The organism is Neisseria sp. HMSC055H02, assembly GCF_001813335.1.
Classification (GTDB): domain Bacteria; phylum Pseudomonadota; class Gammaproteobacteria; order Burkholderiales; family Neisseriaceae; genus Neisseria; species Neisseria sicca_C.
On record NZ_KV812117.1, the window covers coordinates 1 to 49,244 of the forward strand.

Below are 49,244 nucleotides of genomic sequence, written 5' to 3' on the forward strand. Positions count from 1 at the left end.
AGGTAAAATTCCCGCTGAAACGGAGCTGGATACCGAAGCCCTAATTAAGTTTTTGATGTTGGATAATGTTTCTGAAATTGAAGTGAGCATTAGAAAAGGTTGCATAAGGGCAACACATTTTATAGGCTCAGATAAAAAATTTATCTATGATACAGGGGTTGACGATGAAAATATTCAATGGAAATTGAATATTTTAAGGCTAATTACCCGCATACATGGTGGACGGTAGAGCAGATTATTTACAATGACTAAGATATAGAGGTCGTCTGAAACAGCAATTTCAGACGACCTCTATATGCCGAAGGAAACTGAACGGAAAAAACGCCCGCCGCAGCCCCGTTACCGCCTCTCTAAGATTCGGCAGAAACGTCCCTACGCCCCCAAGAGAAAAACAGACTTAGGCAACTTTTCCGGCACCTTCGGCAGCCTGCAAAATTGCCACGCCTATTTTTCTCTTGCCCCCTACGGCGGGCTTTTTTATTATAGGATCGGTTTGTTGATGAGCATACCGTCATGGATGAAAAGAGAGCTGATGATGGGCGGAGGAGAGGGTTCAGCGGTCTATTTCAATATCCGCGTCCTGCTCTGGGTGTTTGTCCAATGACTGAAGCTGACTGCTGTACAGATTGATTTTAGCCTGTATTTGGTCGGCAGGCGGTAGGTTGGTAATTAGTTTTTCCGCCCCGGCGACCACCTGTTTTTGAAAATCGGAAAGTAGGTGCGAACGTTGTTCCATGTCGGCTTCCAGTGATTTCAGACGACGTGTATTGCGGTGCAGTTCGTGATCGATGGCGGCACTCGGCATCTGTCCTTGATGGATTCGGCTGTCAAAAATCAGTCCTTCGCGGGAATACACTTTGAAAACATTTGCCTTATCTGACAGAAATACGGTATCGGCATTCTTGGGCAGTAGTCCTACGACTAAATCATGATGTTCTTTTGGTGTTGCCCTTGGGGTTTCGCCTGCCTTTTCCATTACCCGATAGCGTTCCAAGGTACTTTGCCAGCTTATTTCCGACGGGGCGGTTTGGATATGGACGGCGGTTTCGTAGCCGTGTTTGTGCATATCGTCCAGCGTTTTCATCGGCGTTTCATCAGTGCGGAATGTACCTTCTACGATGAGGTTGTAACCTTCAGACAATGCTCTTTCGATGACCTGCTCTGTCATTCGTCCCGAAAACTCTGCCGTGTACTTGGGCGCGTCTTTGCCGTATTGTGCTTGGATTGCGTCAAAGTCGGGATGGTAGCGGCGGAACTCGTCGCCATTGGCAACCAGTACATTGCCTTCCAATTCCATATTGATTTTTCGGATCAGATCGGATTTGCCTGCGCCCGGCTGACCGCCCAGGACAAAACCCTTCGGCGCGCTTTCGGGTTTGATCTGATGTTCATCCATCAGGTCGTCCCATATGTTTTCGAATGCTTCTTTTTCCCGTTCGGTACTCATCGATTTTTCCTATCATGCAGAGTATTTCTGATAAATCTGATTGCATTCGGCAACTGTTTTGTCAAAATCAATATCTTTTGGATTGGAGGCATAGAGTTCCCGCCTTAGTGCGACGAGTTTGTGTTGTTCTTCAGTCCTTCCTTCGCTACGCGGGCGGTTGCGTGCAATCATCGCCAAAAGGGAGGCGACCCGTTCGATCAAAGCGTCTTTTTCCATTAATGTAGCCATTGCTTATTTCTTTTCTGATTCTGAAGTTTGGGATATTTTGTGTTTACGCATTACCAGTTTTACCAGCGATACGCTGCATCCGGCGAGTTTTGCAGTTTCCTGTAAGGTGTGGTTCGGGCGGAGGGTAATAATGCGTCCGTGTATTTCCGTATCCGCCTGTCTGCCTTTGTAATGCCCGTTCTTCTTGGCTTCGGCTATGCCTGCCATCTGCCGCCGCCTGCGCTGTTCATAGTCGTCCCGCGCCGTCTGCATGGCGATTTTAAGCAGGATGGCCTGTACGCCGTCCAAAACGATTTTGGCGATTTCGGAATCGGTTTGGATTTGGCTCAGGTCGATAATGCCGGGAATGGACAGAATCGCGCCTTTTTCCCGGATGCGCCCGACCAGTTTTTCCGCTTCTGCCAAAGGAAGGCGGCTGATGCGGTCTATATGTTCGGCGATGATTACGTCGCCTTCTTGCAAGTCTGCAATCAGTTGGTTCAACACAGGTCGGTCGGCACGGATGCCGGAAGCCTTTTCTTTATAGACCCCCGCAATGTAGTAACCTTCAGCCTTGGCTTGTTCGATTAGGGTGTTTTGCCGCTCGAGATTTTGTTCTTCGGTGCTGACACGTTGGTAAATTCTCGCTGCTTTCATTGTCGGCCTCAGTAGTCGATACCGAAAATACAGTTTTGATACAGGAAGGCGGCCACATCGGAATCATCGCCGGAGCGGTAGAAAGCTGAAAGTTTTTCGTTGAACTCAGGCATTTGCAGTTCGGAAATTTCCAAAATACCGCAGCCTTTTTCTATTAACAGCGCGTTGGCAAACAGCGTGGCCGTTCGTTTATTGCCGTCCCAAAAAATTTGCTGCCGCATAAAGGCCAACATGGAGCGGATGGCAGTTTCGGTGGTCGAACGGCTTCGGTTCGCAATTTGACCGAACAGGTTCTGCACTTCAACTTCCGATATGGCGGGCGGGGTATGGCGCGATCCGTCAACTAGGGTAACGCCGACTGTGCCGGTACGAAAATCTCCGGGAGCCAATGAATCTTCCTGGGCAGCGATACTGTTGATTTTTCTTAGCAGTGAAATGTCAACGGGAAAGCCGTCTGAAATATGGCGTATCACATATTGATAGGCGCGTTTCAGGTTTAGGATGGTTTGAATATCGCCCAAAGAGGCAGAGGCAACGTTTTGGCCGTTGAGAATCTGTTCGGTCTGCAACAAAGTTGTCTGACAGTTTTCAAACCGGCTTAGATTGTGGATTTGGACGACCAATACTTTTTTGGCCAAAAAGATATTTTCTTTCAGGCTGAGATTATATTTGTCGGGAAACACTGTTGCTCCTTATACGAGACAAGATGGGTAATTTGAGTATGCTCTAATTGACCAATATTAAATAATAGGGCAATTTGAAATAATATGGACTCAAATTGTCCATTCTGTTTGCCCAACGGGCAACATGATTTGCACAGTTTGACTCATCAAAAAAACAAAAAAGCCCTACGGCCGTACAGATGTCTGTATGACCGTAGGGCTTTTGCTTTATCGTTTAACGAAAGGGGTCGTTGTCTTGTTCAGCATTTGATTGCTTGAAAGAGCGGGTTTCGTGTTGCATTTGAGGTCTGACTTTTTGGTCGTATTCCTGTTGAGCTTTGGTGCTTAGAGGCTGTCCGACCATATCCTTAGCCAGTTTACTGATAAACCGGGCTTCATTTTTGTGTCCCATCTTATACAGTTCTTTGGCGATTAGACCGTATTCGGCCAATATGTAACCGCATGTCTGCATGACTTTCTGAATGTGGGGATGTGTTGGCCGTTCCAAGTTTTTGATGGCTTGGTTCAATTCTTTCAGCCGCTGCTTTTCAATTCGGGGCATTGCGCCGCGTTGTTTCATCGACCATACTATACCGTTTTCGGCTTTGACGGTTTTTCCCCTGTGCTGTCGTTTGGTGGCGGCGCACTCTACGCCTTCCTCATGGAGTTTTTCGGCAAAACGGACGCGCCATTCAAAAAGATCGTTTTTGCGCGGATTGAGACGTTGGCCGTAGGTGTTGTGCATCAGAACGCACAGGTGGACGTGTGGATACTCGGGTTCATCTTCCTTTTCGGATTCGTGGTGCAGGGCGAAGACGTATTGATGGTCGGCAAACTGTTCGGCGGCGAAATTGCGGGCGGCATTCAAGACGGCCTGCGGCGGTGTTCCGGCAGGCATGGACAGGACAATATTGAGGGCTTCGCGGTGTTTGCCGTTTTCGGGTATGTTGAGTTTTTTCCAGTCATCCAATTGCGATTTGACGGCTTTCTTTCCATTTAACTTTTCGCCGGAATGATTTTCGACAGTAGTTTTACCATTTCGGGAAATATAGTCCAAATGGTTGCGTATACCCTGCATTCCGTTGGAGTTGCGACTCAGGCGTTTGGAGATTTTAACTATGACTTCGGGGTGTTTTTTTGCGGCGGCCGTCAGGTTGGCCAAACCGCTGCCGGATTTGAGTGGGATGCGGGTATTTCCCTAGTGTTTGGATTTTAGGGATGGGAAGACCGGTATCTTTGGCTCGGACGGAACGGGTTTTGTAGCCCAAGAACCAGTCGTCTATTTTGCGGTGCAGGGACACGGTTTTGCTCCTATTCGGACAGGCGTTTTCGGTTGGTACGCAGTACGTCGCCGACCCTTTGGGTGTGCTGTTTGATGTATTGGGACAGGGCTTTGATCTGCTCGGACGTGAGGGATGCGCCTTCGCCCCTATTGAGCTGTCGGGCGATTTGGTTGAGGTTGCGGCCTATACTTAAAAGCTGGTAGTTTGACTGGAAAAGCACTTTGACTTCGGCCGCCGTCAGCAGGGGATGTTTGCGGACGTGCGACTGGACTATATCGCGTATGATGTCGTTCACGCTGCTTTTGTGCTTTTCGGCGGCGGCTTCGAGGTAGGCACGGTCTTTTTCTGGAAGGCGGACTGTAATGCGCCTGCTGCCTGTGGGCGGTGGAAGTCTGACCAGTTCGGGTTCTTCCAGTGCAACCAACCGAGCTTTGAGCGTATTTTTTGCAAGCAGCGATACACGGGGTTTTCCGTATTCCTTACAGGCAATTTCGCGTAAAGCTGCCAATTCGCCTTCGGTTAAACCGAATACGCGCAGGGCAAGGCGTTTGTCGTCGGTTTCAATTGTGTCCTTACTCATCTGTCTGTCCTAATACCAAAAGGTCGTCTGAAAACCTGAAGCCTAGGTTTTCAGACGACCTTTTGGTATTGCCTGATGCGGATTACAACACTTTTACAATGCTTTCGCACAGGTAGTCGATGTTGTCATCGGTAATACCGGCGACGTTAATGCGGCCGGAGCGCACGGCGTAGATGGCGAACTCGTTTTTCAGGCGGTCGACTTGTTCGGGCGTGAGGCCGCTGAAGGAGAACATGCCGTTTTGTTCGATGATGAAATCGAAGTCTTGAGTCGCGCCTTTGGCTTTGAGCAGCTCGACGAATTTTTGGCGCATGGCTTTGATGCGGTCGCGCATTTCGTCGAGTTCGGCAATCCATTGTGCTTTCAAATCCGCGTCTTTCAACACTAAGGCGATGGTGTTCGCGCCGTGGGAGGCGGGGTTGGAGTAGAGGGTGCGGATGATGGTTTTGACTTGGCTGTGGGCGCGGGCGGCGGTGGCTTCGTCTTCTGCGACTAAGGTGAATGCGCCGACGCGTTCGTTATACATGCCGAAGTTTTTGGAATAGGAGCTGGCGATGAGCAATTCTTTGTTGTATTTCAGGAAGGTGCGCAAGCCGTATGCGTCTTCTTCGAGACCGTTTCCGAAGCCTTGGTAGGCGAAGTCAAACAGGGGCAGCCAGCCTTTTTCGGCGGAGAGTTTGGCGAGGGTTTCCCATTGTTCGGGCGTGGGGTCGATACCGGTGGGGTTGTGGCAGCAGCCGTGCAAGAGGACGATGTCGCCTTTTTGCGCTTGGCTCAGGTCTTCAATCATGCCGTCCCAGTCTAGGCCGTGTTTGGCGGCGTCGTAGTAGCGGTAGGGCTTGTCTTGGATGCCGACGGCTTTGAAGATGGCGTTGTGGTTGGGCCATGTGGGGTTGGAAATCCAGACGGTTTGTGCGTTCAACTGGCGTTTGGCGAACTCGGCGGCAATACGCAACGCGCCTGTGCCGCCAAGGCTTTGGGCGGTTTTGGCGCGGCGGCTGGCGACGATTTCGTGGTCTGCACCGAAAAGAAGGATTTGGGTTTGCTCGTTGTAGTCGGCAACGCCGTCGATGGTGAGGTAGTTTTTGGTGGTTTCGCTCTCGAGCAGGCGTTTTTCGGCTTCTTTGACGGCTTTGACGATGGGAGTCGCGCCGGATGCGTCTTTATAAACGCCGATGCCGAGGTTGACTTTTTCGGGACGGGTTTCGGCTTTAAATGCTTCGCCCAAGCCTAAGATGGGGTCTGCGGGGGCGGCTTCGATGTGCTTGAAGAACATGGTTTCTCGCTTTGCAAAAAATGAAGGGACGGGATATTTCCTTTGGGATTTTACGCTGTTTCAGGTCGTCTGAAAATGAATGCGGCAGGTTTTGCGCAAATGGTTTACATCATACCTTTGATGCCGGCGAGGATGATGCCGTAGCGCAGGATTTTTCCGGTCAGGAGCATGAGTGCGGAGGTGTAGGGGTTGAGCCTGAGCCAGCCTGCGGCAATGGGCAGCGCATCGCCGATAACGGGCAGCCAGGCGAACAAAAGGGGCAGGGTGCCCCAGCGTTGGAGCAGGCGCAGGGTTTTTTCAGACGACCTTTTCTTGGACGGAATCAGCCGCCCCATCCAATAGGAAACCATGCTGCCTAAGCCGTTTGCCAGTCCGGCGCACAACCACGCGCCGTATGCCTGTTCGGGATAGGTGTAGATAAACGCGGCGAAGGCGGCTTCGGACGTGCCGGGCAGGATGGTGGCGGAGGTAAAGGCGGAGGCGGCGAGTCCGAGATAGGCGTAAATGAGGGGCATGGCGGATAAGTTTGCGTCAGGTTAAAGGTCGTCTGAAATAAGATTTTAAGTCGTTTGCGGGTAGGTTAATTGTAAAATTCAGACGGATTCTGTCTATAAAAATGCGTTATCGGACGGAATCTTGCTGAAACTCTATGTAGTCGGCGCATTTCCAGTGTTTGCAAGAATGGCAAAAGCCAGTATGATTCGGCCCGTTATTAACGGATATTAACTGTTTGTACGGTCAATTCCAATAAATCGAAAGGCAAATCATGTCTACGCCATCACAGCAAAACCATAATCCCGCGCTGGTCGTCCTGACCACGCTCTTCTTCATGATGGGTTTCATCACCTGCATGAACGACATCTTGATTCCGCATCTGAAAGAAATTTTCGAGCTGACTTATGTCCAGGCGATGCTAATTCAATTCTGTTTTTTTACCGCCTATGCCATCATGTCGATTCCGATGGGGCATCTCGTCGGTAAAATCGGCTATAAAAACGGCGTCATCGGCGGCTTTTTGCTGACCGCCGTCGGATGTCTGCTGTTTTATCCCGCTGCGGGCAGCCACTCCTACGCTACCTTCTTGGGCGCGCTCTTCATTCTTGCTTCAGGCGTAACCCTGTTGCAGGTTGCGGGCAACCCGTATGTAACCCTGCTGGCGAAACCGGGCAAAGAATCCGCTACGCTGACTTTGGTGCAAGCGTTCAACTCACTGGGTACGACCATCGCCCCGCAAATCGGCGCGTTCCTGATTCTGGCAGATGCAACGCAGACCGCCAGCAAAGCCGAACAGATTTCCTCCGTTCAAATCCCTTACTTGGGTTTGGCAGGTCTGTTGATTATCCTCGCCGTCTTCGTGAAAATGATCCGTCTGCCTGACGCGCGCAAAATCGCCGAAGAAGAAAGCGAACACAACCACGACGGCAAAAGCAGCGTGTGGCAATACAAACACCTCGTTTTCGGTGCGGCAGGTATTTTCTGCTACGTCGGTGCCGAAGTATCCATCGGCTCGCTGATGGTTAACGTCTTGGGTTTCTTGAAAGGGATGGATCACGCTTCTGCCGCCCAATACCTGTCGTTCTATTGGGGCGGCGCGATGGTCGGACGCTTCCTTGGCTCGGCAGTCATGGCGAAAATCGCGCCCAACCGCTACCTTGCCTTCAACGCCACTATCGCCGTTGTCCTGCTCATCATCGCCATGATGACCGGTAAAGGCAATGCCGACGTCGCCATGTGGTCGCTGCTTGCCATCGGCTTCTTCAACTCCATCATGTTCCCGACCATCTTCTCGCTGGCGACCAAAAACCTCGGTAAATTCACCAATGCTGCTTCAGGCGTACTCTGTACTGCCATTGTCGGCGGTGCGATTGTTCCGGTCGTACAAGGTTGGGCTGTCGATACTTACAGCCTGATGTCGTCTTTTGTCGTATCAGCCGTGTGCTACCTCTACATCGTCTTCTTTGCCCTCAAAGGTTATAAAGCCGACGAGTAAGCATGGTTTGAACAAAAGGTCGTCTGAAAACTTGGAAATCAGGTTTTCAGACGACCTTTTTGCAGAAGAAACTAATTGAATCAGTTAACTGATTTGTGTCTTATTTTTACAAAAATAAATAGTGTTGACGAAATAGCTAATGATAATTAATCTAACAATAATATTTTAAGTAATTATTAGCTTATAAAGGATGAAATATGAATACAAATTCAGAGCTTTATTTAAAAGCAATTCAACGTATGAATGAATTACGTTTTTTGGGAGAGTATCATGAAGATAGGGAGGTTTTAGATAATAATGGGTTTGTTGTTTCCAAATTAAAAATTGATTCAAATCTACCTCTGACTCCGATCCAAACTGGTTTTATGAAAAATTCAGAGATACCTGAATCAGTTATAAATTTATTAGGATATGTTTGTTAGGTATGTATCCAGTCGTCTATCAGGGAGAAAATGATGGTCGTCTAATCAGACATGTTGTTCCTAGGGTAGGTTTGGAAACTCAGATCAGTTTTTATGGTTCTTCTCTGGACTTCTATCCTCATGTAGATAACCCTGATTTAAGATTACGTGGAGAGGATGGTTTCCGAAGCCCAGTACCTGACACATTGAGTTTATTGTGTTTGAGACAACAAGATAATGTTGCGACTAGTATTTTAAAATTAGATGATATTTTGGATGATTTATCAGAGGAAGATATTAAACTTTTAGAAGAAGCCGAGTTTACAGTGAATAGACCTGCATCTTTCGACAAACAAGAATCTATAGATAAATTACCTTTATTACGTAAAGGGAATGATGGCTTGTATGTTTCAAGATTTGATTATCATAATGTTAGTGCAGGCAATCCTAAATATAATTCAGTATTAGAAAAATTTAAAAGGGTAAGTCTAGATCCTAAAAAGTGGGTATCATTGCATCTTAAGCCTGGACAGGTTGTTACCTTTGATAACCAAAGAACGATGCATACAAGAAACGGGTTTAAACCCAAATTTGATGGCAATGACCGATGGTTGCTAAGGGTATTCGGGTTATTTGAGAAATGTCTTGATGAGTATTTCTTAGATGCTTCGTGTAAACATCACCTGCATACAAAAATTTAAATTTAATCAAGAGGAAACAAACTATGGAGCAACTGTTTATTCCCGGCAGTATCATTGCCGATTATTTTTATCTCGGTCTTTTCCTGCTGGTTGCCGCGTCTTTGATTGCGGGCTATGTCGATGCTATTGCGGGCGGAGCCGGGCTGATTTTGATTCCCGCGTTTTTGATGGTCGGCTTGCCGCCGCAGGTCGCGTTGGCACAGGAAAAATTGGTGAGTACCATCGGTACGGTGGCTGCGATTAAAAACTTTATGAAAAGCAGTTCGATTGTATGGCGCATTGTGCCGGTCGGCATCGTTGCGGCTTTAATCGGGGCGTTCGTCGGTGCGAAAGTCATCCTGATTCTGCCTGTGGAAACCATCAATTACATCATTCTTGCGTTTTTACCCATAGGCTTGCTGGCAACTTTGTTCAAAGGCGTTTTGCTGAAAAAAGACGATGGACGCGGCGAGATAAAAAAATCTGCCGTCGCCGTCTTTTTAACTTGTCTGATTGTTGGTTTTTATGACGGTTTTTTCGGACCGGGCACGGGCAGCATTTTCATCATCGCTTTGTTTGTCATTAACAAATTGTCGTTGTTGCAGGCTTCGGCTACTTCCAAGATTTTCAATTTTGCTTCCAATATCGGGGCATTCGTCGCTTTCTTGATAGCGGGGAAAATGGCGTTCCTAATCGGAATCCCGATGATTTTGGCGAATTTGTTGGGCAACCATTTCGGCAGCCTCCATGCTATTAATTCAGACGGGGAAATCATCCGTAAGGTTTTGGTCGTAACGGTTTTGCTGATTATTGCTTCGATGGCATATAAGGCTTTTTCGGCTTGACGGGCAGATGTTGGTAAAAGGTCGTCTGAAAACTTGGAAATCAGGTTTTCAGACGACCTTTTTAGCTTTTGGCAGATTGGATTTCTAAACTGCCCGCTTTAAGCCAACTTGACGGCAAGTTCTGCCAGCCGTTTGCCTTGTGCGAAGGCGATGTCGTTTTCTTCGGCGGTCAGGACGGGTTTGCTGTCGTGTCCGGCGACGTGGGATGCGCCGTAGGGGGTGCCGCCGCTTTGGGTGTTGCCGAGGGCGGATTCGGTGTAGGGGATGCCGCTGATGATCATGCCGTGGTGTAGGAGGGGGAGCATCATGGTGAGGAGGGTGGTTTCTTGTCCGCCGTGTTGGGAGGAGGTGCTGGTGAAGACGGTGGCGGGTTTGCCGGCGAGTTCTGCGCCGAGCCACAGGGGGATGGTGCCGTCGATGAAGTATTTCATGGCGGCCGCCATGTTGCCGAAGCGGGTGGGGCTGCCTAGGGCGAGGGCGGCGCAGGTTTTGAGGTCTTCGGCGGTGGCGTAGGGGGCGCCGCTGTCGGGGATGTCTTTTTCGACGGCTTCGCAGACGGTGGAGACTTTGGGGACGGTGCGCAATACGGCTTCGCAGCCTGCGACGCTTTCGATGCCGCGTGCGATTTGGCGGGCGAGGTTGAGGGTGCTGCCGTTTTGGGAGTAGTAGAGGACGAGGATTTTGAGGGGATTTGGGTTCATTTGGGTATTCCGTTATAATGGCGGGTTTGCGGGAAGGCCGGGCTTCGGGGGAAGTGTTTGTCCTGAGCAGGATATGAATCGGTTTTCCGGCAAAATTTTTTATTATTGCTGTTTTTATTTTTAATTTTTGGGAAAGATTATGCTGTTTTTGAAATGGTGGCAAGGTTTGTCGGGCAGTAAGCTCTTTGCGTTTGCACGATTCGTCGTCCGGCGTTTCGATGAGGAGCGCGTGCCGCAGGCGGCGTCGAGTATGACCTTTACGACGCTTCTGGCTTTGGTGCCGGTATTGACGGTGATGGTGGCGGTCGCTTCGATTTTTCCTGTGTTCGACCGCTGGTCGGATTCTTTCGTCTCGTTTGTGAACCAGACCATCGTGCCGCAGGGTGCCGAGATGGTTTTCGATTATATCAATGATTTTCGCGATCAGGCGGGGAAATTGACGGCGATCGGCAGTGTGATGCTCATGGTTACGTCGTTGATGCTGATTCGGACGATAGACAATACCTTCAACCGGATTTGGCGGGTCAATACGCAGCGGCCTTGGATGATGCAGTTTTTGGTGTATTGGGCGTTGCTGACTTTCGGGCCGTTGTCTTTGGGTGTAGGCATTTCCTTTATGGTCGGCTCGTTTCAAGGTTCCGCGCTGGCTTCGTTTGTGCCCCAATGGATGGGGGGAGTGCTGCAAACCTTAGGCACGCTGTTTTTCGCAACGCTTTTGCTGTGGTGTCTGTACCGATTCGTACCCAACCGTTTTGTGCCCGGGCGCCATGCTTTCATAGGGGCTTTGATTACCGCGTTTTGCTTGGAGACGGCTCGTTTCCTGTTTGCCTGGTATATGGGCAATTTCGACGGCTACCGCTCGATTTACGGAGCGTTTGCCGCCGTGCCGTTTTTCTTGGCGTGGCTGAATTTGCTCTGGACGCTGCTGTTGGGCGGCGCAGTGCTGACTTCGTCGCTGTCTTATTGGCAGGGAGAGGCGTTTCGTAGGGATTTGGATTCGAGCAGGCGGTTTGATGATGTGCTGAAAATATTGATTCTCTTAAATGATGCGCAAGAAGAAGGTAGGGCGCTGACTGTCCAGGAGTTTAGAGAATACATCAATATGGGTTACGATAAATTGGGAGAACTTCTGGAAAAGCTTGCGCAAAGCGGCTATATCTACAACGGCCGTCAGGGCTGGGTATTGAAGACGGGGGCAGATTCGATTGAGTTGGGCGAGCTCTTCAAGCTCTTCGTTTACCGCCGTTCGACAGACCGGCGTGATGAAATAAGCCGTACCTTCGGTGCGGTCATGAGGCCCTGTTTGAAGAATCTGGACATGACGCTGGCTGAATTCGCTTCATATACGGGAAGTGCGAGAAAGCGTAAACGCTCTTATTGATACCGGCAAAAGGTCGTCTGAAAGCGGTTTCAGACGACCTTTTCTTATTGCCTGACAGATGGTTTCGAAAATTATATTTGACAAATTTTTTTAAAAAAAAAATATTATATTTGTCCTGCTTTATAATTCTATTTTATGGAGAAATCGGTATGAAACGTTTGATTTTGGCGGTTTGCGCTACTGTTTTATTGGCATCGTGCGGGAAAAGTACCGACGATTATGTAGGTTATTGGCGTCAGCAAGACATCAATAGAGAGAATATTGTCGAGATTAAAAAGGAAAACGGCAATTATTTTCTCACCGACATCAGTTTCTTAACGGGCAAACCTCAGGCGACTGTCTTAGTCGAACGGGACGGTAAGTTAGGCATCAGTACATTATTCGGTGAAATGCCGATCAACCTTTCAGATGATCGAAAAGAGATGTATGTTGACAAAAGTCGTTATAAAAAGATTGATGCGGGGATGAAAGATAAAATCGCAGCCCATCAAGAAGAGTGTAAAAAACTCAGCCAACGTTATCGGGATGCGGAAGGTAAATTGCCTAAATTCGGCTTTGGCAAATATGCAGAAGAGCGAAAAGCCGCCGTCGAACTGGCGGACAAATTCAGAGCAGAATTTTCTGTTTTGGAAAAAGACATTAAGTGTAATGGCAAACCTTATTTGCCAAAACCATAATTAAGCAAAAGGTCGTCTGAAAACGGTTTTCAGACGACCTTTTGCTATAATCGGGCTTCATCGTCCCGTTTGGTTTGGAACCTTATGAAAACCCTCGTCCCCCTCTTGCTTTCCTTCTCCTCTGCCACCGCTTTTGCCGCATACGGTTTGGGTTTGGGGCAGGAGCCGAAATATCCCGCCAAATTTCGCGCCTACGAATACGTCAATCCCGACGCGCCAAAAGGCGGCGTGTTTTCCCTGCCGATACAGGGCGGTTTTGATACGTTCAACCCGTTCACCCTCAAAGGCGACAAAGAAGTCGGCGTCCTCATGCTGACCGTGGACAAGCTTACGGACAACAGTTGGGACGAACCTTTCTCCATGTACGGACTGCTGGCAGAAGACTTCTGGCTTGCCGAAGACGGACTGTCGGTAACATTCAAGCTCAACCCGAAAGCCAAATTCCACAACGGCGATCCCGTCCTTGCCAAAGACGTCGCCGCTTCCTTCCGCCTGCTTACCCAAGACAAAGCCGCCAATCCCTCCTACCGCATCTACTGGAGCGATGTTGCCAAAGTCGAAACGCCCGACGACAGGACAGTCGTTTTCCGCTTCAAACAGCGCAACGCCGAATTACACATGGTCTTGGGGCAACTGCCTGTCTTTTCGCATAAAAGCTATCCCGAAGGGCTGGAAAAAGGTGCAAACAAAATGCCCATCGGCTCCGGCCCCTACCGCTTCGTCAAAGCAGACATCGGACGCATGAGCGAATACGCGCGCGACAAAAACTACTGGGCGCAAAACCTCCCGACCCGCAAAGGCAGATATAACTTCGACACCGTCCGCTTCAAATATTTCAAAGACAACAGCGTCCGCCTCGAAGGCCTCAAAGCCGGACAATACGACTTCGTTTACGAAAATGTCGCCCGAAACTGGGCGCGGGCTTATCCCGGCGAAATGCTCGCCAAACGCGGCTTGGGAAAACACGAATGGGTGCAGAAAAGCAACGCCGGCATGCAGGGCTTCGTTATGAATATGCGCCGCGTCCCGTTCGACAACATCCTCGTGCGGCAGGCGATGGTCGAGAGCTTCGATTTTGAAAGCGTCAACGCGCGTATTTTTTACGGCGCATACCGCCGCAGCAACAGCTTCTTCACCAACAGCGAGATGGCGGCGACAGGCAAACCGCAAGGCGCGGAACTGAAACTGATCCAGTCCCTCGGCAACACCCTCGACCCCGCCGTCCTGAACCGACCCGTCCCCGAACCGCCCCAAACCGACCCGAAAACAGGCATACGCCCCAACCTGCTCAAAGCCCGCGCACTCTTGGAAAAAGCAGGCTACCGCTATAAAAACGGCAAACTGACCGACAGCCAAGGAAAACCCCTGACCTTCGAGTTCCTGACCGCCTCCAAAACCTACGAACGCATTACCGCCAAATGGCAGCGCGACCTCGCCAAAATCGGCGTAACCATGAACATCCGCGTTACCGATCCCGCCTTATACCAAAGGCGTCTCAATGATTTCGACTTCGACATGACCATTACCGTCTATGCCAACAGCGAAAGCCCCGGCAACGAACAATACGATTATTTCGGCTGCGAAGCCGCCAAAATTCCCGGCAGTCAAAACCTCGCCGGCGTGTGCCGCCCCGAAGTCGAAAAGCTGCTCAAACATTTCGGCAGCTTCACCAACCGCGAAGAGCTGAAAACCACCTCCCGGGCATTAGACCGCACCATCCGCCACCAATACATCATCGTCCCCGCCTGGTACGCCGACCGCTACCGCGTCGTTTACCGCAACAACCTCGGAATCCCGCAACAACTGCCGAAATATTACGACCCGATAACGTTCCCGCTGAGTAGCGGGTGGTGGAAATAGGAGGGGCGGATAAAAGGTCGTCTGAAAGCCTCGAGATTTAGGTTTCAGACGACCTTGTTTTTATCTGCAACCTGCCTCTCTCCCGTCCGGCGGGAGAGGGCTGGGGAGAGGGTGGCTCTACGGGGGGTACGAATACGAATTTGCTTTTACCTAAAACCGTAAAGCCACCCCCATCCTAACCTTCCCCCGCCGGACGGGGGAAGGGACAGGTTGTCGTTGCTGCAATGAGTAGTGTGGGCTTTACCCAAGAAATGAGTAACCACTCGGCTGTTGTCTGATTTGGATTTTTAGATAGCAGGTTTCGTGGGTGCAGCCCACGCTACTTGAGTTATCCCAAGCTTGCATTGATTGAATGAAAGGTCGTCTGAAAACGAACGTGAACGGGTTTCCCTAACACCCAAATCCCAAAGTTTTCAGACGACCTCTTTTTTACCTGCAACCCGCCCCCTCTCCCGTCCGGTGGGAGAGGGCTGGGGAGAGGGCGGTTCTACGGGTTGTACGAATTTGATTTAATCCACTATAAACCCAAAAGGCCACCCCCATCCTAACCTTCCCCCGCCGGACGGGGGAAGGGACAGGTTGCCGTTGTGGCAACGAGTAGCGTGGGCTTTGTCCACGAGATGAATGCCGAAATGGATGCCCATTTGGCGGTTGTCTGATTTGGATTTTTAGATAGCAGATTTCGTGGGCGCAGCCCACGCTACGGGTTGGATTTCCAATTTAATTGAATAAAACCTACGTTGATCGCATAAAAAATTGAATCAAGGTCGTCTGAAAATCCCTACCCGCCACCACTCAAGCCGTATTCCTGTTTGTTGGGCATACGGCTTTTCGTTTCTGCCGGTTTATTTCTTCTGCCACGCTTGGCGGAGGTATTCGATGTGGTCGGGGAGGGCGTAGAAGGGGGTGTTGCCGTGGTTGGCGTTGGGGTATAGGGTGAATTGTGCGTCTGCGCCGAGGTGTTGGAGGGTGCCGGCAAGCAGTTTGGCTTGGGCGACCATTTCCCTGCCGATTTGTTCGGGGCGGTTGCTGCGGCCTTCGTGTTCACCGACGCTGATGCGGACGGCGGTGTCGGCGGGGAGGGCGGACGGGAGGAAGTCGAGGACGCGGCGGTTGTGCCACCAGATGGAGGGGGAGGCGAGCAGGTTGTGTTTGAAGCGGTCGGGGGCGGTGAAGAGGGAATAGAGTCCGAACAATGCGCCGAAGGAGTGTCCGAACAGGGCTTGTTCTTTGGGGTTGACGGGGTATTTGGCGGCAAGGGTCGGGGCGAGTTCGTGGTCGAGGAAGGCGGCGAAGCGGTCGGCTTGTCCGTACTGGCGGCGGTCTGGTTCAGTGGCGGTTTCGGGCAGGGGCGGGGTGTAGTCGAGGGCGCGTTGGGTCAGGTCGCGGACTTCGCCGTTGGGATAGCCGATGCTGACGATGAGGCAGGCGGCGCGGCTTCGGGTCATGGGGTTGATGAGCAGGGATTGCGCCATGCTGAGGGCGGCGGGAAAGAAGGCGTCGCCGTCGAGGATATGGAGGACGGGATAGCCTTGCGGGGGCGGGTCGCCGATGGCGGCGGTTTGGATGCGGTAGCTGCGGCCGGTGTGCTCGGAGCGGATGTGGGTTTCTTCGGCTTGCAGCAGGCGGGCGGCTTGCCAGTGTGTGGTGCGTGAGGTCATGGCGGGGTTGTCGGTTGTGTTGGTGGGGTGTGTTGTGTGTGTTATCGGGTTGGCGGATGTTTCAGACGACCTTTGGGCTATATCTGCTGTTTTTTCTATAGTGGATTAACTTTAAACCGGTACGGCGTTGCCTCGCCTTAGCTCAAAGAGAACGATTCTCTAAGGTGCTGAAGCACCAAGTGAATCGGTTCCGTACTATCTGTACTGTCTGCGGCTTCGTCGCCTTGTCCTGATTTAAATTTAATCCACTATAGTTGAATACATGGACATAAATGATAAAACCGGACAGGTGGTGTTCCCTGCCTGTCCGGTCTGTTTCCGTAATGTGTTGGTCTTCTGGTTTTTGGCGGTGATTTGTTTTCCTTTTGCTTTTCCCGTTTTTAGAAGTCGTAGCGGAGGTTTGCCATCAGGCTACGCTCCGAGCCGGGAATGTTGAAGGTGTTTGCGCTGCCGACGCGGGCGTAGTAGTGGCGGTTGAAGATGTTGTCGGCGTTGATTTGCAGCTTCAGCTTAGGCGTGAAGCGGTATGCCGCCATGGCGTCGAATGTGGCGTAGCCGCCCGCGCGCAGCCCTGCCGCCGAGGAGATGCTGCTCATCGCGTTCACGCCGCCGCCGATGGTCAGCTTGGGCGTTACTTCGTAAGTCGTCCACAGGTTTGCGCTGTGTTTGGGCATCAGCAGGAAGATGCCGTCGTCGCGCGAGTTGGCGGCGGTTTTGATTTGGCTGTGCAGATAGCTGTAACCTGCGTGGATTTGCCATTTCGGTGTAATCGCGCCGCTGATTTCGGTCTCAACGCCTTCCATCACGCGTTTGCCCAAGGCGGCGTAACGGGTGTTGCGGTTGTTCGGGTTCAGCGGTGCGGCGGCGTTTTTGTCTTTCAGGCGGTAGAGGGAGACGCGGGTGTTCAGGCGGTCGTCCATGTAGCTGCCTTTGTAGCCGACTTCAAACTGGTTGCCTTCGCGCGCTTTAAGCAGGTTGCCGTCGGTGCCGAGGCTGGTTTGCGGTGTGTAAAGTTGGGAGAAGCTGGCGTAGAGGCTGTTGTTGTCGTTCAAGTCGTAAACTGCGCCTGCGTAGCCGGTGAACTTGGTTTTGCTGGCTTTGTGCAACTCGTCGCCGTCGCCCGCTTCGATTTTGTAGTGTCCCAAACGCCAGCCGCCGATGAGCGACAGCCTGTCGACCGGATGGAAGACGGATTTGCCGTAAACGCCGAATTCGTCAAGGTTTTCGGTAGCGACGGTATGGCTGTAACCGCGTGCGCCGGCACGGGCGTTCTGCATCAGGTTGACATAGGGAACGGAGTGGAAATCGCCCAAGGCAACATTACGCGCAACGGCGGCACGGCCTTGCTCGTTGGTGCTGCGCAAGCGGTTGTAGTCCGCACCGACGACGAGTTCGTTGGCGGTGTTGCCCAAGGCAAACGGACGGCTGTAACTTGCGTCAACCGCGAAGGCTTTTTGTTTGATTTCCGTGCCTAAACCGGTAACGTTTGCCTTATTGTCGGCAGAAAGTTTGTTGGCGGCGAAGGTGTAGTTGGAGTCGGCATCGCGGTCGGAATAGCGCATACCGATTTTGCCGTAGCCGCCGTCGTCGAAATAATGTTTCAAATCGGCGAACACGTCATGGCTGTTCATTTTAAATTTGTTCCAATCCGCGCCAACGAAAGTGTGGTTGGGTAGGGACAGCAAATTGCCGCTGCTGCCGACGGGCAGACCGTTGTACGGCGCGAGGTGGCGTTGTTGGTAGAGATAGCCTACGCCCAAAGTCGTGTCGGGGTTGATGTCCCAATCCGCCGCTGCATAGAAGGTTTCGTGGTGGTTGTTTTTCTCGGCAGGACGGGGAGACGCGCCCGAAGTCTGCGCCATCACACGGCCGCGAACGCTGCCGTCGGCGTTCAGAGGACCTGAAACGTCGGCTTCGGCTTTATATTGTTTGTGCGTACCGAACCCTGCTGCCGCATGGCCCTGGAACTCTTTGGTCGGGCGTTTGCGCACCAAATTCACAATGCCGCCCATCTCGCCGCTGCTGTCGAACAATCCGCTCGGGCCGCGCATCACTTCGACGCGGTCGAAGGCGAACAGGTTGGGCAGCGTGCCGTTGATACTCTGCATTTGCGCAGGCAGGCCGTCGATATTGTATTCGCTGTATTCGTAGCCGCGCGCGTAAACCGACGAGCGTCCGTCGTCATTGCTCAACACGCGCAGACCCGGCGTTTTGCGCGCCAACTGGTCAAAGGTATCGACGTTGCGGTCTTTTACCTGCTGGTTGGTGATGATGCTGACGGATTGCGGAATCTCGCGTAAAGACGCGGGGATTTTTGTGCCGACGGTGGCGGCAAACGAGCTGTAATCGCCGTTTTTCTCGGTGGCAATCGCGTTATACGAACGCTGCCCCTGAACATGGACAGTATCCAGCTCGGCCGTTTCGGCGGCAAATACAGTGGAAGATAAAGCGGCCACAACGGCTGCAGCGGTCAGATTGGGTCGGAACATCAATTTCTCCGGTCTTTTACAAATGAGAATTGTTGTATTTTATATTTTTGATGGCTGACATTGTGGAAAAAAACTATCGTTTTCCCGACAATCTTTTGTGAATATGCGACAAGGTCGTCTGAAAACCTCAATTTGGGTTTCAGACGACCTTGTCGCAACTGCTTGAATCAGCCTGCCGATTCTACGCCATAAGGTTTGTTTGACGTTTTGATGGTCAGGGTCAGTACGGCGGCGATGGCGAGGAAGACGCCGGCGAAGGTCATGGCGTTGGACGGGTTTGCACCGAGGAAGGTGTCATAGATCCAACCGAAGGTAACGGTTTCAATCAGCATCGGAATCACAATCATCATGTTGACGATGCCCATATACACGCCGTAGCGCTCTTTCGGGATGGAGTGTACGACAATCATAAACGGCACGCCCATCATACTTGCCCAGCCGATACCGAAGCCGATCATCGGGGCGAACATCAGGTATTTGTTGGTGATGTGCGGGATGGTTAAGAGGGCGAGCGATGCCAGGATAACGGCAAAGGCGTGGACATATTTCGCGGCATATTTACGCGCCATCCACATCAGTCCGAAGGCGGAAACGAAGGTTACGACATTGTAAAAACCGTTGATCAAACCGGTCCATGCCACTGCCTGTTCATAGGCAGCCTGGTCGGCAGATGTCGAACCCCAGACGGATTTGACGATACTGTGGGAGATGTATTGCCAGTAGATGAAGAGGGCGTACCATTGGAAGAGGTAAACGGAGGCAAGCTGCCACAGTGGGGTAGGCATTTCCTTAATGGCTGTGCCGATGTCTTTGACGGCGTGGACGGGGCCTCTAGGTTGGGCTTTGATTGCCGCCATTTCTTCGGGAGAAGGTTCGTGTTCGGGCGTGGACAATACGGTTACTAAAACAGAGCCGATGGAGCAGACGGCGCCGATATAGAACGAGCCGAATACCCAGTAGGGGATACCTGCTTCAGAGGTTTGTTGCAGCCAGCCGATTTGTTGGAAGATGTAGAGCGATACGTTGGCAAGGGTAATGCCCAAGCCGGTGAACACGGACTGCATCAAAAAGCCGGTGGATTGTTGGTGTTCGGGGACGGTATCGGCGATGAAGGCGCGGAAGGGTTCCATGGCGGTGTTGTTGCTGATGTCCAAGAGCCACAGCAGCAATACGGCAACCCACAATGCGGTAACGTGCGGATAGATGAAGAGGCAGAGGCTGCAACCGATGGCTCCGATTAAGAAATACGGGCGGCGGCGTCCCAAGCCGGGAATCCAAGTGCGGTCGCTCATGGCACCGATAAGGGGTTGAACGAGCAAGCCGGTAATCGGACCTGCCATATTCAGAATAGGCAGTTGGCCGGGGTCGGCATGTAAGAAACTGAAAATCGGGTTGATGGCGGTTTGCTGCAAACCGAAGCTGTATTGGATGCCGAAGAAGCCGAAGTTCATCAGCATAATCTGGCGAAGCGTCATCGATACTTGTGGGGAAATCTTCATTTTGAAGCTACTCCTGGACTTTGTAAGAAGAAAACATGGAACAACAAACTGCAGGAAACACTGCATAATCGAAGCGGTTGGACCGCTTTCTTTATTCTTTGGCGTATCGTATTGATACGTTGCAAATAGGTAGAGTGATGCGTTGTTTGTGTTTTCAGACGACCTTTTATTGTCGTATTGTGTCTGCCTCATGAAGCAGACGTCGTCTGAAAGAATGTTTTACTTCAATGCCGTGACCGACTGCCGCCAAATTGTTTCCCCTACAACCCGAACGGGCGGACGGACGGTTTCTTTGGTCTCGATAATGTCGAACAGGATTTCCGCCGCCAGCGCGCCCATGCGCATATAGGGCAGCTCGGTGCTGGTCAGCGGCGGGAACAGGGTTTCGGCAATCGCGCTGTGGTTGTCGTAACCTGCCACCGATACCTGCTCCGGAACGCGTACGCCGCGCGTCCTCAAAATGCCGTAAACGCGGACCGCCATTTCGTCGTTGCCGCAGCAAATGACCGTCGGCGGGTCGGCAAGCGACAATAATTTCAATACTGCCGCAATCAAAGGCTCGCTGTCGTTGGCAAAGTCGGTGATGCCGGTTTGCACCAAGTCAGGATCGAACACCATGTCCGATTCGTCCAAAGCGCGGCGGTAGCCCGCCAAACGCAGCCGCGTCGCTTCTGCGCCTGCCTGCAAGGTGATGTAGGCGATACGGCGGTGTCCGTGACGGATGATGTTGCGTACCAAATCGTATTGCCCGCGCTCGTCGTCCGGCAAAACCGACGGCGTACCTGCCGCGTCGAAACAGTTGACCAAAACCATCGGGCAGCGGTTGGGCATTTCGGGCAGGACGATTTCGCGGTGCGATTCGGTTACATACAAAATGCCTTCCGCGCGGTGTTCCATAAACGTCCTGACCAAAGGGTCGATTTGCTCGTAGCGGTTGTCCGTATCCGCAATCATCAGCGTTTTGCCCGCTTCGCGGATTTTCTGCTGGATGCCTTTGATTAAAAACATATCCGGCAGACCGTGTACCCCGCCGTATTCGCCCGTGCGCGAGATGGCGCCGGTAATCAGTCCGACCAAGTCCGAACGGTTCGACCGCATCACCCGCGCCGCCGAAGACGGGATATAACCCAAAGCCGCAATCGCTGTTTCGACTTTTGCACGGGTTTTATCGCTGACCGGCGCATCGCCGTTGATGACGCGGCTGACCGTTTTGGGTGAGACGCCCGCATAAGCAGCAACATCATAAATTGTAGCCATCTTACGACTCCCGCCTCATCCCTGTTTCATTTGATTACGAAGCATATCACACCTGACATCGGTGTCATACTGAAAATTTTAAAAAACCTTGATGAAAATCAAGCACATTGCTTGCATATTGCATACAATTCTTAACTAAATTGCTTACCCGTATCCGGCAAACCCGCGCCGTCTTGTTAAACTACATTAAACTACAAAAAAATCATTAAGTAGCGAACCAATCAGCCGCGGTACAATCTATAACTAAATCACATCCCGCCGAATGAGCGAACCCAATTCCGAAGGAAACCCGATGACCGCATTTACCGAAGCATGGCAAGCCCTTGAACAACACCGGCTCGACACACAACACCTCCACCTGCGCGACCGCTTCGCCGCCGAACCCGACCGCTTCGGCAATATGCACGAAACCCTCGACGGCCTCCTCTTCGATTACAGCAAAAACCGCCTCGGCGAAGACACTTTGCAACTCTTGTGCCGCCTTGCCGAAGCCTCGCCCCTAGCCGGACAAATGCACGCCATGCAAAACGGCGAAAAAATCAACCTCAGCGAACACCGCGCCGTCCTCCATACCGCCTTGCGCCTGCCGTCCGACGCCGCGCCCGTTTACGTTGACGGCGAAAACATCCTCCCCAAAATCCACCGCGAACTCGACCGCGCCCTCGCCTTCGCCGAATCACTCAACAACGGCAGCCACAGGGGCATCACCGACAAACCCATCACCGACTTCGTCCACATCGGCATAGGCGGCTCCGACCTCGGCCCCAGAATGTGTGTAGAAGCCCTCAAAGCCTACCGCCAAAACATCCGCGTCCACTTCGTCAGCAATTCAGACGACGCCGACATCAGCCGCACACTCGCCCACCTCAAGCCCGAAACCACCGTATTCAGCATTGCCAGCAAATCCTTCCGCACACCCGAAACCCTGCTCAACGCCTACGCCGCCCGCGCCTGGTATCGTGATGCAGGTTTGCCCGAATCCGGCATCTACCGCCACTTCTGCGCCATCTCCTCCGACGTTGCCGCCGCCCGAAACTTCGGCATCGCCCCCGACAACGTCTTCGCCATGTTCGACTGGGTCGGCGGACGTTATTCCGTCTGGTCAACCATCGGCCTGCCCGTCATGGTCGCCGTCGGCACCGACCGCTTCCGCGAACTCCTCGCCGGCGCGCATGCCATGGACACCCACTTCTTCCAAACCCCCTACCGCCGCAACATCCCCGTCCTCATGGCGCTCATCAGCATCTGGTACAACAACTTCCAGCACGCCGACGGACAAACCGCCGTCCCATACAGCCACAACCTGCGCCACCTCCCCTCGTGGCTCAACCAGCTCGACATGGAAAGCCTCGGCAAAAACCGCACCGCCGACGGCCGTCCCGTCCCCCATACCACAGGCGGCATTGTCTTCGGCGAAGAAGGCGTCAACTGCCAGCATGCCTATTTCCAACTCCTCCACCAAGGCACACGGCTCATCCCCTGCGACTTCATCGTCCCCATGACCACCGCCTACGGCATCAACCGCCAACACCGCTTCACCGTCGCCAACGCCTTCGCCCAAGCAGAAGCCCTGATGAAAGGCAAAACCCTCGAAGAAGCCCGCGCCGAACTTGCCGACCTGCCCGAAGCCGAACGCGAACGCCTCGCCCCGCAAAAAGAATTCCCCGGCAACCGCCCGAGCAACAGCCTCCTCCTCAGCGCCACCGACCCCCGCCGCCTCGGCATGCTCATGGCGGCATACGAACACCGCACCTTCGTCCAAGGCGCGGTTTGGGGCATCAACCCCTTCGACCAATGGGGCGTCGAATACGGCAAAGAACTCGCCAAAACCATCGAACCCGAACTCGACCGCGGCAACCCGCAGCACGACAGTTCCACCAACGGCCTCATCGCCTTCTACCGCGCCAGCCAAAACCGATAGGCAGTTCAAACATAAAAGGTCGTCTGAAAACTTATAGTGGATTAAATTTAAATCAGGACAAGGCGAGGTAACGCCGTACTGGTTTGCCGTACTGGTTTAAGTTAATCCACTATACATCGGGTTTTCAGACGACCTTTGTGTGTTCATCATTTTCGCGGACAGAGTCCACGCTACAGCACTTGTGTCGCCAAGAAACTTTGTAGCGTGGGCTATGCCCGCGAGCCACTTAAGATTTCAGACGACCTGTCCGCCAGTCAGCTTCGTGGGTAGAACCCACGCTACGGATACCGTGCCAACCAAAACCGATATGCAGTCCAAACATGAAAGGTCGTCTGAAAACCCGATTTATAAGTTTTTCAGACGGCCTTTGCGTCTATCGTTTTCGTTGACCGAGTCCACGCTACGGCACTTGTGTCGCCAAAAAACTTTGTAGCGTGGGCTTCGCCCGCGAATTGCTAAACATTTCAGACGACCTTTCCTACACCTTCCCGCATCGGCAATATCTGGCTTCACTTCTGTCCGCTTTGTTCCACCTGCCGTTTGAAGCGTGTGCCTGCGGCGTGGTAGAAGGGGCGGGGGGAGAATTGTCGGGAGACTTGTGAGGCGAAGATGCAGGCGATGAGCAGCCAGAAGAGGAGGTTTTGTCCGCCGGTCATTTCCATCACGACGACGGCGGAGGTGAGCGGGGATTGGGTGGCGCCGGCGAGGAAGGCCGCCATGCAGAGGAGGACGAGGACGTGGGTGCCTTGGGTGAGTCCGGTGAGGATGGCGATGTGTTCGCCCAAGACTGCGCCTATGGTCAGGGAGGGGGTGAAGATGCCGCCGGGCGTACCTGTCCAGTAGGTCAGGACGGTGGAGAACCATTTGGCGGCGGCGAGTCCGGCGGGGGCTTCGTGGATGCCGCGCAGGGCTTGGGCGGCTTCGTGGTAGCCTGTGCCGTAGGTTTTGCCTTGGTAAAGCGTGCCGATGGCGGCGAGCAGGATGCCGATGAGGGCGGCAGTAATCAGGGGATGGCGGCGGATGTGTTCGCGCCATTTGGCGGGGGCGAAGGCAGTGGCGCCGAGATACAGGGTGCGTCCGAACAGTCCGCCGGCGATGCCGCATGCGAGTCCGCAGCCCAATACCCAGCCGAGCATATTGTCGAGTGCGCCGCCGCTGAAGCCTGAAAAATAGGGGTTGTTGCCTTGGATGGCGACTTGGATGAAACCGGCGGCGAGGACGCCGAGTAGGATTTGCCGCTCCCAACGCAGCATGACTTCGCGCCCGAGTTCTTCGATGGCGAAAATCACGCCTGCCAGCGGGGCGTTGAACGCGGCGGCCAGCCCGCCTGCCGCGCCTGCGGCGATAAGGTCGTTTTCCTGCATGCCGCGAAAGGCAAATCCGTGTTTTTTGCACCATGCGCCCCACGCGCTCATGACTGCCGCGCCGACTTGTACGGACGGTCCTTCACGCCCGACGGACGCGCCTGCGCACATGGCGAGAAAGGTCAGCGGGATTTTGAGGAGGGTTTCGCGGAGGCGGATCAGGCGGGTTTTGTTGGCGCCGTAGGGCAGGGCGAGGCTGGCGAGCACTTGCGGGATGCCGCTGCCGGAGGTGTATGGGGCGAAACGGCGGGTGATCCAGACGATGAGCGGCAGCCCGAAGGGGAGGGCGACCCAGGCAAACCAAGGATATTTTTGCACCAGCTCCGCATTCGTTTCCAACGCGAAATCCGCCATCCAGGCAAACAGGAGGGCGGTCAGCGCAACCAGTGCCGACCCTGCCAACAGGAACAGGAAAGCAATGCTTTTACGCGAAATACGGCGGGTTTGGCGGATTTTGTGCGTGATGTGGTAGGCGGGCGGTTTGGTCGGCATGGTATGCGGAAGTGTGGAAAAGGTCGTCTGAAAAGGGTTATTGCGGAAGGCGGTTCGCGAATAAGGTAAAAATAGCTTGTAAAGCAGGGCGGCAAGCGGGTTAAAACAGTATGGGTTTTTTGCTGATAAAGCCCACACTATGGTTTTGCGCTTGACCTAAAGGTCGTCTGAAACCGTTTCAGACGACCTTTTTTCGTACTGCCTTAACCTGTATTGCGCAAACCTTGTGCCACGCCGTTGATGGTCAGGTGCACCATCAGGAGGGTGTGCGGGTCGTGCGGGTCTTTGCGCAGGCGTTTGAGCATGGCGACTTGTAGGCCGTTGAGCGCATTCAGGTACGGAATCCGCAGGGCGAGCGAACGGGCGAGGCTGCGGTTGTCGCGCAAGAGTTCGTCGGTTTGCAAAAGGTCGAGCAGGGCTTTGCGGCTGCGTTGGTATTCTTCCTTAATCATGCCGAAGATGACGGCGGCTTTTTCGGGCGATTCGCTCAAGCCTGCGTAGTTTTCGGCGAGGGTGATGTCGGTTTTCGCCATGACTTGTTCCATATTGGAGAGCATGGCTTGGAAGAATGGGTTGTGCTGCGCGTGTTCCCGCAGGGCGGCGAGGGTTTCGGGTTTGCCTTCGCACAGGCTTTCCACTGCGCTGCCGAAGCCGTACCACGCGGGCAGCATGAGGCGGTTTTGCATCCATGAGAACACCCACGGTATCGCGCGCAAATCCTGAATCCGCGCCAAGGTCTTGCGGCTGGCGGGGCGGCTGCCGAGGTTGGGGGGGGCGATTTCCTGTATGGGGCTGGTTTGCAGGAAATAGTCGATGAAGTCTGGGTGGGTAATCAGCTCGCGGTAGTATTTGAACGATACGTCCGACAATGCCTGCATGAGCGCGGGTTCGGGGTCTTTTTGATCGGGCAGCAGGCTGGCTTCGAGCGTGGCGGCGACGAGGGTTTCGAGGTTGCGCACGGCGTTGCCGGGGTCGGCGTATTTGGCGGTGATGACTTCGCCTTGCTCGGTAATGCGGATTTGTCCGGCAACGCTGCCCGCTGGTTGGGCGAGGATGGCTTGGTAAGACGGGCCGCCGCCGCGTCCGACGCTGCCGCCGCGGCCGTGGAAGAGGCGCATACGGACATCGTATTTTTTGAAGAGTTCGACTAAGCCCAATTCCGCCTGATAGAGGCACCAAGAGCTGGTAACGTAGCCGCCGTCTTTGTTGGAATCGGAATAGCCGAGCATGATTTCCTGAATGTTGTCGCGGCTTTGCAGCAGGTCGCGGTACCATTCGTTGCTGAACATGGTTTCCATGACGGGGCAGGCGTTTTCGAGGGCTTCGATGGTTTCGAAGAGGGGGACGATGTTGATGCGGCTTTGCGGTTTGCCGTTTTCAACCGTCAACAGACCACTTTCTTTGAGCAGCAGCGCGAGGGCGAGCAGGTCGCTGGGCTGTTCGCAGTTGGAGATGATGCTTTGGGTAACGGCGTTCTCGCCGAATTCGTCTTTGATGTTGCGCGCTTCGTTGAAAATCGCCATTTCGCGGCGGGTGTGTTCGCTGTAAGTGATGAACGGGCTGGACAGCGGCCGCTGGTGTTTCAGCTCGCGCAGCAGGACGGTTTGTTTTTCCGTTTCGGAAAGGCTGCCGTAGTCTTCCAAACCGGCGTGTTTGAAGAGTTCGGCAACGACATCGGCGTGTTTTTCCGCGTGTTGGCGCAAGTCGAGCGGCATCATGTGGAAGCCGAACACGGACACGGAGCGAATCAGGTCGGCGAGCCTGCCTTCGCCCAAAAGCGCGCTGCCGTTCTCGCGCAGGGAGCGTTGCAGTTTGTGGAGGTCGTCTGAAAACTCTTGCGCGGAGGCGTAAGGCATCATGAAGCCGAATTTGCAGCCCATGCCCAAGCCGAGCGAGCGGGCTTTGCCCATGACGCGCGCCATGATGTAGGCGATGGCGCGGCGGTACGGCTCTTCGGTGCGGGCGATTTCTTCGTCGGGCGATTCGTCGGACAACGCCATCACGTCGTCGTTGACTTTGACGCGGCGGACGGAAAGCGGCAGCTCGCGGTAGAGTTTGTCGAGTTCGCCACGGTAAAAACGGAACACCGCGTCGGCATGGCGGCGGAAAGCGAAACGCAGGGTTTCGGCGGAGACAAACGGATTGCCGTCGCGGTCGCCGCCTATCCAGCCGCCGATTTTTAAGATGTCGGGCACGTCCACATCAGGATAGGTCGTCTGAAACTCGCGTTCCATGCTGCGGTAGAGTTTGGGCAGCGCCTCGAAGAAGCTCATCGGGAAGATGGACACGCCGTTGTTGATTTCATCGTTAACGCTGATTTTGTGGTGGCGCGTTTCGCTGGTCTGCCACAAGCCCAGCAAAATAGTGTCGATTTCGCGGCGCAACTCCGCCAGCGCGTCGGCATGGGTGCAGCGTTCGCGACGGGGCAGGAGGGCTCTGATGCGGCGGTTGAAGTTCAACACGGTTTGGCGTTGCACTTCGGTCGGGTGCGCGGTCAGAACGGCGGTAACATTGGTCGTATTTAATTGTTTTTGAACCGCCTTGTCGCCGATTTTCGCCGCTTTGAGTTTGCGTACCGTTTCCGCCAAGCTGCCTTCTGCGCCGCCGTGTCCAGCCTCTTCGTGGATTTGGCGGCGGCGTTCGTGGTGTACGTCTTCGGCGATGTTCAGAATTTGCGCGAACAGGCCGCAGGCAAGCGTCAGGTCGTGGGTTTGCTGTTCGTCCAGTTGCGGCAAAACCTTCTCAATCAAAGCCGCGCTGTCGTCCGAAGTGGACAACAGCTTGACCGTTTCCACCACCAACGGCGAGGCTTCTTCGTGCAGAAGTTTGTACAAAGACTGTTTTAAAAATTCCGCGTCTGCTGCCAGAGCGGCGTCCTTGGGATTGTTCAGGATATGCAGTTGCATGATTTTCTCTCTTTATTTATTTATCTCAAAAACAAACGTAAAACATTGTATAGCAGGTCGTCTGAAACCGCCATCGGAAAAGGTGTTGCAAAACGCCGAAACTTGATGTAACCCGCGTCCGCACAAGCCAAGCCGTTAATTGCTTAACAAAGCCGCCCGTGCATTTCAGTCCGATTATTCTGCCGTTTGTATCCGTAGCATAGTCCGAAGCGCAGAAATCCCGTAAAATACTACGACATAAAATCCTATTTTCATGCAGGCACAGTATGTTCAACTTCAACTCCGTACGCGAAAACGACAAACGCCAACCCACTCCCCGCACCGCCGTAGCAAGCGGCTCCATCAACATGAGCACCTCCGCCATTAAAGTTTTAGCGGAAAACGCCACCCAAAACGCAGGCATCCTCAACGTCGCCCGTATCGCCGCCGTCCAAGGCATCAAGCAGGTCGGACTGATTGTCCCGCTTTACCAACCCGCCGTCTTGCAACACGTCCGCGTCGATTTCGATGTCGATCTCGAACTCGCCTACGTCAAAGCTACCGTAACCGTCACTTCGGAAGTCGGCAAAAGCATCACGACCGAAGCCGTCACCGGCGTCAACATCGCCCTCATATCCATTTACGACATGATGAAAGAAGTCGACCAGTCCATGATGATGACCCGCATCCACCTCGAATCCGAAAGCGGCGGCGAACGCGGCCCGTTTGTATTCGACGATGCCTACGAAAACATCGAATTCTGATTGAACAAACAAAGGTCGTCTGAAAACCCGGTTTGAGGTTTCAGACGACCTTGTTTTTCAGCAAAGCTTTATGATGAAACGCTTTCGGACAGGGAGCTGTTTTTGTTTGATACGGTTTTTTGTTGGTGCTGTCTTATGATGAGGCAGTATTATCAGAAATTGTTCATGTTTTAAAATTCGATTATACTTATAAAGTATTAGTTTTTTAGTTATTTTGTATAGTATTGCAACAAATTCAAATAGGGAATACCTATGTCGTCATTCCCGCGCGGGCAGGCGTTTTTCTTTTTTAACCCACGATAAAACAACAGAGAGAATTTATGGACACATCCCAACCTGCGCCCCGTTCCGACCAACAAGCCAATCGCCGCTATCTGACCGTGTGGCGGTGGCATTTTTATTTCGGACTATTGGTCGCGCCCTTTCTGACCCTGCTTGCCGTAACGGGTCTGGGCATGCTTCTATTCGCCAACATTACCGGCAAAGAGGGCGAGCGCATACACGTTACCCCGCAGGCGCAGGTACAGCCTTTGTCGGCGCAGGCGGAAGCGGCGCGGCAGTCTGTAAACCCTGAAACCGCTTCGGTGGTGCAATATATCGCGCCGCGCGCCGACGATATGGTTGCCGTGTTCCGCGTGAACAACGACGACAAAGCGACCATGGTCGCCGTCGATCCTTATACGGCGAAAGTCGTCAGTTCCATGCCGCGCAATGAGGGTTGGTATCACACGATGGACGAAATCCACGGCGATATGATGTTCGGCACGGCGGGCGATTACCTGATAGAAACTGCCGCGTCGCTGACCATCCTGATGATGATTACAGGGATTTATCTGTGGTGGGCGAAACAGCGCAGCCTGAAAGCCATGCTTGCGCCGCAAACGGGCAAAGGACGCTCGTGGTGGCGCAGCATGCACGGCGCATTCGGCACTTGGGTTTCTTTGATTTTATTGTTGTTCTGCCTGTCTGGTGTTGCTTGGGCGGGCATTTGGGGCGGTAAGTTCGTTCAGTCTTGGAGCCAGTTCCCCGCCGGCAAATGGGGCGTCGAACCGAACCCCGTATCCGTCGTGCCGACCCACGGCGATGTGCTGAACGACGGCAAAACCAAAGAAGTACCGTGGATTTTGGAACTCACGCCCATGCCTGTTTCCGGTACGACGAAGGGCGAAAACGGCATCAATCCGAGCGAACCGATGACCTTGGAAACGGTTGACCGCTTCGCCCGCGAAATCGGTTTCAAAGGCCGCTACCAGCTCAACCTGCCCAAAGGCGAAACGGGCGTGTGGACGCTGTCGCAGGATTCGATGAGCTACGACATGGTCAGCCCGACCGCCGACCGCACGGTGCACATCGACCAATACAGCGGCAAAATCCTGGCCGATATCCGTTTCGACGATTACAACTTCTTCGGCAAATTCATGGCGGCGAGCATCGCGCTGCACATGGGGACGCTGGGCTGGTGGAGCGTGCTGGCGAACGTCTTGTTCTGCCTGGCGGTGATTTTCATCTGCGTCAGCGGCTGCGTGATGTGGTGGAAACGCCGCCCGTCCAAAGCGGGCGGACTGGTTCCTCCGGCGCAGAAAATCGAGCTGCCGGTATGGTGGGCAATGGCTGTGCCGCTTTTGATCGTAGCAGTGTTGTTCCCGACCGCCATCGCCGCCATCGCCGTGATTTGGATTTTGGATACGGCTTTGCTGTCGCGGATTCCGGCGCTGTCGCGGTGGTTCAAATAATGGTTTGAGCCGTTTCCCGCAAACCGATACGCAGCGTGGGCATCGCCCGCGAATAGTATGGGTTTGAAGGTCGTCTGAAAATCCGATTTTGGTTTTCAGACGACCTTTCCTTATTTTTATCCCGCGGTTTTCCTTTTCCGCCCGCTTCGGTATCATACCGCCTGTCTGTTTATCCCCAACGGAATCCCGATTATGTCTGACTGGTCCCTCCCCGATTTCGAACGCAAAATCTGCCCGCCCGAAGAATTGGCGCAGCGTCTGCACGAGCTTCCCCGTCCGCTGGTGTTTACCAACGGCTGTTTCGATATTCTGCACAGGGGGCATGTTACCTATCTGGCGCAGGCGCGTTCGGCGGGGGCGGCGTTGGTGCTGGCTTTGAACACGGATGCGTCCGTTCGCCGTTTGGGCAAGGGGGACGACCGTCCCGTCAACCCGCTGGAAAACCGCGCGGCGGTGGCGGCGGCATTGGCAAGCGTGGATTTGGTCACTTGGTTTGACGAAGACACGCCCGCCGAGTTGATCGAGCAAATCAAACCCGACATCCTGATTAAAGGCGGCGACTGGCCGGTCGAAAAAATCGTCGGCGCGCAAGAAACGCTGGCGCGCGGCGGCAAAGTGTTTTCCATTCCGTTCCTGCACCAGACTTCCACCACGAAAACGCTGGAAAAAATCCGCGCAGCCGAGGGCGGCAAATGACCGCGCTGAAACTGCCGCACAGTCGGGTTTTGGCGGAACTTGCCGACGGTCTGCCGCAACACGTTTCCCATCTCGCGCGTATCGCGGGCGTGAAGCCGCACCAGCTCAACGGCTTTTGGCAACAGATGCCTGTGCACATCCGCGGACTGCTGCGCCAGCACGACGGGCAGTGGCGGCTCGTGCGCCCGCTTGCTTTGTTTGACGAAGAAGCGTTGCTGCGTTTGGGCGCGGAACGCGGTTTTCAGACGACCTTAAAACATGAATGCACGTCCAGCAACGACGAAATCCTGAATCTGGCGCGCACTTCGCCCGAACAAGCCCATAAATCGCTCTGCGTCGCGCATCTGCAAACCAAAGGCCGCGGGCGGCAGGGACGCAAGTGGACACACCGGCTGGGCGAATGCCTGATGTTCAGCTTCGGCTGGGTATTCGACAAACCGCAGCACGAACTCGGCTCGCTCGCCCCCGCCGTCGCGCTCGCCTGCCGCCGCGCTTTAGCCGCATCGGGTTTGGACATACAAATCAAGTGGCCGAACGATTTGGTCGCCGACAGGGACAAACTCGGCGGCATCCTGATCGAAACCGTCCGCAACGAGGGCAAAACCGCCGCCGTCATCGGCATAGGCATCAATTTCGTCCTGCCTAAAGAAGTCGAAAACGCCGCTTCCGTCCAAGCCCTCTTCCACAACGCGCAGCTTGCCCGCGGCACCGCCTCCGTACACTGCATTCCCGCTTCAACGCTGTTGGACAAATTATTGGGCGAACTCAATGCCGTGCTGACGCAATACGCGCAAAACGGGTTCGCCCCCTTCCTCGAAGAATACCAAACCGCCCACCGCGACCACGGCAAACCTGTCCTGCTCCTGCGCGACGGGCAAACCGTAAACGAAGGCACGGTACTTAACGTCGATGCGCAAGGCGCGTTGCACCTGATGACATCGGCAGGCGAACAAACCGTCGTCAGCGGCGAAATAAGCCTGCGCCCCGACGACACGCCCCGCGCCGCCGCGCCGCGCCCGCCCGAACGCCTCCTCCTGCTCGACGGCGGCAACAGCCAGCTCAAATGGGCATGGGTGGAAAACGGCATGTTCAACGAAGTCACCCGCGCGCCGTACCGCGATTTGAGCAAGCTCGGCGAAGAATGGGCAGCGCGTTCAGACGACCGTACCCGCATCGTCGGCTGCGCCGTGTGCGGCGACCTCAAAAAAGCCCTTGTCGAAGCCCACCTGACCGTGCCTGTCCGCTGGCTGCCCTCCATGCCGCAGGCACTCGGCATCCGCAACCACTACCGCAACCCCGCCGAACACGGCTCCGACCGCTGGTTCAACGCCTTGGGCAGCCGCCGTTTTAGCCAAAACGCCTGCGTCGTCGTCAGCTGCGGCACCGCCGTAACCACCGACGCGCTCACCGAAGACAACCATTACCTCGGCGGCACCATCATGCCCGGCTTCCACCTCATGAAAGAAGCACTCGCCGCTAAAACCGCCAACCTCGACCGCCCCGCCGGTAAAGTGTACCCCTTCCCCACCACCACGCCCAACGCCATCACCAGCGGCATGATGGATGCCGTTTGCGGAGCCGTCATCATGATGCACGGGCGACTGCAACAAAAAACAGGCGAAGGCAAACCCGTTGACGTCATCATCACCGGCGGCGGCGCAAGCAAAGTTGTCAACGCCCTGCCTAAGCAGTTTGTTTTGGACAATACAGTAAAAATTGTAGATAATCTCGTCATTTACGGTTTATTGAACTGGGTCGCGCAAGAGCAGGAACAGCCTGATAAATTGCCCGAATAAGCAGCAATACCGTAGCGCAGATTCAAAAAGGTCGTCTGAAACGCAACACCGCTTTTCAGACGACCTTCAGACGCAGCAAACTCCAGCCGGTTGGCTTTGACGCCGATCCGCAACAACCAATAACAACACAAAACCGCCCGCACACCGCAACGGCAACCGAACACAAAAAAGGAAAACAACTCATGAAATGGCTTTTCGCCGCCCTCGTGGCACTCAACATCATCGTCTTCGGCGGCATGATTACGCACCGCCTCAACAACGCCAAATCCCCCAACACCGCGCCCGTAGAAGGCGGTGCCCACGAACTTGCCCAACCCGAATCCCTGCGCCCGCAGCAAGCCCCCACGCCTGCCGACAACGCGCAACCCGACTGGCTGCAAACCGACGAAACACAAGCCGACCTGCCCGAGCCTGAATCCGAAGAAGCCATAGCCGAACGCAAGAAAAAAGAAGAAGAGGAACAGGCGCGCCGCGAAAAAGAAAAAAAAGAACGTGAAGAAAAAGCCCGCCGCGAAAAAGAAAAAGCCGCCGCCGAAAACACCAATCCGAATGCTGCCGCCAACGAAAATCCCGCCGCCAAAAACGCAGCCGCCGCCCGCCAATGTACGTCTAACGCCAGCGTTACCCTGGACGAAGACGACTACCACCGCATCAAAGGCCTGCTGACCCGTTGGCCGCACGCCGCCAGCCGCACCGTAGAAAAACGCGGCGCATCGAAAGACCACGCCGCCAAAACCTTCCGCGTCGTGCTGCCCGCCGACAGCGAAGCCATGAACCGCCTCGAAGCCCTCGGCAACAAAGGCTTCAACGGCACGCTTTACAACGGCGAAATCAGCCTCGGCGTGATGAAGAGCCGCTCCTCCGCACAAGTCCTCATCTCGCGCCTGTCCGCAGCAGGCTTCGGCGGCGCGCGCATCGTCGAACAAGACGACAAAGGCAACGCCGCCGACAGCACCCTCAGCGTTTCCCGCATGACCGTCATCTTCATGTCGGTCGATGAAAAAGACGCACAGGAAATCCGCAACATCGTCGGCCGCTACGGCAGCCTGAATATGAAAACCTGCAAATAAAACCCAAAGGTCGTCTGAACGTTTTCAGACGACCTTTTTACAGAAATATAGCCCATTCAAACCGTGAAAGTTCCTGCCTTCCTTCCTGCTTGGGTGGAAAAGGAGGTAAGGGTATTTTCTTAATGAATCCATTTCGGGCGTGAAAGCTTTGCCAAGTGCCTGAGACCGTCAATTCTGAGGAGTGTCCGTATTGATGAAACCCTTAATCTTTTTACTTCCCGCCGTGTTATCCCTGCATGCTGCCGCACAGAACTACGTCATTGCTGACGACCGGCTCAGTAGCGGGGTGTTGACGCTTGAGGGCAGCAGTTTTTCCGTCAGTACCGTCAATCCAAACGGCAATGTGTGCGATTACGAAGGCATCGTTCGCAACCGTATTGCCAGTGACGGGGAGGGCTGTGTCGTGCATTTCAGTTTCAAGCGCGACAGCGTGCGTTTGGACATCCCTGAATCCGCCCGAGAAGCCTGTCAAAGCTATTGCGGGCATAACGCTTTTTTCGACAGGGTTTATTATAAAATGCCGACGGCCTGCGCCCCGAAATATGCAGAGGCGGCGGAGCGGCGTTTCCAAGCCGCCTATCGGGAAAAACGTTTCCGAGAGGCGGCAAACCTCAAACGGCAATATCTAAACCAGTGTGGCAGATTCCTCTATCTGACCGACTGGATGCGGGTTTTGAATGACTTGGCAGTCAGCTTTAAAAATGCCGGAGATAAAGCGGCCTGCCGCAAAACGCTTGCCCCATTGTCCGAATGGCTGAGGGATTATCGGCCAAATTACATCAACGAAACAGATTACAAACGCGAAGCGTCTGCGGCAAGGTTTAACTTGAAACAGTGTGAAGCGGAATAAAACGAAATTCGCCCAGTATTTTCATATGATGGCCGATATGGTTATCTGTGGTATAAAAAGCCATAATATTTCTTAAATACTAAAAAATAGATATTTTCTTCTAAAAAATCCAATTTAAAATTATATTGTTTTAATAAAAATCTATTGCTACATTCATAAAAAATCACGGGATCGTCTGAAAAGCGGTTTTTCAGACGACCCCGTGTGCTAAACTTCGTTAAATACACACAAAACAGGCAAAGCAATATGTTTACATTCAAATCACTGCTCGATATGCCGCGCGGAGAAGCTCTTGCCGTCGTCGTGGCGTTAATCGGGGCGATGGGTTACACCATCATTTCGCTGGGCTGGCTGCCCCATATGTCCATCATTGCCGCCATTACCGTCCTTATCCTCTACGGTCTCGCGCGCGGGTTGAAATATAACGACATGCAAAAAGGCATGGTCGGCGCGGTGGGGCAGGGCATGGGCGCGATTTACCTGTTTTTCTTCATCGGGCTGATGGTCAGCGCGCTGATGATGAGCGGCGCGATTCCAACGCTGATGTATTACGGTTTCGGGCTTATTTCCCCTACTTATTTCTATTTCTCCGCCTTTGCGCTTTGTTCCGTCATCGGTGTGTCCATCGGCAGCAGTTTGACCACTTGCGCCACCGTCGGCGTTGCCTTTATGGGCATGGCGGCGGCGTTTCATGCCGATTTGGCGATGACGGCGGGTGCGATTGTTTCCGGCGCGTTCTTTGGCGACAAAATGTCCCCGCTCTCCGATACCACGGGTATTTCCGCCTCCATCGTCGGCATTGATTTGTTCGAACACATCAAAAACATGATGTACACCACCATTCCCGCGTGGCTCATCAGCGCGGCATTGATGCTGTGGCTCTTGCCCAATGTTGCCGCCCACGATTTGAACAGCGTCGAATCCTTCCGCAGCCAGCTTGAAGCGACGGGCTTGGTACACGGCTATTCACTGATTCCGTTTGCGCTGTTGGTCGTGCTGGCACTGTTGCGCATCAACGCCGTCGTCGCCATGCTCTTCACCATCATCGCCGCGCTTGGCGTTACTTATTTCCACAGCACGCCCGACTTGAACCAGCTCGGCGCATGGTTTTACGGCGGCTACAAACTCGAAGGCGAAGCGTTTCAAGACATCGCCAAACTCATTTCGCGCGGCGGTTTGGAAAGCATGTTCTTCACGCAAACCATCGTGATTCTCGGCATGAGTTTGGGTGGATTATTGTTTACGCTCGGCGTGATTCCGTCGCTGTTGGACGCCATCCGCGCGTTCCTGACTACCGCCGGACGTGCCACCTTCAGCGTTGCCGCCACGTCGGTCGGCGTCAATTTCCTCATCGGCGAACAATATTTGAGTATTTTGCTTTCCGGCGAAACCTTCAAACCCGTGTACGACAAGCTCGGACTGCATTCGCGCAACCTTTCGCGTACGCTTGAAGACGCGGGTACGGTCATCAATCCGCTCGTTCCGTGGAGCGTATGCGGCGTATTCATCAGCCATGCGCTCGGCGTGCCCGTTTGGGAATACCTGCCTTACGCCTTTTTCTGCTATTTGAGCCTGATTTTGACGCTGCTGTTCGGTTGGACAGGTTTGACGTTGAGCAAGAAAGAAACCGCGTAAAGCGGCGGGATAGAAAGGTCGTCTGAAAACCTTCGGGATGGGGTTTCAGACGACCTTTTTTTATAGAAATGCTCTGACGGAATAGATGACGGCTTATTTAGGATTTTTCTCGATCAGGGCGACGAGTTGGTCGATATAGCCTTGGACGAAGCTGCGTGCCGATTCGATGAGTTTGCCGTTATCGTCAAACAGGGTGGGGGAGTTGCCGAGGAAGACTTCGGGCTGTCCGGTCAGCGGCATATTGAAGTAGGACAAGGCGAGGCGCAGGTTTTTTTGCGAACTGTAACCGCCCATTTTGCCGACGGAATGGCTGATGATGCCTGCGGGCGTGTTTTTCCAGGCGACGTCGGCGTTGGGCTTGGAGCCGATGTCTATTGCGTTTTTCAGGCAGGCGGGGACAGTGCGGTTGTTTTCGGGGGTAACGAACAATACGCCGTCGGAAGCTTTGATGGTTTCGCGGAAGGCAGTGTAGCTTTCGGGCGTGGGGAAGTCGGTTTCGGCGGGGTCGTCGTAGTCGAAATTGTAGAGCGGCAAGCCGCCGATTTCGACGATTTGGGCTTCGTAGCCTTCGGGGAACATGGGGATGACGTTTTGCGCCACTTTGCGGGCAAACGAGCCTTTACGCAGGCTGCCTACTAAAATGCTGACTTTTTTTGCCATGAATTTTCTCCTGATTGTGTGAAAATAAAAACGATTCGTAAATTCATTTTAAAATGGTCGCGGATAACGGTCAAGATTAGGGCATCGCGTTAAGGCGGCTTTATCTACGGGCAGGTCGTACACGCTGAAATTTAGTTTCTTTATGGTTGTTATGGGAATTCTGATGAAAATTCAGGTGCTTGAAGACAAATCGTTAGATGGAAAGCCTTGTTTTTTCGGATTCACTGTATTCCTTGGACAACAGTTTTAATTAGATATATAACTTTAGTAATTATTTTATTGCGTGCGAATTGAAACTTACGCATAATGTAAAACATATGCAATATGGGATGGATTTTTGGGTTTGAGAGGCATCCCACATCGAGCATCAATAAAGAAAAAAGAGGGAAAAATCATGTCATTAGACTGGTGGAAACGCGAATTGTTCGGCGGTTGGACGCATTTCGAAGCGGTGTGGCTGCTGATGTTTTTGGGGATACAGGCGGTCGTGTTCGTCTTCAATCCTGACTCATGGCTGGCGAGCATTGCGGCGGTAACGGGCATTTTGTGCGTCGTCTTTGTCGGTAAGGGCAAAATCAGCAATTATTTGTTCGGGCTGATTTCCGTATCGCTGTATGCTTATGTTTCCTATACGTTTAAGCTCTACGGCGAGATGATGCTGAATTTATTGGTGTATGTGCCTGTCCAGTTTGTCGGTTTCGCTATGTGGCGCAAACATATGGCTTTGGGTGAAACGGAGGAAGCAGAGGAAGTGAAAGCGAAGGCGTTGACGGTCAGACAGTGGCTGCTGGTGGTTGCCGCATCTGTCGTCGGAACGTCGGTCTACATCGAATGGCTACACCACTTAGGCAGCGCGTTGCCGACCCTCGACGGCGTAACGGTCGTCGTGTCGATTGTGGCTCAGGTTTTGATGATTCTGCGCTATCGCGAGCAATGGGCATTGTGGATTGTGGTCAATATCCTGACGATTTCGCTGTGGGCAGCGGCATGGTTCAAAAACGGAGAAACGAGCCTGCCGCTTTTGCTGATGTACGTCATGTATTTGTGCAATTCGGTTTACGGCTATATCAACTGGACGAAGCTGGTAAAACGGCATTCGGGAAAATAATCATCAAGCTTCAAAGGTTGTCTGAAAATCTGGTATCGGGTTTCAGACGACCTTTTGCATATTCATACTAAAATCCATATTCCTCAAATATTTCAATATGTTGATATTAACGCTTCTGATATTGACTCAGACAATACGGCTCACGGATACCACGCCGACAATCCCAACTTCCTTTCTAAAACCATTGTGGCGACACTGTTTATCGGCGCGTTTTCGTCATATTCCGGCTTAACCCGAATATCTTGCATTTTGCTTTCAATCCGAAACGCAGCATTCTGTCGCGTTACAAACCGTCATAAATGTCAGACAGGCATCATGCCTGCCTGAATCATTCCTCATAGACTAAGGAAAAATTTAGCTGACTAAATAAAATCTTACAACTATAATAAAAAACTTAACTTTCTCTAATAACAGATAAGCTATGGATTATCAAAAAATCAGCCGCAAACTCGAAATTTTAGCCGACGCCGCCAAATATGATGTTTCCTGCTCGTCGAGCGGCGGTTCGCGCGGCAACGACGGGCAGGGCTTGGGCAACTCTTCGCGTTCGGGCATCTGCCACAGTTTCACTGAAGACGGCCGCTGCATATCGCTGCTGAAAATCCTGCTGACCAACCATTGCATCTACGACTGCGCTTATTGCGCTTCCCGCCGCAGCAACGACATCCCGCGCGCGGCGTTTACGGTCGATGAAGTGGTGGATTTGACCATGAGCTTTTACCGCCGCAACTATATCGAAGGGCTGTTTTTGAGTTCCGGCATCTTCAAAAACGCTGACTACACCATGGAACGCTTAGTACGGATAGCCAAAAAACTGCGCGAAGAACATCGATTTAACGGCTACATCCACCTCAAAACCATTCCGAAAGCGTCTGCCGAAATCCTGCACGAAGCCGGGCTGTATGCCGACCGCCTCAGCGTCAACATGGAAATCCCCACCGTTTCAGGTCTCAAGCTGCTCGCGCCCGAAAAAAACCACAGCGACATGACGCAGCCGATGGCGTTTGTCCGCAACGAAATCGTTTCCTTTGCCGACAGCCGCAAAACCATCAAATCGACGCCCAAGTTCGCCCCTGCCGGACAAAGCACGCAGTTCATTATCGGCGCGGCAGGCGAAACCGACCGTCAAATCATCCGCGCCGCAGGCGGGTTTTACCGCCATTACGGTCTCAAACGTGTGTATTACTCGGGCTATGTACCGGTATTGGAAGACAAACGCCTGCCGCCTTTATCGACACAAGTGCCGCTGCGGCGCGAAAACCGGCTCTATCAGGCAGATTGGCTGATGCGTTTTTACGGTTTTTCCGATCATGAAATCTTAGACGAACAGCAACCTTTTCTCGACTTGGATTTCGATCCCAAGCTCGCTTGGGCGCTGCGCCACCGCGAATGGTTTCCTGTGCCGCTGCAACACGCGCCGCTTGAAATGATTTTGCGCGTGCCTGGTATCGGCGTGAAGTCCGCCCGCAAAATCGTACAGGCGCGCCGATTCCGCATGATTACCATGGCACAACTGAGCAAAATGGGCGTGGTGCTAAACCGCGCGCGCTATTTCATCACTCTGCCCGAACCCAACCGCTACGCCGACCTAATCGACAGCCCGCAACTACGCGGCCTGCTTTTACAAAACACACGCTCCAAATTCAGCCAAAGCGATGCCGTGCAAAGCGATTTGTTCGGCTGATAGCGAAAAGGTCCACATTATGCAAATCACTTTGCACTACGACGGCAGCTTCGACGGACTGCTGAGCACCGTGTTTCATGTTTACGCCTGCAAATACGCTCCTGAAAACGTGCATATTACCCATGATGTGCAGGATACGGATTTATTCAGCCGCAGCGAAACCGTTACCACCTCCCCCGAACGCGCCCAGCGCGTTTTCAAACGGCTCGAACAGCAAATCGGGCGCAGCGGTATGGTCAAACTGCTGTATGGTTTTCTAATCGACCTGCCTGAGATGCCCGATACTTTTCTGCGCATCGTCCGCATGATGCTTGCCCGCCCGATGCGCAAAGACGTGCTCTGCGATTACGGTCTTTTCGATGTGATGCAATGGGCGCAATGGGTTAAAACCGTCGGACATGAAAAACACCGGATGGAAGCGTTTGTCCGTTTTGAAGAGCTGACAGACGGACTGTATCTCGCGCGTATCGAACCTCAATACGACGTGTTGCCCTTGATTATATGCCATTTCCGCAACCGTTATCCGCAACAGCAATGGGCGATATTCGATATGCAGCGCCATTACGGCATCTTAAGCGACCCAAACGGTCTGCACGCAATCAATGGGCTTGAAGCCGACCGCATTCAAACATCGTATGCCCCAAACGAACGCAGTTACCAAGCCCTTTGGCAGGACTATTTCAATAGCAGCAATGTTCCATCCCGACGCAATCCCAAGTTGCACCGCCAACAAATGCCGCAGCGCTATTGGAAATACCTTACTGAAAAGCAACCTGCTGTTTTAAAATAAAAAATGCCTGTCGAAAACAGGTTCGGACAGGCTTTATAGCGAATAAACTTATTACTTATCTTGAGGCTGACATTTCTCAGCAGGAGGCCATGCGGCTCTGAATATCAGCCCCTACTCATCGGCGGCATGTCCAATAATTTTATTGTCGCGTTGTATAGTGGATTAACTTTAAACCGGTACGGCGTTGCCTCGCCTTAGCTCAAAGAGAACGATTCTCTAAGGTGCTGAAGCACCAAGTGAATCGGTTCCGTACTATCTGTACTGTCTGCGGCTTCGTCGCCTTGTCCTGATTTTTGTTAATCCACTATAGTTTCAGATGACCTCGGTGCATTAAATGTCCGGAGTAGGAATTTAGGTGAATTTTGTAAAAATCTCAATGAGTATCAAGCTTCAAAGGTCGTCTGAAAATCCGGTATGGGGTTTCAGACGACCTTTTGTATATCCATGTTAAAATCCGTGTCCCTCAAACATTTCAATACGATGCTATGCACGCTTCCGATATTGATACAGACGATACGGCTCACGAATACCACGCCGACAATCCTGACTTCCCTGCCAAAACTGTTGTGGCGACGCTGTTTATCGGCGCGTTTTTCGGCTATCTCAACGACACGCTTTTAAATGTCGCGCTCACGCCGATTATGAAGGATTTCGGTGTCGATAAGACCACCGTCCAATGGCTGACGACGGGCTTTTTACTGGTGATGGGCGCATTCACGCCGATTACGGCGGGCGTGATTCAATGGTTTGAAACGCGCAAGATGGTGTTGTTTACGCAGGCGACGTTTCTGGCGGGTTCGCTGATTTGCGCGTTTGCGCCGACCTTCGGGATTCTGGTCGCGGGGCGGATGGTGCAGGCGGTGTCCGCCGCGTTTTTCGTGCCGCTTTTATTTAACGGCATTTTGTCGATTTACCCGCCAAACAAACGCGGGACGGCGATGGGCGTGATTACCATGATGTTTACCGCCGCGCCCGCGATAGGGCCGACGCTGTCGGGCATCATCATCGACCACACACATTGGCGCGTGCTGTTCGGCTTTACCGCGCCGTTTATGCTGGCGGCGATGGTGTTGGTGGGCAAATATCTGACAGTCAATTTAAGCACCATCAGCCGTCCGAAGATTGATATTTTGTCTGCCGTGCTGTCGATTGTTGGATTCGGCGGGCTGGTGTATGCGAGCAGTAATTTCGCCAGTCTGCCGCTGGCGGAATTTATCCTGCTGTTTGCCGCCTCCGTCGCGCTGGTGGGCTGGTTCGCATACCGCCAGTCCCGCCTGGCGACGCCGCTGCTGAACCTTCGGGCGTTTGAGTATAAGCAGTTCCGCCACTGCGTCGTGATTCTGGCGGGCGCGGTGTTCCTATTTTTGGGCTTGGAACTGATGATGCCGATGTACACGCAGCAGGTGCTGATGCTGACAGGCACGGCGACGGGGCTGATTCTGATGCCCGCGAGCATCGCCCAAGCGGTTGCCGCGCCTTTGTTCGGCAAACTGTTGGACAAGAAGGGCGGACGGTTTGTCGTGTTGCCCGCCACGGTGATGCTGACGGTGTCGCTGGCGGTGTTGTGGCTGTTTTTGCGGATTGACACGCAAGTCATGATGCTGACCGCCATGTTCACGCTGATGGCGGTTTCCGTCTCCGCCTGCGTAACGGGCGAAACCCACGGCTTGAACGCGTTGCCGAAAAAACTCAATCCCCACGGCGCGGCGATTCTGACCACTATCAACCCGATTGCCGGCGCAATCGGCGCGGCATTTTTCGTCGGCGCAACCAATATCGGCGAGAAACTGTCCTCCGCCGCCTCGCCACAACAAGCCATGCTCGACGGCATCCATCTGGCGATGGGCAGCGCGCTGGTGTTGGGCGCGGTAATGGTGTTTTTCGCCATGCGCCTGAAACGGCATCAGACAGCGTCGTAACGCGTACTGGGAATGTGTGAAAAGGTCGTCTGAAACCATGTGATTATGGGTTTCAGACGATCTTTTTTAATTTTTATGGTGGATGAACGTGAGTCTGTGATAAGCAAAAAACTTTCCCATTAAATACAAAACTTTCCTTGATGGGCAAATCCAACGAGGCGGCGGGTAGGGCGTTGTGATGCCTGCTTCGGATTGTAGCGTGGCTTTGCCCACGGAGTTGATCGCTTGGTTTTCGAGTCGGGAGATAAATGGCATTGTTTTTCGTGGGCGAAGCCCATGCTACGGCTGGGTGTGAAGGTCGTCTGAAATCATAGGGTTGCGATTTTCAGACGACCTTTTTATATCTAAAACTACATACGACTACATTTTTAAATTGGATTATTTTTTATTGGTAAATCATAATGTTATTTAAATTTTGGTCGTCTGAAAAGGGCGTGGGTGCAAAATTGGGTGGTTTGGATGCTGTTTTTGCGGTTAAACAAAAATTCCTGAAAAATGAATTAATTATATTTAATTTTAAGAAGTATTGTTTAAAATCATTCTGATTGGTTTGAGGTAATACAGGATTTGTCAGGCAAGGATTTGGGTTGTTTTAAGGTGGTTGTTTTGGGTTTTATTTCTGAAGTATTGTTCATTAATGATTGAGTTTTTTTAAAATATTTGAGAAAAAGTGTTTGACAGCCTGAAAATTATTTTTTAAATTTACCCTTACCAATAAAAACTACATCGCACTACAAAGGAACCCTATCATGAATCTGTACCAAACTTCTCCGTCTTGTTATAGATTGTCTTCTATCTTTGCCGCCCCCGTCGTCGTCTGCTTTTGGGCAGTCGCGGCGGTTTGACGGCTCTTTGCCCGAATTTGGTTTCCCGTATTTCTGCGGTCGGTTCGGGTTTTAAAGTTTCTGTATCTCCCACTGTATTTCCTTCCGAATATTAAAATAATTAAAAAATACTTAGGCCTCCGCTTCAGCCGAATTGTATGTATTGAATTTATTAACTGATTGTTTTTATTGATTTTGATTTTCAGACGACGTGATGGGTTTGGGTTTTGAAAGGTCGTCTGAAAATGGTTTTGAAACCATTGTTTCTTTTTGAACGGTTCGTTTCGGGTTTTGCGGAAACCGGGCCGCTGAGTCGATAACTGAAAAAAATCTAATCTACAAAGGAGAAATATCATGAGCCAACTTTCTGCCGGCACCCGTTTCCGCCAAGCTGTGAAGGAGTCGAATCCCCTTGCCGTGGTCGGCTGTGTGAACGCTTATTTTGCGCGGCTGGCGACGCAGAGCGGGTTTAAGGCGGTGTATCTCTCGGGCGGCGGCGTGGCGGCTTGTTCGTGCGGGATTCCGGATTTGGGCATCACCACAATGGAAGATGTGCTGATTGATGCGCGGCGGATTACGGACAATGTGGATACGCCTTTGCTGGTGGACATCGATGTCGGCTGGGGCGGGGCGTTCAATATCGCGCGCACGATTCGCAACTTCGAGCGTGCGGGCGTGGCGGCGGTGCATATCGAAGACCAAGTGGCGCAGAAGCGTTGCGGCCATCGTCCGAACAAGGCCATTGTTTCTAAAGATGAAATGGTAGACCGCATTAAAGCCGCCGTCGATGCGCGCGTGGATGAGGATTTTGTGATTATGGCGCGGACGGACGCGTTGGCGGTGGAAGGTTTGGATGCCGCCATTGAGCGGGCGCAGGCTTGTGTGGAAGCGGGCGCGGACATGATTTTCCCCGAAGCGATGACGGATTTGGCGATGTACCGGCAATTTGCGGACGCGGTGAAAGTGCCCGTGTTGGCGAACATTACCGAATTCGGCGCGACGCCGCTTTATACGCAGCGCGAGCTGGCGGACAACGGCGTGTCGCTGGTGCTGTATCCGCTCTCGTCGTTCCGCGCCGCGAGCAAGGCCGCGCTGAATGTTTATGAGGCGATTATGCGCGACGGCACGCAGGCGGCGGTGGTCGATACCATGCAGACCCGCGCCGAGCTGTACGAGCATTTGAATTATCACGACTTTGAGCAGAAGCTGGATAAATTGTTTCAGAAGTAAAAAACCGTTTTCAGACGACCCTCAACCTTGAACAGGTCGTCTGAAAAACCAAAATCCCATAAAAACACAAAGGAGAAATACCATGACTGCAACTAAAGAAACACCGACTTTCAAACCGAAAAAATCTGTCGCCCTCTCCGGCGTGGCGGCGGGTAATACCGCGCTGTGTACCGTCGGCCGCACCGGCAACGATTTGAGCTACCGCGGTTACGACATCCTCGATTTGGCGCAGAAGTGCGAGTTTGAAGAAGTCTCCCACCTGCTGATTCATGGTCATCTGCCCAACAAATTTGAACTCGCCGCCTACAAAGCCAAACTCAAATCCATGCGCGGCCTGCCTATCCGCGTGATTAAAGTGTTGGAAGCCCTGCCTGCGCACACGCATCCGATGGACGTGATGCGTACCGGCGTGTCCATGCTCGGTTGTGTTCACCCCGAACGCGAAAGCCATCCCGACAGCGAAGCGCGCGACATTGCGGACAAACTGATCGCCAGCCTCGGCAGCATCCTGCTCTACTGGTACCAATATTCGCACAACGGCAAACGCATCGATGTCGAAAGCGAAGAAGAGACCATCGGCGGCCACTTCCTGCACCTGTTGCACGGCAAACGCCCGACCGAATCGCAGGTTAAAGCCATGCACGTTTCGCTGATTCTGTATGCGGAACACGAGTTCAACGCCTCCACCTTCACCGCCCGCGTGATTGCCGGTACAGGTTCGGATATGTATTCCTGCATCACCGGCGCTATCGGCGCGCTCAAAGGTCCGAAACACGGCGGCGCGAACGAAGTTGCCTACGACATCCAAAAACGCTACCGCAATGCCGACGAAGCCGAAGCCGACATCCGCGAACGCATCGCCCGCAAAGAAATCGTTATCGGGTTCGGCCATCCGGTTTACACCATTTCCGACCCGCGCAACGTCGTGATTAAAGAAGTGGCGCGCGGTTTGAGTCAGGAAGCGGGCGACATGCGCCTCTTCGACATCGCCGAGCGCTTGGAGAGCGTGATGTGGGAAGAGAAAAAAATGTTCCCGAACTTAGACTGGTTCTCCGCCGTGTCCTACCAAAAACTCGGCGTACCGACCGCCATGTTCACGCCGCTCTTCGTGATTTCGCGCTCCACCGGCTGGGCGGCACACGTCCTCGAACAGCGCAAAGACGGCAAAATCATCCGTCCGAGCGCAAACTACACCGGCCCCGAAGACTTGGCGTTTGTGGAGATTGAAGAACGCTGATGATTTTCAGACGACCTTGGTCACAAGGTCGTCTGAAAAAAGAAATTCAATGAATTTATTGGCACACTCATTATTAATGCGGAACATTTGATGGATAAGGACAAGGGGTCTTATGCGGGTATTCCTGTACAAAATACCAAAGAGTTAGTTTGGCAGAAAATACAAGAAATACCTATTTCTGAATGTGGGGAACCGTTGGTCAGTGTTGGTAATACCGGACGCATTCGTGTCAATCCTGTTTATTTTGCTCAGGGTATTGAAGGGGCGATAAATAGTGTTTTATTGCGTAGAAGTGTTGCTGATAGGCTGACTCAGGTTGTCTCTTTGCTGCCGGAAGTGTACGGGTTGGAAATTTTTGATGGTTGGCGTCCTGTCATGGTGCAAAGAGCATTACGAGAAAATATGAAGCAAGAAATTGAAAAACGCCATCCGGAATATGATGAAGTTCAAGTTAGAGAAGCACTGGACTGTTTTGCTGCTGATCCAGATCGGGCAGAAATGCCTCTACCCCATTTGACGGGCGGATCTGTTGATGTCGGATTGTTTGATATAAAAAGTGGCAAAAGTTTGGATATGGGAAGTGAGTTTGATGCAACCGGACATTTATCTTACAGCGATGCTTTAGAGAAAGAAGGTGAGTATTTCTCCTCTGCTCGTCATTTACGCCGGATTTTGATTCATGCGATGAAAGAGGCAGGATTTAGTAATTTGCCAACCGAATGGTGGCATTTCGATTATGGCAACCAAAATTGGGCTTATTTTACCCAACAAAGCAACGCAGTTTTTGGGGCGGTAGAAGGGCAGGATACTTAAATTAAAATAAAAATTGGGAGGAAAAATGCAAACTTTAATTTCAGCAGATAATCATTTGCTGCTGTGGGCTTTTGTTATGTTGGCTGCCGCTGCGGCGATTTTTATCGAGCAAAACAGTCGCTTGGCTGGGAAAGTCCCTGGTGCAGTATTAGCTTTATTGATTGCGTTGATTGCTTCTAATTTAGGTGTTATTCCCACGGATGCTCCAGTATTTGATGCTGTATGGTCTTATATTGTACCGCTTGCTATTCCGTTGTTGTTGTTTCAATTAGATCTTCATGCTCTATTTAAGGAAAGTGGACGTATGCTGTTTATTTTCCTGATTAGTTCAATCGGGACGATCATTGGAACGCTTGTCTCATTTGCCCTATTGAAAGACTATATTCCTGAGCTGGATAAAGTTGCCGGAATGATTTCAGCTTCTTATACAGGAGGCGGTGTCAATTTTGCAGCCATGTCAGCTAAGCTTAACCCTGCTAAAGATGTTATTGCAGCAACAATTGTTGCTGATAATTTGATGATGGCTTGTTACTTTTTTATTTTGATTGGTATCTCTTCCTCATATTGGGTCAGAAAAGTTTGGGGAAGTCCATATCAGGATAAATTGGAGCAGGAATATCATGATCCGAGTGTGAATAAGGCTGCCGAGTATTGGAAACCTAAATCCATTTCGCTACAGAGTATAGCCTTATCTTTGGCTGCCTCGATTTTGTTGGTCGCAGTTTCATTCTCATTATCCGGTTTTTTGCAAAATCATTTTCAAAGTATTGATGGTGTTGCATTAAAAATGCTGACAGGTTTAATTAGTGACAAATATTTGCTGTTAACGACATTTACATTGGCAGTTGTTTTATTTTTCCGTAAAGGCATTCAAAAACTAGATGGCAGTCAAGAATTAGGGACATATTGTATTTATCTGTTTTTTGTTGTGATTGGTGTTCCTGCCTCTATACCGTTGATTATTAAAACAGCACCATTACTCTTTGTTTTTACTTTGATTATTGCGGTATTGAATTTGTTGCTGACGTTAGTGTTAGGCAAGCTGTTCAAATTCAGTATTGAAGAAGTTGTATTGGCTTGTAATGCCAATATTGGAGGGCCGACTACTGCAGCAGCCTTAGCCATCAGTAAAGGTTGGCGTGATTTAGTCGGTGCAATTTTGTTAATTGGTACTGTAGGCTACATTATCGGTAACTATATAGGTTCGTTTGTATATGCCCTATTGAGCTGAAGACTAATCTAACAATCCATAAACCTTTTCAGACGACCCCTTCCAACAAACGTCGTCTGAAAACCCAAACCACAAGAAAAACAGATCCACTGGAAGACTTGTTCAACTGAAGATAATCCTGTATTGGTGCAAGGGTAAGAAACATGGAAGATTTATACATAACGCTCGCTTTGGGCGTGGTTGCGATGATTGCTGGGTTTATCGATGCAATTGCGGGCGGAGGGGGGTTAATTACACTGCCTGCACTCTTGTTGGCGGGTATTCCTCCTGTATCGGCAATTGCTACCAATAAGCTGCAAGCTGCCGCTGCTACGTTTTCGGCTACAGTTTCTTTTGCGCGCAAAGGTTTGATTGATTGGAAGAAAGGTCTTCCGATCGCAGCGGCATCGTTTGTAGGCGGTGTGGTCGGCGCATTATCTGTCAGCTTGGTTTCTAAGGATATTCTGCTGGCAGTCGTGCCGGTTTTGTTGATATTCGTCGCGCTGTATTTTGTGTTTTCGCCCAAGCTTGACGGCAGCAAGGAAGGTAAAGCCAGAATGTCGTTTTTTCTGTTCGGGCTGACGGTTGCGCCGCTTTTGGGATTTTACGATGGTGTGTTCGGACCGGGTGTCGGCTCGTTTTTTCTGATTGCCTTTATTGTTTTGCTCGGCTGCAAGTTGTTGAATGCGATGTCCTATACCAAATTGGCGAATGTTGCCTGTAATCTTGGTTCTCTGTCGGTATTTCTGCTGCACGGTTCGATTATTTTTCCGATTGCGGCGACGATGGCAGTCGGCGCGTTCGTTGGTGCGAATTTAGGTGCGAGATTTGCCGTCCGCTTCGGTTCGAAGCTGATTAAGCCGCTACTGATTGTCATCAGTATCTCGATGGCTGTGAAATTGTTGATAGACGAGCGCAATCCGCTATATCAGATGATTGTTTCGATGTTTTGAACCTTTTCAGACGACCCCTTCAAAAACGTCGTCTGAAACCCCAAACCACAAGAAAAA

General features: G+C 52.5%; 41 protein-coding genes and 1 pseudogene. 26 read left to right on the plus strand and 16 right to left on the minus strand.

The genetic code is table 11. From position 1 onward, the window contains the following. Positions 1–229 (plus strand): annotated as a pseudogene (locus tag HMPREF2907_RS09165) (hypothetical protein); the annotation flags it as partial. A gap of 66 nt (positions 230–295) precedes the next feature. Further along, the gene (locus tag HMPREF2907_RS12685) at positions 296–604 is read left to right on the plus strand and encodes a hypothetical protein (RefSeq protein ID WP_141754437.1); all 309 of its coding nucleotides are present in this window, start codon (positions 296–298) and stop codon (positions 602–604) included. Here the strand turns inward: HMPREF2907_RS12685 and HMPREF2907_RS09170 are convergent. The 8 genes from HMPREF2907_RS09170 to HMPREF2907_RS09205 all read right to left on the minus strand — a co-directional run bounded on the left by HMPREF2907_RS09170 (position 554) and on the right by HMPREF2907_RS09205 (position 6,627). Beyond that, positions 554–1,447 carry a zeta toxin family protein gene (locus HMPREF2907_RS09170; RefSeq protein ID WP_070682401.1) on the minus strand — a complete coding sequence of 298 codons (894 nt, stop codon included), beginning with the start codon at positions 1,445–1,447 and terminating at the stop codon, positions 554–556. The genes HMPREF2907_RS12685 and HMPREF2907_RS09170 overlap by 51 nt on opposite strands. A 12-nt stretch (positions 1,448–1,459) precedes the next feature. Continuing rightward, positions 1,460–1,675, minus strand: a complete 216-nt coding sequence (locus HMPREF2907_RS09175; protein ID WP_239650765.1) for a hypothetical protein — start codon at positions 1,673–1,675, stop codon at positions 1,460–1,462. 3 nt (positions 1,676–1,678) lie between these two features. Continuing rightward, complete coding sequence (locus HMPREF2907_RS09180) at positions 1,679–2,311, minus strand: recombinase family protein (RefSeq protein ID WP_070682405.1); 633 nt, start codon at positions 2,309–2,311, stop codon at positions 1,679–1,681. Positions 2,312–2,319: 8 nt separating this feature from the next. Next, complete coding sequence (locus HMPREF2907_RS09185; protein ID WP_070682408.1) at positions 2,320–2,994, minus strand: Fic family protein; 675 nt, start codon at positions 2,992–2,994, stop codon at positions 2,320–2,322. Between the two features lie 214 nt (positions 2,995–3,208). Beyond that, positions 3,209–4,135: a relaxase/mobilization nuclease domain-containing protein gene (locus HMPREF2907_RS09190; RefSeq protein WP_239650734.1), complete on the minus strand. Its 927-nt coding sequence runs from the start codon at positions 4,133–4,135 to the stop codon at positions 3,209–3,211. A gap of 149 nt (positions 4,136–4,284) precedes the next feature. Beyond that, positions 4,285–4,836, minus strand: coding sequence for a plasmid mobilization relaxosome protein MobC (mobC, locus tag HMPREF2907_RS09195; RefSeq protein ID WP_070682413.1), 552 nt, complete (start codon positions 4,834–4,836; stop codon positions 4,285–4,287). 82 nt (positions 4,837–4,918) lie between these two features. Beyond that, positions 4,919–6,112 (minus strand): amino acid aminotransferase, encoded by a 1,194-nt coding sequence (locus tag HMPREF2907_RS09200; protein WP_070682416.1) that lies wholly within the window; start codon positions 6,110–6,112, stop codon positions 4,919–4,921. A 104-nt stretch (positions 6,113–6,216) separates the two neighbouring features. Beyond that, a complete protein-coding gene (locus HMPREF2907_RS09205) occupies positions 6,217–6,627 on the minus strand; it encodes a YqaA family protein (RefSeq protein ID WP_060975330.1) in 411 nt (136 codons plus the stop codon). Between the two features lie 251 nt (positions 6,628–6,878). Here HMPREF2907_RS09205 and HMPREF2907_RS09210 point away from each other — a divergent pair, with 251 nt between their 5' ends. The 4 genes from HMPREF2907_RS09210 to HMPREF2907_RS09225 all read left to right on the plus strand — a co-directional run bounded on the left by HMPREF2907_RS09210 (position 6,879) and on the right by HMPREF2907_RS09225 (position 10,028). Then, entirely contained in the window at positions 6,879–8,102 is a 1,224-nt protein-coding gene (locus tag HMPREF2907_RS09210; RefSeq protein ID WP_070682419.1) for a sugar MFS transporter, read from the plus strand. Positions 8,103–8,299: 197 nt separating this feature from the next. After that, on the plus strand, positions 8,300–8,524 hold the full coding sequence (locus HMPREF2907_RS09215) for a hypothetical protein (RefSeq protein WP_070682422.1): 225 nt from the start codon (positions 8,300–8,302) through the stop codon (positions 8,522–8,524). A 2-nt stretch (positions 8,525–8,526) separates the two neighbouring features. Next, positions 8,527–9,204 (plus strand): TauD/TfdA family dioxygenase, encoded by a 678-nt coding sequence (locus HMPREF2907_RS09220; protein ID WP_070682425.1) that lies wholly within the window; start codon positions 8,527–8,529, stop codon positions 9,202–9,204. Positions 9,205–9,227: 23 nt separating this feature from the next. Continuing rightward, entirely contained in the window at positions 9,228–10,028 is an 801-nt protein-coding gene (locus HMPREF2907_RS09225) for a sulfite exporter TauE/SafE family protein (RefSeq protein WP_009312546.1), read from the plus strand. Positions 10,029–10,126: 98 nt separating this feature from the next. Here the strand turns inward: HMPREF2907_RS09225 and wrbA are convergent, their stop codons facing one another. After that, positions 10,127–10,729, minus strand: a complete 603-nt coding sequence (gene wrbA / locus HMPREF2907_RS09230) for an NAD(P)H:quinone oxidoreductase (RefSeq protein WP_070497903.1) — start codon at positions 10,727–10,729, stop codon at positions 10,127–10,129. 139 nt (positions 10,730–10,868) lie between these two features. On the opposite strand from wrbA, the gene HMPREF2907_RS09235 reads away from it, so the two are divergent. From HMPREF2907_RS09235 to HMPREF2907_RS09245, 3 genes are all read left to right on the plus strand, one after another. Beyond that, positions 10,869–12,110: a YihY family inner membrane protein gene (locus HMPREF2907_RS09235; RefSeq protein ID WP_070682428.1), complete on the plus strand. Its 1,242-nt coding sequence runs from the start codon at positions 10,869–10,871 to the stop codon at positions 12,108–12,110. Between the two features lie 149 nt (positions 12,111–12,259). Next, positions 12,260–12,787, plus strand: coding sequence for a hypothetical protein (locus HMPREF2907_RS09240; RefSeq protein WP_070682571.1), 528 nt, complete (start codon positions 12,260–12,262; stop codon positions 12,785–12,787). 84 nt (positions 12,788–12,871) lie between these two features. Beyond that, positions 12,872–14,647 carry an extracellular solute-binding protein gene (locus HMPREF2907_RS09245; RefSeq protein ID WP_070682431.1) on the plus strand — a complete coding sequence of 592 codons (1,776 nt, stop codon included), beginning with the start codon at positions 12,872–12,874 and terminating at the stop codon, positions 14,645–14,647. Positions 14,648–15,492: 845 nt separating this feature from the next. Here HMPREF2907_RS09245 and HMPREF2907_RS09250 read toward each other — a convergent pair. From HMPREF2907_RS09250 to HMPREF2907_RS09265, 4 genes are all read right to left on the minus strand, one after another. Continuing rightward, positions 15,493–16,308, minus strand: a complete 816-nt coding sequence (locus HMPREF2907_RS09250; RefSeq protein ID WP_070682433.1) for an alpha/beta hydrolase — start codon at positions 16,306–16,308, stop codon at positions 15,493–15,495. A 380-nt stretch (positions 16,309–16,688) separates the two neighbouring features. Beyond that, complete coding sequence (locus HMPREF2907_RS09255) at positions 16,689–18,797, minus strand: TonB-dependent siderophore receptor (protein WP_070682434.1); 2,109 nt, start codon at positions 18,795–18,797, stop codon at positions 16,689–16,691. Positions 18,798–18,964: 167 nt separating this feature from the next. Then, positions 18,965–20,296 (minus strand): MFS transporter, encoded by a 1,332-nt coding sequence (locus tag HMPREF2907_RS09260; protein ID WP_070682436.1) that lies wholly within the window; start codon positions 20,294–20,296, stop codon positions 18,965–18,967. 219 nt (positions 20,297–20,515) lie between these two features. Continuing rightward, positions 20,516–21,553: a LacI family DNA-binding transcriptional regulator gene (locus HMPREF2907_RS09265; protein WP_016686965.1), complete on the minus strand. Its 1,038-nt coding sequence runs from the start codon at positions 21,551–21,553 to the stop codon at positions 20,516–20,518. 292 nt (positions 21,554–21,845) lie between these two features. On the opposite strand from HMPREF2907_RS09265, the gene pgi reads away from it, so the two are divergent. Next, on the plus strand, positions 21,846–23,474 hold the full coding sequence (pgi, locus tag HMPREF2907_RS09270) for a glucose-6-phosphate isomerase (RefSeq protein WP_070682439.1): 1,629 nt from the start codon (positions 21,846–21,848) through the stop codon (positions 23,472–23,474). Positions 23,475–23,983: 509 nt separating this feature from the next. Here pgi and HMPREF2907_RS09275 read toward each other — a convergent pair. Continuing rightward, positions 23,984–25,330 carry a chloride channel protein gene (locus HMPREF2907_RS09275; RefSeq protein ID WP_070682440.1) on the minus strand — a complete coding sequence of 449 codons (1,347 nt, stop codon included), beginning with the start codon at positions 25,328–25,330 and terminating at the stop codon, positions 23,984–23,986. 203 nt (positions 25,331–25,533) lie between these two features. Then, the gene (gene ppc, locus HMPREF2907_RS09280; RefSeq protein WP_070682442.1) at positions 25,534–28,236 is read right to left on the minus strand and encodes a phosphoenolpyruvate carboxylase; all 2,703 of its coding nucleotides are present in this window, start codon (positions 28,234–28,236) and stop codon (positions 25,534–25,536) included. 266 nt (positions 28,237–28,502) lie between these two features. On the opposite strand from ppc, the gene HMPREF2907_RS09285 reads away from it, so the two are divergent. The 7 genes from HMPREF2907_RS09285 to nhaC all read left to right on the plus strand — a co-directional run bounded on the left by HMPREF2907_RS09285 (position 28,503) and on the right by nhaC (position 36,759). After that, on the plus strand, positions 28,503–28,979 hold the full coding sequence (locus HMPREF2907_RS09285; RefSeq protein WP_070682444.1) for a cyclic pyranopterin monophosphate synthase MoaC: 477 nt from the start codon (positions 28,503–28,505) through the stop codon (positions 28,977–28,979). Positions 28,980–29,299: 320 nt separating this feature from the next. After that, on the plus strand, positions 29,300–30,712 hold the full coding sequence (locus tag HMPREF2907_RS09290) for a PepSY-associated TM helix domain-containing protein (protein ID WP_070682446.1): 1,413 nt from the start codon (positions 29,300–29,302) through the stop codon (positions 30,710–30,712). A 192-nt stretch (positions 30,713–30,904) separates the two neighbouring features. Beyond that, complete coding sequence (rfaE2, locus tag HMPREF2907_RS09295) at positions 30,905–31,408, plus strand: D-glycero-beta-D-manno-heptose 1-phosphate adenylyltransferase (RefSeq protein ID WP_003768921.1); 504 nt, start codon at positions 30,905–30,907, stop codon at positions 31,406–31,408. Continuing rightward, positions 31,405–33,204: a bifunctional biotin--[acetyl-CoA-carboxylase] ligase/type III pantothenate kinase gene (locus HMPREF2907_RS09300; protein ID WP_070682449.1), complete on the plus strand. Its 1,800-nt coding sequence runs from the start codon at positions 31,405–31,407 to the stop codon at positions 33,202–33,204. The genes rfaE2 and HMPREF2907_RS09300 overlap by 4 nt, the downstream gene beginning before the upstream one ends. A 182-nt stretch (positions 33,205–33,386) precedes the next feature. Continuing rightward, positions 33,387–34,274 carry a cell division protein gene (locus tag HMPREF2907_RS09305; protein WP_070682451.1) on the plus strand — a complete coding sequence of 296 codons (888 nt, stop codon included), beginning with the start codon at positions 33,387–33,389 and terminating at the stop codon, positions 34,272–34,274. 193 nt (positions 34,275–34,467) lie between these two features. Continuing rightward, on the plus strand, positions 34,468–35,124 hold the full coding sequence (locus HMPREF2907_RS09310) for a hypothetical protein (RefSeq protein ID WP_070682452.1): 657 nt from the start codon (positions 34,468–34,470) through the stop codon (positions 35,122–35,124). Between the two features lie 246 nt (positions 35,125–35,370). Beyond that, complete coding sequence (gene nhaC, locus HMPREF2907_RS09315; protein WP_070682454.1) at positions 35,371–36,759, plus strand: Na+/H+ antiporter NhaC; 1,389 nt, start codon at positions 35,371–35,373, stop codon at positions 36,757–36,759. A gap of 93 nt (positions 36,760–36,852) precedes the next feature. Here nhaC and HMPREF2907_RS09320 read toward each other — a convergent pair whose 3' ends face one another. Next, positions 36,853–37,419 (minus strand): NADPH-dependent FMN reductase, encoded by a 567-nt coding sequence (locus tag HMPREF2907_RS09320; protein ID WP_070682456.1) that lies wholly within the window; start codon positions 37,417–37,419, stop codon positions 36,853–36,855. Positions 37,420–37,813: 394 nt separating this feature from the next. Here HMPREF2907_RS09320 and pnuC point away from each other — a divergent pair, with 394 nt between their 5' ends. From pnuC to HMPREF2907_RS09370, 9 genes are all read left to right on the plus strand, one after another. Next, positions 37,814–38,527 (plus strand): nicotinamide riboside transporter PnuC, encoded by a 714-nt coding sequence (pnuC, locus tag HMPREF2907_RS09325; RefSeq protein ID WP_070682458.1) that lies wholly within the window; start codon positions 37,814–37,816, stop codon positions 38,525–38,527. 421 nt (positions 38,528–38,948) lie between these two features. Further along, positions 38,949–40,211, plus strand: coding sequence for a putative DNA modification/repair radical SAM protein (locus HMPREF2907_RS09330; protein ID WP_003744095.1), 1,263 nt, complete (start codon positions 38,949–38,951; stop codon positions 40,209–40,211). 19 nt (positions 40,212–40,230) lie between these two features. Continuing rightward, on the plus strand, positions 40,231–41,001 hold the full coding sequence (locus HMPREF2907_RS09335; protein WP_070682460.1) for a TIGR03915 family putative DNA repair protein: 771 nt from the start codon (positions 40,231–40,233) through the stop codon (positions 40,999–41,001). A 485-nt stretch (positions 41,002–41,486) separates the two neighbouring features. Next, on the plus strand, positions 41,487–42,920 hold the full coding sequence (locus HMPREF2907_RS09340) for an MFS transporter (RefSeq protein ID WP_070682462.1): 1,434 nt from the start codon (positions 41,487–41,489) through the stop codon (positions 42,918–42,920). 1,178 nt (positions 42,921–44,098) lie between these two features. Then, positions 44,099–44,974: a methylisocitrate lyase gene (gene prpB, locus HMPREF2907_RS09350; protein WP_049230037.1), complete on the plus strand. Its 876-nt coding sequence runs from the start codon at positions 44,099–44,101 to the stop codon at positions 44,972–44,974. 82 nt (positions 44,975–45,056) lie between these two features. After that, positions 45,057–46,211 (plus strand): bifunctional 2-methylcitrate synthase/citrate synthase, encoded by a 1,155-nt coding sequence (gene prpC / locus HMPREF2907_RS09355; RefSeq protein ID WP_070682466.1) that lies wholly within the window; start codon positions 45,057–45,059, stop codon positions 46,209–46,211. Positions 46,212–46,301: 90 nt separating this feature from the next. Continuing rightward, on the plus strand, positions 46,302–47,024 hold the full coding sequence (locus tag HMPREF2907_RS09360) for a M15 family metallopeptidase (protein ID WP_070682468.1): 723 nt from the start codon (positions 46,302–46,304) through the stop codon (positions 47,022–47,024). 25 nt (positions 47,025–47,049) lie between these two features. Further along, entirely contained in the window at positions 47,050–48,255 is a 1,206-nt protein-coding gene (locus HMPREF2907_RS09365) for a DUF819 family protein (RefSeq protein ID WP_070682470.1), read from the plus strand. A gap of 143 nt (positions 48,256–48,398) precedes the next feature. Next, positions 48,399–49,187, plus strand: a complete 789-nt coding sequence (locus HMPREF2907_RS09370) for a TSUP family transporter (RefSeq protein WP_016686560.1) — start codon at positions 48,399–48,401, stop codon at positions 49,185–49,187. Positions 49,188–49,244 lie beyond the last annotated feature (57 nt).

Bases quoted from the DNA above. Each gene is read 5' to 3' on its own strand.
- HMPREF2907_RS09285 (WP_070682444.1), top strand. From the start codon at position 28,503: ATGTTCAACTTCAACTCCGTACGCGAAAACGACAAACGCCAACCCACT.
- mobC (WP_070682413.1), bottom strand. From the start codon at position 4,836: ATGAGTAAGGACACAATTGAAACCGACGACAAACGCCTTGCCCTGCGC.
- HMPREF2907_RS09310 (WP_070682452.1), top strand. From the start codon at position 34,468: ATGAAACCCTTAATCTTTTTACTTCCCGCCGTGTTATCCCTGCATGCT.
- pnuC (WP_070682458.1), top strand. From the start codon at position 37,814: ATGTCATTAGACTGGTGGAAACGCGAATTGTTCGGCGGTTGGACGCAT.
- HMPREF2907_RS09290 (WP_070682446.1), top strand. From the start codon at position 29,300: ATGGACACATCCCAACCTGCGCCCCGTTCCGACCAACAAGCCAATCGC.
- HMPREF2907_RS09225 (WP_009312546.1), top strand. From the start codon at position 9,228: ATGGAGCAACTGTTTATTCCCGGCAGTATCATTGCCGATTATTTTTAT.
- HMPREF2907_RS09180 (WP_070682405.1), bottom strand. From the start codon at position 2,311: ATGAAAGCAGCGAGAATTTACCAACGTGTCAGCACCGAAGAACAAAAT.
- prpB (WP_049230037.1), top strand. From the start codon at position 44,099: ATGAGCCAACTTTCTGCCGGCACCCGTTTCCGCCAAGCTGTGAAGGAG.
- HMPREF2907_RS09300 (WP_070682449.1), top strand. From the start codon at position 31,405: ATGACCGCGCTGAAACTGCCGCACAGTCGGGTTTTGGCGGAACTTGCC.
- HMPREF2907_RS09305 (WP_070682451.1), top strand. From the start codon at position 33,387: ATGAAATGGCTTTTCGCCGCCCTCGTGGCACTCAACATCATCGTCTTC.
- HMPREF2907_RS09330 (WP_003744095.1), top strand. From the start codon at position 38,949: ATGGATTATCAAAAAATCAGCCGCAAACTCGAAATTTTAGCCGACGCC.
- HMPREF2907_RS09365 (WP_070682470.1), top strand. From the start codon at position 47,050: ATGCAAACTTTAATTTCAGCAGATAATCATTTGCTGCTGTGGGCTTTT.
- HMPREF2907_RS09175 (WP_239650765.1), bottom strand. From the start codon at position 1,675: ATGGCTACATTAATGGAAAAAGACGCTTTGATCGAACGGGTCGCCTCC.
- HMPREF2907_RS09205 (WP_060975330.1), bottom strand. From the start codon at position 6,627: ATGCCCCTCATTTACGCCTATCTCGGACTCGCCGCCTCCGCCTTTACC.
- HMPREF2907_RS09240 (WP_070682571.1), top strand. From the start codon at position 12,260: ATGAAACGTTTGATTTTGGCGGTTTGCGCTACTGTTTTATTGGCATCG.
- wrbA (WP_070497903.1), bottom strand. From the start codon at position 10,729: ATGAACCCAAATCCCCTCAAAATCCTCGTCCTCTACTACTCCCAAAAC.
- HMPREF2907_RS09360 (WP_070682468.1), top strand. From the start codon at position 46,302: ATGGATAAGGACAAGGGGTCTTATGCGGGTATTCCTGTACAAAATACC.
- HMPREF2907_RS09370 (WP_016686560.1), top strand. From the start codon at position 48,399: ATGGAAGATTTATACATAACGCTCGCTTTGGGCGTGGTTGCGATGATT.
- HMPREF2907_RS09265 (WP_016686965.1), bottom strand. From the start codon at position 21,553: ATGGCTACAATTTATGATGTTGCTGCTTATGCGGGCGTCTCACCCAAA.
- nhaC (WP_070682454.1), top strand. From the start codon at position 35,371: ATGTTTACATTCAAATCACTGCTCGATATGCCGCGCGGAGAAGCTCTT.
- prpC (WP_070682466.1), top strand. From the start codon at position 45,057: ATGACTGCAACTAAAGAAACACCGACTTTCAAACCGAAAAAATCTGTC.
- HMPREF2907_RS09245 (WP_070682431.1), top strand. From the start codon at position 12,872: ATGAAAACCCTCGTCCCCCTCTTGCTTTCCTTCTCCTCTGCCACCGCT.
- HMPREF2907_RS09170 (WP_070682401.1), bottom strand. From the start codon at position 1,447: ATGAGTACCGAACGGGAAAAAGAAGCATTCGAAAACATATGGGACGAC.
- HMPREF2907_RS09260 (WP_070682436.1), bottom strand. From the start codon at position 20,296: ATGAAGATTTCCCCACAAGTATCGATGACGCTTCGCCAGATTATGCTG.
- HMPREF2907_RS09220 (WP_070682425.1), top strand. From the start codon at position 8,527: ATGTATCCAGTCGTCTATCAGGGAGAAAATGATGGTCGTCTAATCAGA.
- HMPREF2907_RS09250 (WP_070682433.1), bottom strand. From the start codon at position 16,308: ATGACCTCACGCACCACACACTGGCAAGCCGCCCGCCTGCTGCAAGCC.
- pgi (WP_070682439.1), top strand. From the start codon at position 21,846: ATGACCGCATTTACCGAAGCATGGCAAGCCCTTGAACAACACCGGCTC.
- HMPREF2907_RS09320 (WP_070682456.1), bottom strand. From the start codon at position 37,419: ATGGCAAAAAAAGTCAGCATTTTAGTAGGCAGCCTGCGTAAAGGCTCG.
- ppc (WP_070682442.1), bottom strand. From the start codon at position 28,236: ATGCAACTGCATATCCTGAACAATCCCAAGGACGCCGCTCTGGCAGCA.
- HMPREF2907_RS12685 (WP_141754437.1), top strand. From the start codon at position 296: ATGCCGAAGGAAACTGAACGGAAAAAACGCCCGCCGCAGCCCCGTTAC.
- HMPREF2907_RS09275 (WP_070682440.1), bottom strand. From the start codon at position 25,330: ATGCCGACCAAACCGCCCGCCTACCACATCACGCACAAAATCCGCCAA.
- HMPREF2907_RS09255 (WP_070682434.1), bottom strand. From the start codon at position 18,797: ATGTTCCGACCCAATCTGACCGCTGCAGCCGTTGTGGCCGCTTTATCT.
- HMPREF2907_RS09210 (WP_070682419.1), top strand. From the start codon at position 6,879: ATGTCTACGCCATCACAGCAAAACCATAATCCCGCGCTGGTCGTCCTG.
- HMPREF2907_RS09340 (WP_070682462.1), top strand. From the start codon at position 41,487: ATGCACGCTTCCGATATTGATACAGACGATACGGCTCACGAATACCAC.
- HMPREF2907_RS09215 (WP_070682422.1), top strand. From the start codon at position 8,300: ATGAATACAAATTCAGAGCTTTATTTAAAAGCAATTCAACGTATGAAT.
- rfaE2 (WP_003768921.1), top strand. From the start codon at position 30,905: ATGTCTGACTGGTCCCTCCCCGATTTCGAACGCAAAATCTGCCCGCCC.
- HMPREF2907_RS09335 (WP_070682460.1), top strand. From the start codon at position 40,231: ATGCAAATCACTTTGCACTACGACGGCAGCTTCGACGGACTGCTGAGC.
- HMPREF2907_RS09200 (WP_070682416.1), bottom strand. From the start codon at position 6,112: ATGTTCTTCAAGCACATCGAAGCCGCCCCCGCAGACCCCATCTTAGGC.
- HMPREF2907_RS09235 (WP_070682428.1), top strand. From the start codon at position 10,869: ATGCTGTTTTTGAAATGGTGGCAAGGTTTGTCGGGCAGTAAGCTCTTT.